Genomic DNA, 57,671 nt, shown 5'->3' on the forward strand with positions numbered 1-57,671 from the left:
AACCGGAGCCGTCGCCCTTGAGCACCAGGTTGAGCGAGGTCTTCTCGCCCTCCTTGAGCTGCTCCATGATCGTCTCGAGGCTGGGCCGCCGGTGGGAGTTGGCGAACGCCGCCGCCCTCCGTCGGGCCTGCCGCTGCTCGGCGATCTGCCGGACCGTGCGGTCGTCCTCGGCGGCCAGGAAGGTGTCACCCGCTCCCGGTACCGCGGTCAGACCGAGCACCATGACCGGACGTGCCGGACCGGCCTCGGGGACCGGCTTGCCGTTCTCGTCCAGCATGGCCCGGACCCGGCCGTGCGCCCCACCGGCGACGATCGAGTCGCCGGCCCGCAGGGTGCCCTTCTGCACCAGCACCGTGGCCACCGCGCCGCGCCCCTTGTCGAGGTGCGCCTCGATCGCCACGCCCTGGGCCGGCCCGTCGATCGGAGCGGTCAGCTCCAGCGACGCGTCGGCGGTGAGCAGGACGGCCTCGAGCAGGTCCTCGATGCCGATGCCGGGCTTGGCCGCCACGTTGACGAACATGGTGTCGCCGCCGTACTCCTCGGCGACCAGACCGTATTCGGTCAACTGCTGGCGGACCTTGTCCGGGTTGGCGTCGGGCTTGTCGACCTTGTTGACCGCCACCACGATCGGTACGTCGGCCGCCTTGGCGTGGTTGAGCGCCTCGATCGTCTGCGGCATGACGCCGTCGTCGGCGGCAACCACCAGGATGACGATGTCGGTCACCTGGGCACCACGGGCACGCATGGCGGTGAACGCCTCGTGACCCGGGGTGTCGATGAAGGTGATCGCCCGTTCCTCGCCCTCGTGCGGCACGTGCACCTGGTAGGCACCGATGTGCTGGGTGATGCCACCGGCCTCGCCCTCGACCACGTTCGCCTTGCGGATCGCGTCGAGCAGCTTGGTCTTACCGTGGTCGACGTGACCCATCACGGTCACCACCGGCGGACGGCTGACCAGCCGGTCCGAGGCGACCTCGGCGTCCAGGTCGATGTTGAACTGGGCCAGCAGCTCACGGTCCTCGTCCTCGGGGCTGACGATCTGGATGTCGAAGCCGAGGTGCTCGCCGAGAATCTGCAGGGTGTCGTCCGAGCACGACTGGGTCGCGGTGACCATCTCGCCCAGGTTGAACATCTCCTGGACCAGCGAACCGGGGTTCGCGTTGATCTTGTCTGCGACATCGGACAACGACGCACCACGCGGCAGCCGGATGACCTGGCCCTGGCCGCGCGGAGCGCCCGAGCTCATGGTCGGCGCCGACAGGTTGTCGAATTCCTGTCTGCGCTGCTTCTTGGACTTCCGACCCCGGGTCGGCCGGCCACCCGGACGCCCGAAGGCACCCGCGGCACCGCCGCCACGACCACGGCCGCCGCCACCGGGACGTCCTCCGCCACCGGCCGGTGCGCCACCGCCACCGGGACCACCCCGGAAACCACCGCCGGCACCGCCGGCGCCCCCACCGGGACCGCCACGGAAGCCGCCACCGGCACCGCCGCCGCCACCGGGACCGCCACGGAAGCCACCGCCACCGCCGCCGCCACCGGGACCGCCACGGAAGCCACCGCCACCGCCACCGGGACGACCGGCACCGCCACCGGGACCACCGGGACGGCCGGGGCCGCCACCGGGGCGACCCGGACGCTGCGTCGGCATCGACGCCGGGCTGGGCCGCGGCGGCATCGACGCCGGGCTGGGCCGCGGCGGCATGTTCGCCGGGTTGGGCCGGGGACCGCCGGAGGCGGCCGGACGCTGCCCACCCGGCGTGATGCCGAACGGGTTGTTGCCGCCGCTACGGGCCGGCGGGCGGGCACCGGGCCGGCCGGGGCCGGGGGTCGGCGCGCCGGGTGCCGTCGGACGCCCCGCGGCCGGGGAACCCGGCCGGGGCGGCATGGCGCCCGGTCCCGGCTTCGGCCGGGCCGTGCCGGTGCCACCGTCGGCCGGACGCTCCGGCCGGGCGGTGTCACCACGCTGCTGCTGTTGCTGCCGAGCCGCCTGGGCGGCCTTGACGGTCGCCTCCTGCTCGGCCTTCAGGGCGGCCGCACGCGCCTCGGCGGCGGCAACCTCGATGTCGTGCGCGCTCGCCGGCTTGGCTACCGGGGCTGCCGGCTGCGGCGGGCCCGGAACCGGACCCTTCGGCTTGGCCGCCGGCGGCACCATCCGACGCGGCGGCGCCGGCTTGGCGGAGATCCTGGGCTCGCCACCACCCGGCATCGAGGGCGCCTTCGGCGTCGGCGGGGCCGGCGTGGCCGTGGGGGCCGCCGACTCCTGGGACGCGACGAAGGCGCCGCGCAGCCGACGGGCCACCGGGGCCTCGACGGTGCTCGACGCGGACTTGACGAACTCGCCCATCTCCTTCAACTTGGCGAGAACGGTCTTGCTTTCGACCCCGAGCTCCTTAGCCAGCTCGTGTACGCGGGCCTTGCCTGCCACTGCACTCCTCACTCCGAGGTCGTGCGGGCAGCACCCGCAGCGACCTCACTCGTGCACTTGAAGCCTGGTCATTTCTGGGACTTCATCGTGTGCTCATGTCGGTCGTCCTACCTTGCTTGCGGTCCGTTGCGTCGGTCCCGCCCGGTCGGGTGACCGGTCGGGGTGTGTCGACGCCATGGAGATGCTCGGCCAACTCACTCGCGTCGGGTACGCCAGCGATACGCAGTGCCCGCCCGAAGGCGCGACGCCGCAGTGCCAGCGTCAGGCAAGCCGGGTCAGGATGCAGATGCGCTCCCCGTCCCGGTAGCCTACGGGCCGGATCGGGTCGGAGGCTGTGATCAGCCTCATCGCCGACCGCGACGATCCGCAGCAGCTGGCCGGCAGGCGCCCGTTGCCGGCAACCCACACAGGTGCGTTCCGGCCACGCGCGTCGTACCACTGAGAAAGTCTACCCCTACCCGGCCGAGATCGCTCCGTCCGCCTCTGCCCGGTGATCAGCACCGCCCTGCCGACCGGCCGGAGCCGGACTCGGCACCGGTTCGGTGTCGGGGCGGATGTCGATGCGCCAACCGGTGAGACGGGCAGCAAGTCGGGCATTCTGCCCTTCCCGCCCGATCGCCAGGGAAAGCTGGAAATCCGGCACGGTGACCCGGGCGGTCCGGGTCGCCGCGTCGACCACCTCGACCCGCAGCGCCCTGGCCGGGGAGAGCGCGTTGCCGACAAACGCCGCCGGGTCGTCCGACCAGTCGATGATATCGATCTTCTCGCCGTGCAGTTCGCTCATCACCGCGCGGACCCGCTGCCCCATCGGACCGATGCAGGCGCCCTTGGCGTTCACCCCGGGCACCGTCGACCGAACCGCGATCTTGGTCCGGTGACCGGCCTCCCGGGCGATCGCGGCGATCTCCACCGTGCCGTCGGCGATCTCCGGCACCTCGAGCGCGAAGAGCCGCTTCACCAGGTTCGGGTGGGAACGGGACAGGGTGATCTGCGGACCCCGGAAGGTCTTCACCACGTGCACCACCACGCACCGCAGCCGCTGGCCGTGCTCGTACAGCTCGCCGGGGACCTGCTCGGCCTGTGGCAGGACCGCCTCGACCTTGCCCAGGTCGACCGAGACGATGCCCTTCTCGGCCCGCGCCTCGTGCGCCTGCACGATGCCGGTGACCAGGTCACCGTCCCGGCCGGCGTACTCGCCGAAGTGCACCTCGTCGGTGGCCTCCCGGAGCCGCTGCAGGATCACCTGCTTGGCGGTCATCGCGGCGATCCGCCCGAAGTCGTGCGGAGTGTCGTCCACCTCCCGCAGCACGGTGCCCTCGTCGTCCAGCTCCTGGGCGTAGACGGAGGCCGCCCCGGTCCGGCGGTCGATCTCGACCCGGGCATGCGCCTGGGCCCCCTCGGTGTGCCGGTACGCGGTCAGCAACGCGGTCTCGATCGCCGCGAGGATCGTGTCGAACGGGATCTCCCGCTCGCGTTCCAGGGCGCGCAACGCCGCGAGGTCGATGTTCACCGCTCCTCGCCCTCCACATCTTCGTCGTCGCCGCCGTCGACGTCTTCGGCATCGACGCCGTCGTCATAGTCATCGTCGTCGCCCTCGTCGAACAGATCGTCGTCCGCGATCTCGTCGAGTCGGTTGAATTCCACCTGGACCCGGCCCGGGCCGAGGGCGGGGTACGCCCACTCGGCCTGGCCGTCGTCGGTCCGCAGCACCACCCGGTGCTCGTCCGCCTCGACCACCCGTCCGGTCAGCTGCCGGGCCCGCCGCTCGGTCCCCTCGGTCTCCGTACCGCCCTCTCCGGCGGCACCGGACGGGTTCACCGTCACCTTGACCAGGCGTCCGACATTGCGTCGCCAGTGCCGGGGCAGGGTCAGCGGCCGGTCGACGCCGGGTGAGCTGACCTCGAGCTGGTATTCGCCGGCGACCAGGTCGCCACCGCTCTCCTCCGCCTGGTCGAGCGCCTTGGACAGTGCCCGGGAGACATCCGCCACCGCGTCCAGGTCGATCCCGCCGTCGTGGTCGACGACCACCCGGACCACGAACCGTCGTCCGGCCCGGGACACCGAGAGGTCCTCCAGGTCGTAGCCGGCGGCGGAGACCACCGGTTCGATCACGGCACGGAGCCGGAGTCGGCGGGCGGACGCGTCGTCACGGGGGCGCCCAGGGGCGCGCTGGCCCGTCCTCGGCCGGCCTGCGACACGGCCACGCTGCGTCATCTCCGCCTCCTCTCCTCACCACCGGCCACGTTCCGGTAGCCATACCAGCGTGCCACCGGACGGAAGCGTCCGGCGGCTGCGCAGAGCGTAACGCGCTGGCCCGCCCGGGGCCCGGGCGGCGCACCGACGACGGGCCTGCGCCACCAGCCCGGGCGGGGCCGAGGGGCGATCCGGGCGCCCGGCACCGACCATGACGGTGCCGACCACACCGGCGGCACCGATGGTGTTGACTGGGCCGCGTGCGGAGCACAGACACGAACCAGGACACCGGCCTGCCCGGGCGGTCCCGACGCGAGCTGCTGCGGTCGGTCGCCCTGGTGGCGCTGGTCGGCGCCACCGGCGCGCTGACCGGCTGCGGGCTCTTCGAGGGTGAGCCCGAACCCCCGCCCGCACCCGACCCGCTCGAGCCGATGATGGCCGGAGCCCTGGACCTCGCCGCCCGCTACGAGGCGGCGATCGCCGCCTTCCCCGAGCTGGCCGACCGGCTGCGCCCGGTCGCCGAGGCGCACCGGGCGCACGCCACCGAACTGGCCCGGGTGATCGGCGCCACACCGCCGCCCGCGACCGCCGCCCCCTCACCGGCCTCGATCGGCGGCGGCACCAGCGACGCCGACGTGCTGCGGGAACTGCGCAAGGCCGAGCAGGAGGGCCGCGACGCGGCGAAGAAGGCCTGCACCGAGGCGCCGGCCGACCGGGCCGCGCTGGTCGGTTCGATCGCCGCCGCCCGGGCCACCCACCTGGAGGTGGTCCGGTGACCGGACGCACCGGCCGACCGGCGGGGAGGGCCTGATGTCGGAGGAGTTGGCGGCGGCGCTCGCCGCCGAACACGCGGCGGTATACGCGTACGGGCCGATCGGGGTACGCCTCAAGGGCAAGGCGGTCGACCAGGCCCGGGACGCCGAGGCGGCGCACCGGAGTCGACGCGACAGCCTGGTCCTGCTGCTCACCGCGAAGGGCGTGGACGTGCCACCGGCCGCCGCCGCGTACGCCCTGCCGTTCCCGGTCACCGACGAGGCGAGCGCGCTCCGGTTGGCGGTCGAGGTCGAGGAGCGGACCGCGGGGGTCTGGCGGGCCGCGCTGCCGGCCACCGAGGGACCGGAGCGGACCCGGGTCCTGGACGGGCTGACCGACGCGGCGGTCCGGGCCACCCGGTGGCGGCGGCGGGCCGGGATCACCCCGGCCACCGTGCCGTTCCCGGGGCGGGCCACCTGACCGTGGCGGGGTGACCCGGGCGGGACGCCGAGGTCACGGCCGGCCCCTCGGCCCGGTACCGGCTACCGAACGTGAGCCGGCACACTATGACGATGCCCGCCCTGGAAAGACCGGTGCCCGGGTTCGGCCGTCTCATCCGCCGGATCGGGCACAGCCGCTGGTTCGCGGCCTGTACCCCGCTGGTGGTCCCGGCCGACCGGCTCGTCGCCCGGCTGACCCGGGGGCGGGTGATCGCCCTCGGCATGGTGCCGTCGCTGCTGCTCACCACCACGGGACGGCGGTCCGGACAGCCACGCAGCACCCCCCTGCTCGCGGTACCCGACGGAGACGCGTACGTGGTCGTCGGCTCGAACTGGGGCCGCACCACGCACCCGGCGTGGACGGTGAACCTGCTCGCCGACCCGGCCGCGACGGTGACCGTGCGGGGCCGGGAGATCCCGGTCCACGGCCGGCTGGCCGAGGGCGCGGAACGGGACCGGCTGTGGCGGCTGCTGGTCGGCGAGTGGCCGGCGTACCAGACGTACGTGCACCGGGCCGGCGGACGTGACCTGCGGGTGTTCCGACTCGAACCGCGGCGGCCGACGGCGTCGGACTGACGGACTCCCGGTCCGGCAGCCGGTCCGGGCGGCTCAGACGGTGCCGACGCCGATCAGCCGTCCGACCAGGTACGTCGCCGCGGTGGCCGCGCCGCCGAGCAGCAACTGCCGTCCGCCGCTGATCCACCACCTCCGGTTGGTGAACCGGGCGACGACCGCACCGGCGACGAACAGGCCGAAGCCGCCCACGCCGAGCGCCAGCCACAGGCTGTCGAAGCCGAGCAGGTAGGTGATCAGCGGGATCACCGCGCCGACCGAGAAGCAGACGAAGGACGAGAACGCGGCGGTCCACGGGCTGGGCCGGTCGTCGGCGTCGACGCCGAGTTCCTCCCGTACGTGCACCCGCAACGCCTCCTCCGGGTTGCGGCGCAGCGCCTCCGCCACCTGCTCGGCGAGGTCACGGGGCAACCCACGGTCCACCCACACGTCGGCCAGTTCGCGGGCCTCCCCCGCGGGGTTCCGCTCCAGTTCCCGACGTTCCTTGTCGACCTCGGCCGCGACCTGCTCGTTCTGCGACCGGACACTGGTGTACTCGCCGAGGCCCATCGAGATCGCGCCGGCGACCAGGCCGGCGAAGCCGGTCAGCACGATGTTGCGGGGCGCCACCCCACCGCCACCCACCCCGGCGATCAGCGCGATGTTGGTGACGAGTCCGTCCATGGCGCCGAAGACGGCGGGGCGCAGCCAGCCGCCGGAGACGTCGGCGTGGTGGTGTTCGCTGACCGGGGTCGTGGCGTCGGTCACGGCAGCGTGAGGATCTCGTGCCCGTCCTCGGTCACCACGATGGTGTGCTCGAACTGGGCGGTCCAGCGCCGGTCCTTCGTCACCACGGTCCAGCCGTCGGCCCAGACGTCGTACTCGTGGGTGCCGAGGGTGATCATCGGCTCGATGGTGAAGGTCATCCCCGGTTCCATCACGTCGGTCGGGCGAGGGCTGTCGTAGTGCGGGATGTAGAGGCCGCTGTGGAAGGTCTCCCCGATGCCGTGCCCGGTGAAGTCGCGGACCACCCCGTAGCCGAACCGCTTGGCGTACGACTCGATGACCCGGCCGATCACGTTGATCTGGCGTCCCGGGGCGACCGCCCGGATGCCGCGCATCATCGCCTCGTGGGTCCGCTCCACCAGCAGTCGGGCCTCGTCGGAGACCTCGCCGACGCAGAACGTGGCGTCGGTGTCCCCGTGCACCCCGTCGAGGTACGCGGTGACGTCGACGTTGATGATGTCGCCGTCCATCAGCACCGTGGAGTCGGGGATGCCGTGGCAGATCACCTCGTTGAGGCTGGTGCAGCAGGACTTGGGGAAGCCCTTGTAGCCGAGCGTGGACGGGTAGGCGCCGTGGTCGACCAGGAACTCGTGCACCACCTTGTCGATCTCGTCGGTGGTGACACCCGGCTTGCAGTACTCCCCGGCGAGCTGGGTGGCCTGGGCGGCGAGCCGGCCGGCGACCCGCATCTTCTCGATCGTCTCGGCGGACTGCACGTGTGAGCCGCGGTGCTCCTTCGGCCGCTTCTTGCCGACGTACTCGGGGCGGACGATGTGCGGCGGCACCTGGCGCCACGGAGACTGGGTGCCGGGGGTCAGCGGCGCGCGGACGGTCATGACCTCCAGCCTATCGCCGCTGACCGGCCCGGTACGCCGGTGGTGACGCCGGGGCCGCTGCGCCGGCCGGTCACTCCGGGGGCGGGTACGCCTCACTGCGGGACGGGGTACGCCCCGCCGGCCCCGCCGTCGACCGCGAACCGGGCGGCGGTGACGAACGAAGCGTCGTCACTGGCCAGGAAGGCGATCGCGGCGGCGATCTCGGCCGGTTCGCCGAGCCGCCCCATCGGCACGCCGGACAGGTCCCGAACCACCTGCGCCGGGTCGGCCGCGAACAGCTCCGACAGCGCCGGGGTGGCGACCGGACCCGGGCAGACCGCGTTGACCCGGATCCCCTGCCGGGCGAGCTCGACGCCGAGTTCCCGGGTCAACGCCAGCACCCCGCCCTTTCGCCCACCGTGGTCGGGGCGGCTGCCGGTCGGCGTCGGGGTCGGGACGGTGTTGACGATCGACCCACGGCCCTGTCGGCGCATGTGCGGGATGACGTACCGGCAGCAGAGCTGGACGCCGGTGGTGTTGACCTCGTCGTCCGGCGCCGAGACGCCGGCGGTGTTGACGGCGATGTCGATCCGCCCGTGCCGGGCCGCGACCCCGTCGAGGAGTTCGCGTACGGCGGTCTCGTCGGTGACGTCGCACTCGACGAAGTCCCCGTCCACCTCCCAGGCGGCGGCCCGCCCCTCCTCGGCCGCGATGTCGACACAGACCACCCGGGCTCCCTCGACGGCGAGTCGACGTACCGTCGCAAGCCCGATGCCGCTGCCGGCGCCGGTCACCACCGCCACCCGGCCGGCCAGTCGCGCACCCATCGCCACCGCAGCCACCCCTCTCGATCTCCCACGTCCTGCCGGCATCCTCCCCGACGTACCGGGGCGTGGTCGAGACGTGTCGTCGCGCCGGGTGCTGGACCGCGTTCGCCGACGGCGACCGGCGCCAGGCAGCCGCCGGTGGACGCACCGGAGTGAGCTGGATCACGAAAACCCGACCGGCAACAATCCGGCAATTGAAGGAGTCTTCAATTGCTCACATGCAGGTTCCGCTCTACCAGGCCAAGGCCGAGTTCTTCCGGATGCTCGGGCATCCGGTCCGGATCCGGGTACTCGAACTGCTCGGCGAGGGCCCGAGACCGGTACGGGACCTGCTCACCGAGACCGGGGTGGAGGCGTCGAACCTCTCCCAGCAGCTCGCGGTACTGCGTCGGGCCGGGATCGTGGTCTCCACCCGGGACGGTGCCAACGTCGTCTACGCGCTGGCCGGACCGGACGTGGCGGACCTGATGCGGGCGGCCCGACGCATCCTCACCGAGATGCTGCAGGGCCAGGCCCAACTGCTCGCCTCGCTGACCGTCGAGCCGATGCCGGGTCCGACCGTCGAGCCGACAGCAGGCCTGACGGTCGACGCGGCGCCAGGACCGTCCGCCGCGTGAGCCGCCTCGACCTGCTGCCCGGCCGGGCCGACCTGGCCGCCGTACGGCGTAATCCCCGCGCCGACCTGCTCGCCGGCCTCACCGTCGCGGTGGTGGCCCTGCCGTTGGCCCTCGGTTTCGGCGTCGCCTCCGGACTCGGCGCCGCCGCCGGGCTGGTCACCGCGGTCGTGGCCGGCGCGCTCGCCGCCGTCTTCGGCGGCTCCAACCTGCAGGTCTCCGGCCCCACCGGGGCGATGACCGTCGTCCTGGTACCGATCGTGGCCCAGTACGGGCCCGGCGGGGTGCTCACCGTCGGCCTGCTCGCCGGACTGATCCTGGTCGGTCTCGCGATCGCCCGGGCCGGCAGGTACGCCGAACTCGTACCGGCGCCGGTGGTCGAGGGCTTCACCGCCGGCATCGCCGTCATCATCTTTCTCCAGCAGGTGCCGGCGGCGCTGGGCGTCACGGGACACGGCGAGAAGGTGCTCCCGGTCGCCTGGCGGGCCGTACGCGGATTTGTCGCCGCCCCCGACTGGCCGGCCCTCGGTCTCTCCCTCGGCGTCGCCGCGGCGGTCCTCGTCCTGCTGGCCTGGCGCCCCCGGCTGCCCGCGTCACTGCTCGCGGTCGGCGCGGCGACCGTCGGCGCGCACCTGGCGGGCCTCGACGTGGCCCGGATCGGCGCACTGCCGGCGACCCTGCCGGAACCGTCGTTGGCCTTCCTCCAATGGGACGCGCTCGGCACGCTGCTCCCCCCGGCGATCGCCGTCGCCGCGCTGGCCGCGCTGGAGTCCCTGCTCTCCGCCACCGTCGCCGACGCGATGCGCCGAGGTGAGCGCCACCACCCGGACCGGGAACTCTTCGGGCAGGGCATCGCCAACATCGTGACCCCGCTCTTCGGCGGGGTGCCGGCCACCGCCGCGATCGCCCGGACCGCGGTGAACGTCCGGTCCGGAGCGGTCTCCCGGCTCGCCGCGCTGATCCACGCGGTGATCCTCGCGGTGCTCATGCTCGCCGCCGCTCCCCTGGTCGCCGGCATCCCGCTCGCCGCGCTCGCCGGAGTGCTGCTGGCGACCGCGCTGCGGATGGTGCAACTCGGTGTGCTGCGGGCGATCACCCGGGCCAGCCGGTCCGACGCGCTGGTCCTGGTCGTCACCGCCGGGGCGACCGTCCTGCTGGACCTGGTGGCGGCGGTACTGATCGGCCTGGTCGTCGCCGGCGCGCTGGCGCTGCGCAAGGTCGCCAACTCGCTGCGGGTCGACGAGATCCCGCACGACGAGCCGACGCCGAGGCTGACCGTGTACCGGCCGAGCGGTCCGCTCCTCTTCGCCGCCGCACACCAGCTCCGCCGGGCGCTGTCCATCGTGGACCGCGTCGACGTCGTCCTGCTCCGCCTCTCCGGGGTCACCGCGATCGACGCCTCCGGCGCGCTCGCGCTCCGGGAGGCGATCGAGGAACTGCACGACCGGAACATCACCGTGCACCTCGCCGGCGTCCGCCCCGAACACCGGCGGGCGCTGACCGCGGTGGGCGTACTGGACCTGGTGGCCGACCGGGTGCACGTCGACGCCCCGGCCGCCATCGCCGCCCTCCGTACCGGCTAGGACGCGGCTGGCCAGGACTAATTGTCTTGCCTCACCGGCGCGCACGGCGCATGCTCGTAGGCGTGACAGGGCGGACGTTCCACACCGCGCGCCGTGGCCGACGACGGCGCGCAGGGTCCGACGCCTGACCGGATCTCTCCGCGCCGACGGGCGCGGTACGGGGCCGGCGAGCGCCGGACCCGGGGCCCGGAAGCGGGCCCGAGCCGGGTCCTCGGACGACCCGGCGGTCGCGGCGGCGCGGGGCGCGGTCACCTCTCTCACCCCCGGTACGGGTTCCCCGTGCCAGCGCCCGCCCCGCGCCGCCGCACACCCGCACCCTGGCCCGCCTCCGGTCAGAGTTCGACGACCAGGCCCGCCTCGGCGACCGCGACCGGTCCGGCGAACCCCGCCCGCGCCGCCGTGACGAAGGCGGCCGGTTCGACCCGTGGCCAGAGGTGGGTCAGCAGGACCCGGTGCGCCGACGTCTCGGCGAGCAGCCGGGGCAGCACGGCGTAACCGGGGTCGACCAGCAGCTGGAAGCCGTCCCGTTCCACCAGGTACCCGCTGCACCCGACGTCGGCGGTCGGATACGCGGCGTGGCCACCGAAGACCGTGATCCGCACCTCGTCACCCAAGGCCATCAGGTCCACGCGACCGGGGTATACCGACCAATGTCGACCTACCGGACATCGCACCTGTGCCGATACCGTGGCTATCGGCGGGACGGAGGAGGAGCGGTGGGAACCTCGAAAATCATGGTCGATCCGGCGATCGTCGCGGCACTCGGCCCTGACGAACTCGCGACACTGAAGGCCAACCTCTGGCCGCTCGACTGTCAGACCTGTGGAAGACGGTTCCGACGATGGGACACGCCCGCACTGGTCGTACAGGCCGAGGGTGACCTGGCGGACGCGTCGCTGCACCACCGGCGCTGCCACGCCTCCGGCTGGTTCGACCGTCCGATCGTGCCGCTGACCGAGCGCCCGCATCTCACCTGGCGGGCGGGCACCTGCGTCCTGCCCAGCAGCGGGTTGCCGATGTTCCTGGTCAATCCGTCGTACGAGGCGGCGCGGCTGCGCCAGATGGCTGACGGCTGGCGGCTGTGGACCCTGGAGCACTTCGTCGACCTGGGGTTCTCCCTGGAGACGGCGCCCGAGCCCGCCGATCCGATCCCGACCCTCGTCGCAGAACTCGACCGGGACCGGATCTCCGTCGAGGTCCGGACCGACGGGGTCGTCGGGCATGCCTGGCGTGAGCTGCCCATCTCCCCCGCGACGTTCCACCGGATCTCGGCCTCCTACCAGGTCATGGTCGGGGTGACCACCTTCGAGGACGTCCACCGCCCACTCACCGAGGAGCAGATCACGGGGCTGCTGCGGCACCGCCGGATGGCTCTCGCCTCGGCCCGGATCAGCTCCTTCGCCGGCCCAGCGCAGCCACTGCGGGCCAGCGACTTCGACCGGGACATCCGCGCCGAGACCATCGCACTGACCTTCGAACTGGTCCGGCGCCTCCTGGGGATCACGGCCACCGACGCCCACCTCGACGTCTCGATCAGGCTCCTGAACGGCGAGGACAGACCGGTCCTGGCGCTGGACGGCCCTGACCGGGTCCTGGCGGTGCTCCCGGTCGTCCTGCTCTACGCGGCCCGGACGCACGACAGCTCGGGGCGGCCGGCCCCGCAGCGCGGGGTGCACGTGATGACGCCGGACACCCGGAGCGCCGACGAGTACCAAGACATGATCACGCCGATCGCCGAGGGGTTCGACCGTACGGTCGGACGCCTGGGCGCCGCGCCGTCGTCGCCGGAGGGCGCCGAGGCGTACCTGGCCGACATCGTCGTCGGTACGAGTGAACAGTTCAGCGCCGCCCACCGCTACTACCGGGACGCCGGCGCCGGGTGGAGCGGGCACGCCAGCCGGGGTGAGGTGGCCGTCATCACCGGCGACGACCCCCTGCGGGTGATGAGCGCCGACTTCGTCCGGCACTACCCGAGGGTGACCGCCGGCTGATCCGGCTGCGCTGTACGGGGCCGACCGACCGGCGGGCGGCTCAGGTGACGACCAGGCCGACCAGCCAGATGCCGGTGACGATCAGCGCCGCCGCCAACTCGACGAGCAGGGCGAGCCCGACCGCCTGCAGGGCCTGCTTGGTGGAGGGCCAGGCCAGTCGCGGCTCCCGGAGCCGGGCCAGCTCGGCGAGCCAGAGCCCGAGCACAAAACCGAGGATCAACCCGATCACCGGTACGACAAAAAAGCCGACGATGCCGAGCACGCCACCGGCGAGCAGGGAGAGGTTCGACACCCCGCCCCGCCTCAGGTTGCGCCCCGGCCAGAGGTACTTCACCAGGCTGCCGAGCAGGGTGACCAGGGTCGCCAACCCCAGTACGATCCACGGTCCGACACCCGCGCCGTCGCCGAAGATCGACCACACCAGTACGCCGAGCCAGCACAGGATCAACCCGGGCACGATCGGCACGATCACCCCGACGACACCGACCACGATGGTCACGCCGCAGAGGATTGTCACGAGTCCTTCGGTGTCCGTCATGTCCACAGCGTCAAGCCTGCCCTACCGGGGCACGTCCGCACGCCGCCGGGCGGCCTGTTCGGCGAGCCGGGCGGTGACGGTCTGCTCCGGGCCCGGTGCGCCGAAGTAACGGCCCTGGGCGGCGTCGCAGCCCAGCGCGGTCAGCTGGTCGGCCTGCCCGGCTGTCTCCACCGCCTCGGCGGTCACCGACAGACCCAACGCGTGCGCGAGCCGGACCAGCGCGTCGACGATCCGGCCGTCGACCAGACCCTGCCGGTCGCTGGTCCGGATCCCGTCGACGAACGGGCCGGCGAGTTTCAGCCCGTGGATCGGCAGCCGGCGCAGGTACGCCAGATTGGAGTAACCGGTGCCGAAGTCGTCGATCGCCAGTCGTACGCCGAGCGCGGCCAGCCGGCGCAGCGCGGGCAGCGGCTCCCCGGCGGTGGCCATCAGCGCGCTCTCGGTCAGTTCGAGTTGCAGCAGTTCGGCCGGCAGACCGGTCTGCCGCAGCACCTCGGACACGGTCCCGACGATGTCGGGGTCGCGGGCCTGTCGGGCGGCCAGGTTGACGCTGATCACCAACCGGGCGTCGGGGAAGTCGCGGAGCCAGCGGGCGGCGGCCTCGCAGGCCCGCAGCAGCACGAAACGGCCGAGCGGAACGATCAGCCCGGTCTGCTCGGCGAGGCCGATGAACTCGTCCGGGCCGACCAGACCCCGTTCCGGGTGCCGCCACCGGACCAGCGCCTCGGCCGCCCGGATCGAACCGTCGGCGAGGTGCACGATCGGTTGGTAGTCCACGATGAACTCACCACGCTCGAGCCCGGCCGACATGCCGGCGACCAACTCCTCGTCGGCCTGTTCCCGGGCCCGCCGCTGCGGGTCGTAGCTGGCCACCCGACCGCGCCCGTCCGCCTTGGCCCAGTAGAGGGTGACGTCGGCGGCCTTCATCAGGTCCGCGACGCTGGTCTCACCGACCGGCCGCGAGACGACGCCGATGCTCGCCGAGACCGAGAACCGCCGTTCGCCGATCCGGACCGGCTCGGCGATCGCGGCCAGCGCCGCCTCGGCCACCTGCCGGACCTCCCGACATCCGGCGTCCCGGTCGAGCAGGATCACGAACTCGTCGCCGCCCATCCGGGCGACCAGGTGCCCCTGCCCGGCGACGTGGTCGGCGAGCCGGCCGGCGACCGTCACCAGCAACTGGTCGCCGAGGTCGTGCCCGAGGCTGTCGTTGATCGCCTTGAAGCCGTCGAGGTCGAGGAAGCAGACGCCGACCCGGTCGGTCGGCCGGGCGGTGGCGAAGACCCCGCCGAGCCGGTCGAGGAACAGGGTCCGGTTCGCCAGCCCGGTCAGCGGGTCGTGCGACGCCTGGTGCGCGAGCCGCTGCTGCAGTTCGTGACGTTCGGTGATGTCGTGCACCATGGCGACGGTGAACCGGGGACGGCCGTCGTCGTGCCGGATCAGCGAGACCGCGAGATCGGTCCAGACCGCGCTGCCGTCCCTGCGCCGGTAGCGCTTCTCCAGTCGTACGCTGTCCCGCCGGCCCTCGATCAGCTCCTGGTACAGGTCCCGCGTCCCGGCCGCGTCGTCCGGGTGGAACAACGCGGCGACGTTCAGCTCACGCAACTCGGTGACCGGATAGCCGAGCAGGTCGGCGAAGGCCGGGTTGACGTCGAGGATCTGCCCGTCGAGGTCGGCGATGCCGATCCCGGTCGCCGCACCGGTGAAGATCGCCCGGAACCGCGCCTCGCTGTCCCGCAGCGCCTGTTCGACCTGGTTCCGGGCGGCCCCACCGAACCGGCAGGACGCCTCGGTGCAGGCCTCCGGCGGGTGCTCCGCGTCCACGCCGGTGCGCGGCGGGGTGGAGGCGGACACGCTCAGTCCGCGCGGCCGTCGTTCCGGCCCACCGCGCCGAGTTGCCGGTCGCGCTCGACGTGGTGTCCCCCGCCGAGGACGTGGTCGTGGACCCGGGCGGCGCCGGGCCGGCTCAGGTCGGTCTCCGCGGGTGGCCCGTCCGGCAGTCGCATGTCCCCGCCCCAGCTCGTCACTGCGGCCTGTGGGCCGCCGGTCGGCACGACCGTTCGCGCACGGGTGGGCGCCGCCGACTCCACGCGCGGGTCGTGGTGATCGCACACACTCTAGGGCCTGCCCACCGGATCTTCTACCGGCCGTTCCGGCCCGGGATAGGTTTGGCCGCATGGGGTCGGCACAGGTCCGCCGGAACGCCGGCGGCGCGGCGGTGCCGGCCGTACCGCACCGGGAACGGGTCGTCCGGGCGACCGCCGCCTTCGCCGCCGCGGCCTGCACGATCGCCGGTACGGTCGCGGTCCTGCTCGCCGTCCGGGCCGGTCCCGACCCGGGGTTCGGCGGGTACGTCAGCGAGGCCGGTACCGGCACCGCCGACGCGGCGTCGACCTACCGGCTCGGGGTCTTCGGGGTCGCCGCCGGTCTGGTCCTGCTCGCCGTCGCGCTGCCGTCGACGGCGCGGATCGCGGCCGCGCTGCTCGGCACCGGTGCCGCCGGGACCGTCGTCTCCGGGGCGGTGCCCTGCACCGACGGGTGTCCGCTGCCGCCGTACGAGTCGGTCGGGCTGGCCGACCTGGTGCACGGCGGCGCGAGCATCGGCGCGGTCGCCGCCGGGGTGTTCGCCATGCTGGCGCTGTGCCGGTCGGTCGGCGTCTCCCGGGCGGTACGGCGGGTCGCCGCGGTCGCCGCCGTGGTGTCGCTGCCGCTGTCCGCGATCATCGGGCTGGGCATGCTCGTGGTCGGCCGGGGCCTGCTGGTCGGGATGGTGGAGCGGCTGCTGCTCGGCGTCGGTGTGCTCTGGCTCGGTACGACGGCGCTGCGGTTCGGCGTGGACCTGCTGCTGCGGCGGCCGTCCCGCGACGCACCCGCCGGACGGCGGCTACCCTGCCGCACCGTTTCCGGCCGGCCCTGGCACGGCCGTGCCGGCGGGACCGGTTTCCCGGTCGGCGTGCCGGCCGCGGAGCGCGGCGACCGCCCCGAACCCGACCAGGACCGCCAGTACGGCGACGAGGACACCGGGCCCGAGCCGGGGGACCACCATCGGCACCGGCCCACTGAATAGCGCGGACGAGTTGTCGTAGCCGAGGGCGACCAGGACCGCCGACCCGGTAGCGACGCCACCCGCGACCAGCGCTGCCGCGACCGGGACCCGGCGCCGCCCGGGTGCGGTGCGCAGGGTCCAGAGCACCGCCGCGTGGAACGCCAGCACAGCGCCCAGGTGCAGGCCCCAGTTCGGCAGCCGGTACAGCCGGATGGTGGTGTCGCCGTACCAGGCCCAGGGAAGGACGAGCAGGGAGAGCAGGCTGAGCCCGATGGCGACCTGGGCCGCAACGGTGCCCACCTTGGTGGTTTTCATCTTCCGGCCTCCTCACCACCGGTGTTGTCCGCTCCCGGGATTCCGGTGGACCGGACGACCCTCGTTGTCTCCACACCCTGGCGTACGCCCTTGCCGTCCCCGAAGTCCCACTGCATGTAGGCGTTGGTCACCTGGGTCCGGCAACGGTTCGGGAAACTCCGCGCCACGGTCCGCCATACCCACCCATTGGCGGGTCACGATGGGAATGACCCTAAAGAGAATCGCCGTGACAAATCTGTGAGCTGATTCACTCCCGACCATCGGCAGATTCTCACTATGCGCCGGGACGGCGGCGCGCCGAACCGGGACCCGCCCGGAAGCCGGCCATCGCCACCCGGTACGCCGGACTGTAAGGAGTCTCACGGAGCCCCACCTTTCGCGCCGGCCGCAGATCTCGTACCGTCGACCCGCGATGAACAACGTCTGGTTCCTGACCGTCCGCCTGTATGTCGATCTGCGACTGCAGGCCAGCGCCGGCTGTCGCGGCTGACCGCGTCCCCTCGACCGTCAGACCGCCATCCGGCCGCGTCCACGGACGCCCGACCCCGGCCCCACCGGGCCCGGCCGGACCAGACCATTGGACTCCCCTGTGCCTGCTGTCCTGCGTAAGATCCCCTTCTCCGTCCAGATCCTGCTCGGGCTGCTACTCGGCGTCGCCCTGGGCTACCTGGCCCGCGCCGGCGACGTCTCCTGGCTCGGCACCACCCTCAACACCATCGGCAGCCTCTTCGTGCAGCTGCTCCGGGTCGCCGTACCGCCGCTGGTCTTCACCGCCATCGTGGTCAGCGTGGTCAGCCTGCGCGGGGTGGCCAACGCCGCCCGGCTGGCGCTGAAGACCCTGCTCTGGTTCGGCATCACCGCGCTGATCTCGGTCGGCGTCGGCATCGGCCTCGGCCTGCTGACCAACCCGGGCCGGGGCGTCACCCTCGACCTCGGCGCCGCCACGGAACCGCAGCGGACCGGCTCGTGGACCGACTTCCTCACCGGGATCGTGCCGAAGAACGTCTTCGGCGCGTTCACCGAGAACAACGTGCTGCAGATCGTCTTCCTCGCCGTGGTCGTCGGCATCGCCGCGCTGCTGGTCGGTGCCGCCGCCGAGCCGTTCGTCGAGCTGAACCGCTCGATCCTGGCGATCGTGCAGAAGGCGCTCTGGTGGCTGATCCGGCTCGCCCCGCTCGGCACCCTCGGCCTGATCGGCCACGCCGTCGAGGCGTACGGCTGGGACCTGCTGGCGCCGCTGGCCAAGTTCACCACCGCGGTCTACGTCGGCTGCGCGATCGTGCTGCTGGTGGTCTACCCGCTGGTGCTGGTCCTCGGCGGCAGGCTGAACCCGCTGCGCTTCTACGCCGGCACCTGGCCGGCGATCGAACTCGCCTTCGTCTCCCGCTCGTCGGTCGGCACCATGCCGGTGACCCAGCGGGCCGTCGAGCGGATCGGCGTGCCGCGCGAGTACGCCTCGTTCGCCGTGCCGTTCGGCGCGACCACGAAGATGGACGGCTGCGCCGCGATCTACCCGGCGCTGGCCGCGATCTTCGTGGCCCAGGTCTTCGGGGTCAGCCTCAGCCCGCTCGACTACCTGCTGATCGCGTTCGTCTCGGTGGTCGGCTCCGCCGCGACCGCTGGACTGACCGGGGCGCTGGTGATGCTGACCCTGACCCTGAGCACCCTCGGACTGCCGCTGGCCGGCGCCGGTCTGTTGCTCGCCATCGACCCGATCCTGGACATGATCCGCACCGCGACCAACGTCGCCGGCCAGGCGCTGGTGCCGACCGTGGTCGCCGCCCGGGAGGGTGTCCTGGACCGGGCCGCGTACGACGCCGCCGGTCGGCACGACCTGACCGAGGAGGCGCCGGCCGAGACCCCGGCCCGCCGCGAGGACCCCGCCCCGGTCCCCGCCTGAGACGGTGCGGAGGGGCCCTTACCATCGCAGGGCGGTGGTAAGGGCCCCTTCCCGCACCTCTGAGCGCGCGTCCACCGCCCCACACCTCCCCCAGTCGAAGGAGTCCGAGATGACCGGGCTGTTCAGTCCGTTGACGCTGCGTGGCGCGACGCTCCGGAACCGGATCGCGATGGCGCCGATGTGCCAGTACTCGGCCGGCCCGGACGGGCTGCCGACCGAGTGGCACCGGGTGCACCTCGGCTCGCGGGCGCTCGGCGGGGTCGGTCTGGTGATCAGCGAGGCGACCGCGGTCGTACCGGAGGGGCGGATCAGCCCCCGGGACACCGGCCTCTGGTCGGACGCCCACGTCGAGGCGTGGCGGCCGGTCACCGCGTTCGTCGCCGAGGCCGGGGCGCTGCCGGCGGTGCAGCTTGCGCACGCCGGCTTCAAGGCGTCGACGTACTGGCCGTGGTCGCCGGTGGCCGGTGGGGTGCCGGACGACGAGGGCGGTTGGACGCCGGTCGGGCCGGGCGACGAGCCGTTCCTGCCGACGTTCCGGACGCCGAAGGCGCTGGACCTCGCGGAGATCGACCGGGTGGTCGAGGCGTTCGCCGTCGCCGCATCGCGGGCGCTGGCGGCGGGTTTCCGCGCCGTCGAGGTGCACGCCGCGCACGGTTACCTGCTGCACGAGTTCCTTTCCCCGCTGACCAACCACCGTACCGACGGCTACGGCGGGGACCGGGTCGGCCGCAGCCGGCTCGCCCTGGAGGTCACCCGGGCGGTCCGGGCGGCGGTCGGCGACGACGTACCGGTGCTGGTCCGGATCTCGGCCACCGACTGGGTGCCCGACGGTTGGACGCCGGCGGACAGTGTGGCGCTGGCCCGGGAGTTGGCCGCCGCCGGCGCCGACCTGGTCGACTGCTCGTCCGGCGGTGCCGCGCCGAACGTCGAGGTTCCGGCCAAGCCCGGCTACCAGGTGCCGCTGGCCGCCGAGGTCCGCCGGAAGACCGGGGTGCCGACCGGCGCGGTCGGGCTGATCACCGAACCGGAGCACGCGGCGGCGATCGTCGCCGACGGCGAGGCCGACCTGGTGCTGCTCGGCCGGGAACTGCTCCGCGACCCGTACTGGCCGCGCCGGGCGGCGGCGGAACTCGGGGTCGCCCTCGACGCCCCGGCCCAGTACCGACGCGCCTGGTAGCAACAACCGGACGAAACCACCTCAGAAGAGGACGGTGGCGAAGGTGCCGACGGTGCGGAACCCACACCGTTCGTAGACCCGGCGGGCCGGGATGTTGTAGTCGTTGACGTAGAGGCTGACCGACGGGGCGACCCGGGCCAGCGCGTCGCGGACCACGGCAGCCATCGCGGCGGCGGCGATGCCCTGACCGCGCCAGGTCGGGTCCACCCAGACCCCCTGGATCTGGGCGGTACGCCGGGTGACGACCGCGAGTTCGGCCTTGAAGACCACCTGGCCGTCGACGAACTTGCCGTACGCCCGCCGGGTCCGGACCAGTTCGGCGACCCGCTGCCGGTACGCCCGACCGCCGTCCTCGGCCAGTGGCGAGACGCCGACCTCCTCGGTGTACATCGCCACCGCCGCCGGGAAGAGCAGGTCGACCTCGTCGGTGCGGACCGGGCGTACGTCGGGGTCCGGGTCCACCGGCGGCACCGTCTCGGTCGCCAGCAACGGCTGGTTGGGGCGTACGTCCCGGGCCGGTCCCCACTGTCCGGAGAGTCGTTCCCAGAGTCCGAGTACGCCGTCGGCGCGTCCGACGATCGACGAGCAGAGCCGTTCCTCGGCGCCGAGGGTCTCGGCGAAGGCGGTGATCGCGGCCTGGTGGGCGCAGACCGGGGTGAGCTGGCCACCGAGCCAGCAGAGTGCCTCGATCCGGTCGCGGGCCCCGTAGCCGAGCACCCGGCCGTCGGCCCGCCACCACGAGAGGCCGTTGGTGGCGACGCGTTCGGCCACCTGGGCGGCGGCGTACGGATCGAGGTCGAGGATCCGTTCCACCGTGCCACGCTCGGCCTCACCGAGCTGGCGTACCGGGACCATCAGCACGTCTACCAGCGTGCCAGATCGTCGGCCGGGTGGCGGGCCGGATCACCGCGCTGGTCGCCCCAGGTTGACAGATGCCACTTGAGCTGCTGATTCACTGTCGATCCCCAAGATCGACACGACACGTAACGCACGGTCACTGTTCATCGTGCGGTGGTTTGGTTGTCCGCTTGACCCGCTTAGCGTCTGGATCGATCACCTATCCGGAGGCAAGCATGTCCAGTACAGATCTGACCCGGCGCAACCTGCTCCGGGTGGGCGGGGTCGTGGCCGCCGGTGCCGCGGTCAACCTCCTGCCCGCCGTGGCGTTCGCCGAACCGGCGTCGTCCGGTGACGGTCCGCAGACCAAAACCGTCACCGGCACCTTCACCCCGAGCATCGCCGACTGGTACTACCTGCCCGTCCAGGTGCCGAAGGGCGTCAACAGGATCGAGGTCAGCTACACGTACGACAAGCCGGCCGTACCGGGTGGCACCCGGGGCAACGCCTGCGACATCGGGATGTTCGGCCCGGAAGGGCACGACCTCGGCAACGCCAGGGGCTTCCGGGGCTGGTCGGGCGGCTTCCGGAACTCGTTCTCGATCAGCGCCACCGAGGCGACCCCCGGCTACCTGGCCGGTCCGATCAAGCCGGGCACCTGGCACGTGGTCCTCGGCCCGTACACGGTGGCGCCGCAGGGTCTCAACTACTCCGTCACCATCACCCTGCACTTCGGCCCGCAGGGTACGCCGTTCCGGGCCAATCCCGCGCCGACCACCGCCCCGGCCCGGCAGCGCGGGCGGGCCTGGTACCGCGGCGACTGCCACCTGCACACCGTGCACTCCGACGGCCGTCGTACGCCGGACCAACTCGTCGCCGACGCGCGGGCCGCCGGGCTCGACTTCATCGTCTCCACCGAGCACAACACGCCCAGCGCGCACCTGCAGTGGGGCGACCACGCCACCAACGACCTGCTGATCCTCAACGGCGAGGAGGTCACCACCCGGTCCGGGCACTGGCCGGCGATCGGCCTGCCGGCCGGCGAGTGGATCGACTGGCGCTACCGGGCCGGCGACCCCGCCGACTTCCGGCACTTCGTCGACCGGGTACACAAGCTCGGCGGTCTGGTGACGGCCGCACACCCGTTCGCCAACTGCTTCGGCTGCACCTACGAGTTCGCGTACGAGCTCGCCGACCTGGTCGAGGTGTGGGGCGGACCGTGGACCGACGACGACCAGGCGTCGGTCACCCACTGGGACGGGCTGCTGCGCGGCGGGAAGTTCATCCCGGCGATCGGCAACTCGGACGCGCACAACCCGGACCAGGTCGTGGCCAAGCCGCACACCGTGGTCCTCGCCGACAGTCTGCGTAAGGAGCACCTGCTCGCCGGGCTGAAGGCCGGCCGGTCCTGGCTGGCCGAGTCGTCCGCCGTGCAGCTCTCCTTCACCGCGAGCGTGCCCGGCCGGACCGCCGAGATCGGTGGCCGGTTGCCGGCGGAGATCGGCACCCCGGTCACCGTCACCGCCGTGGTCGGCGGGGTGCCCGGCACCACCGTGACGATCCTCGACCAGCTCGGCCCGGAGTACAGCCAGACGGTGCCGGAGTCGGGTGTGGCGACGGTGAGCTGGACGACCTACCCGCGCTACAGCCGCTGGGTCCGCGCCGAGGTGCGCCGCCCCACCGCCGGGTCGACCCCGCTCACCGCGCCGATGGTGGCGATGACCAACCCGATCTTCCTCGGTCGGGACTGAACACCACCCCGGGCGGTGTCCCTACCCCGGCAGGGACACCGCCCGGGGAGCTTCAGACCGCCGCAGCCGGAGACGGGACGGTCTCCTGTTCCACCGGACGGGTCCGGGCCGCCCAGCGAACCACCGGTGGCACCAGGGCCCCGAGTACGACGAACAGCACCCCCAGCACCAGCCAGCCCGGTACGCCCCAGCCGATCGCCAGGCTTGTCACCACCGCCGGGGCGAGCATGCCGCCGACCTGCATCCCCATCCCGTACGCGCCCTGGTACTGCCCCTGGGCGTGGGCCGGGGCGAGCCCGAACGAGATCCCCCAACCGGCCGCCGAGTGCCACAGTTCGCCGATCACGTGCACCAGCGCCCCGAGCAGCAGCAGGACGACCGCGCCGGCGGTGGGCAGGTCGCCGCTGACCGCGAAGAGCAGGCAGGCCAGGGCGATCGCCAGTCCGGCCCGGCGGGCGGCCCGGGCGGCGCCGCCGAGGTCCTCGGTGCCCCGGGAGGCGCGGACCTGGAAGAGCACCACCATCGTGGTGTTGACCAGGAACAGTGCCGAGACGAGCCAGCGCGGTGCCGTGGTGTGTCCGACGACCCAGAGCGGCAGTGCGATGTTGAGCAGCCCGAAGTGCATCGACATCAGCCCGTCGAGGGCGGTGAAGGCGAGGAACGGCCGGTCCCGCAGGGCGACGAGCCGGGGCCCGGTGGCCGGTGCCGGGACCGGTGGCAGCGGGGCGAGCCGGGTGGTGATCGCGGCCGCCGCGAGGTAGCTGACCGCGTCGACCAGGATCAGGGCGACGTAGCCGGTCCGGGTGTCGACGGCGATGCCGACGCCGGCGGCGACGGTGCCGACCGAGATGCCGACGTTTGTGGTGGCCCGCAGGTAGGCGCGGGTGCGTACCCGCTGGTCGGGCGGGACGGATCCGGCGATGAGCGCACCCCGGGCGCCCCGGCTGGCCGCGTCGGTGAGCGCGGCGGCGGCGCCGACCAGCAGGAACTGCGGGAAGGACCGGACGACGACGAGCGCGACACTGCACCCGGCGGAGGCGAGCAGGGCGGTGATCTGGAGGCCGCGCGGGCCGTACCGGTCGGCGAGGTAGCCCATCGGGGTGCTGGCGAGCAGGCCGATCGCGGCGGTGATGGTGAGCCCGAGGCCGACCTGGGCCACCGAGAGTCCGACCGAGCGGGTCAGGAAGAGCGCGCTGGCGGTGAGCCAGATGCCGCGCCCGGTGGTGTTGACCAGGGTGGCGAGGGTGAGGATCCGGGCCGCGCCCGGGGCGGGAAGGAGCTGCACAGCCCTGATCTAACAGTACGTACGTACGGTTTGTTAACCGGATGTACCCGGGGTCACACCCCTACGCGGAGTCCCGGACCACCAGCTCGGTGGGGAGGATGACCGCCGCGTGCGCGTCCCCGGCCAGGTGGTTCAGCAGCAGCCGGACCATCTCGGCGCTGAGCCGGGGCCAGGGCTGCCGGATCGTGGTCAGCCGGGGCACCGAGGTGCTCGCCACCTTCGAGTCGTCGAAGCCGCCGACCGCGACGTCGTCCGGCACCCGGCGCCCGGCCCGGTGCAACGCCGCGATCGCGCCGACCGCCATCAGGTCCGAGGCGACAAAAACCGCGTCCAGGTCCGGCACCTGACGCAGCAGCCGGGCCATCGCCTCCGCCCCGCCGTCGTGGCTGTAGTCCGCGGTCACCACCAGGCGCGGGTCGACCTCGCCCAGCACGTCCCGGTAGCCGGCCAGCCGGTCCACCCCGCCGGAGGTGTCCAGCGGCCCGGTGATGGTGGCGATCCGCTGCCGCCCCTGCGACCGCAGGTAGCTCACCATCTGCCGGGCGCCACCCCGGTCGTCCGCCGCGACGTAGCTGACGTTGCGGTCCCGGCCCAGTGGCCGGCCGCAGGCCACGAAGGGCAGCCCGCGGGCCTCCAGGTCGTCCAGCAGTGGACTACCGGCGTGACTGGAGATCACCAGGGCGCCGTCGACATGGCCGGCGGTGACGTACCGGCCGACCCGCTTGCGGTCCTCCGAGGTGCCGGCGATGGTCAGCAGCAGCGTGATGTCGTGCTCGGCCAACTCCTGGGTGCAGCCCCGGAGCAGGATGTTGAAGTTCGGATCCTCGAAGAGCCGGTCCTGCGGTTCGGAGAGGATGAACGCCACCGAGTCCGAGCGCTGGGTCACCAGGCTGCGGGCGTGCTGGTTGACCACGTACCCGGTCTTGCGGATCGCCCGGCGCACCGCGTCCAGGGCCGGACCGCTGACGTTGTGCCCGCCGTTGAGGACCCGGGAGACGGTGCCCCGGGAGACCCCGGCCACCGCCGCCACGTCGTCCATGGTGGGGCGGGGCCGGACACGGCGGGCACGGTTGCGTTCGGGCGCGGTCACGCTGTCATTGTCCCCGGGCCGGCCGGCGACGGTGTTCTCCACCCGTGTGACACACCTCGCCCGTCCCGCCGTCCCGCCGCAGACCGTCGACCGTTACGCCTTCACCGAACCGGAGAGCAGGTCGATCCGCCAGTACCGCTGCATCGACAGGAAGAGCGCCACCAGCGGGATGATCGACAGCAGCGAGCCGGTGATCACCAGCCGGTACAGCGCCGGCGTGGTCGAGCCCTGGTTGAGCAGCGTGTAGAGGCCGAGGGTGACCGGGAACTTGTCATCGTCGGCAAGCATGATGAACGGCAGCAGGAAGTTGTTCCAGATGGCCACGAACTGGAACAGGAAGACCGTGATCAGCCCCGGCACCATCATCGGCAGCGCCACCCGGCGGAAGATGCCGAGTTCGCCGGCGCCGTCGACCCGGGCCGCCTCGATCACCGAGTCCGGCACCGCCGCCGCCGCGTAGATCCGGGCCAGGTAGATCCCGTACGGGCTGACGATGCTCGGCAGCAGCACCGACCAGTACGTGTCGGTCAGCCCGACCTTGGCCAGCAGCAGGTACTGCGGTACGGCGAGCGTGATGCCCGGCACCAGCACCCCGGCGAGCAGCACGTTGAACACCACCGACCGTCCGGCGAACCGGAACTTCGCCAGCGTGTACCCGCTCAGCCCGGAGACCATCGCGCTCAGCGCCGCCCCGACCCCGGCGTAGAGCGCGGTGTTCAGCATCCACCGCCAGAACAGCCCGTCGCCGTACGTCGACAGGTCGGTCAGGTTCGTGACCAGCGAGTCCCCCGGGGCGAAGGTGAAGCTGGTGAAGAGCGTCGACCCGCTCTTGGTCGAGGCGACCACCACCCAGAGCACCGGGAGCAGGCAGTACACCGCCCCGATCAGCAGGACCACGGTCGGCACCAGCCGCGACCAGAGCGGCCCGGTCGGTCGGCCGCCGCCGCTGTCGCCGTGCGCCGCCTCTCCCGTCGGGGCGGCGGTGACCAGACTGCCGGTGACCATCTCAACGCTCCTGTCCGAAGGCCCGGTTCTGCACCAACCGCAGGAAGCCGAAGGAGAGGACCAGGGTGATCGCGGCGATCAGCACCGAGGTGGCCGCCGCCGCGTACGGGTCGTTGGTGTCGAACGCGTCCCGGTAGACCTTCATCAGCGGGGTCCAGGTCGACGAGATCGAGTTGCTCAGTGGGGAGAGGGCGAGCGGTTCGACGAACACCTGCAGGGTGGCGATCATGCTGAACACCGTCGTCATCACCAGCGCCGGCAGCAGCAGCGGGATCTTGATCCGCAGCGCGATCTGCACCTCGGAGCAACCGTCGAGCCGGGCCGACTCGTAGAGTTCCGGCGGGATCGCCCGCAGCGCGGTGTAGAGCACGATCATGTTGAACCCGACGCCACCCCAGAGCGCGATGTTGACCACCGCGAAGAAGACGCTGCCCTCGCCGAGCAGGTCCGGTTCGGGCAGCCCCAGCCAGGCCGCCACGTCGTTGACCGGGCTGGTCGCCGGCAGGTAGAGGAAACCCCAGAGCAGGCTGGCGATGATCGCCGGCACCGCGTACGGCAGGAAGATCGAGGTACGGGCGAACCGGCCGAACCGGGCCCGGGGCCGGTCCAGCAGCAGGGCGAACAGCAGGGCCGACCCGAGCATGGTCGGCACCAGCAGCGCGCCGTAGCCGAGCACCCGCAGCCCGCCGGACCAGAGCTCCGGGTCGCCGATCGCGGCCCGGTAGTTCTCCAGCCCGGCGAAGATCTCGGTCCGGGCGCCCCGGCCCAGCCCGAGCCCGGAGACGCGGACCTTGCGCAGGCTGAGATATCCGGCGTATCCGATCGGCACGATGATGAAGAGCGCGAAGAGGATCACCGCCGGGGCAAGGAAGGCGTACGGTGCGCCCGTACGCCTACCCCGGCGGCCGACCCGGGTGGTGGCCGTGGACATCAACTCTCCGTTCCGAGGGGTCCCGCCGCTCAGCCGGCGATGGCGAAGCCGTTCTTGCGCATGTCGTCCACGGTGGCCGTCTGCATCGCGTCGACCGCCGCGCTGAACGGGGTCTGCTGGCTGATCGCCCTGGCGAACTCGTCCTGGTAGACCTGGTAGGTCACGTTGACGTTCGGCCCCCAGGTGACCCCGGCCGCGGTCTCGGCGATCTGCTTGGTCAGCGGATAGAAGTCGGCCTGGTTGGCGAAGAACGCCGGCGGCTCGGCGAGCGCCGGTCCGGTCTGGGCGTCCCGGGCGGCCGGATAGACCGCAGCCTCCCGGACCAGCAGGCTGGTCGCGGTCGGGTCGGTGTTGAGCCAGGTGGCGAACTTGACCGCCGCCGTCCTGTGCTTCGACGCGGCGGTGACCCCGGTCGACGAGCCGCCCCAGTTGCCGGTCCGGTTCTCCCCGGCGGTCCACTGTGGCAGCGGCGCCATCGCCCACCTGCCTTTCGTGTCGGGTGCGTTGCCGGCCAGCACGCCCGGCGCCCAGACCGCGCTGGGCCAGGCGAGCAGGGTGCCGTCGTTGAGCGCCTTGTTCCACTCCGGGGTGTACATCGGCTTGCCGTCGACGACCCCCTCGGCGACCAGGCCGCCCCAGTAGTCGGCGACCTTCTTCGTCGCCGCGTCGTTGACGGTGACCCGCCAGGACTCGCCCTCGATCCCCCACCAGGCGGCCCCGGCCTGCTGGGTCAGACCGGCGAACCACCCCGGGTCGGTGGCGGAGAACGTGGCCAGCCAGTGCTTGGTGGTCCTGCCGCGCAGCGTACGGGCGGTCTGGGCAAACTCGTCCCAGGTCTTCGGCACGGTCAGGCCGAACCGTTCGAACAGGTCGGTGCGGTAGTAGAGCATCATCGGCGCGGCGTCCTGCGGGATGGCGTACACCGCGTCGGTGCCGAGCGTGACCTGCTGCCAGGTCCCCTCGGCGAACCGGTCCTTGACCGGGTTGGCCTGGCCGGCGATGTCGGCGAGTACGTCGTTGCTGACCAGCGTCGGCAGTGCCTGGTACTCGACCTGGGCCAGGTCCGGCGGGTTACCGGCCTTGGCGGCGGTGAGCAGCTTGGTGACCATGTCCGCGCCGCCGGCCTGCTTGCTCAGCGTCACCTTCATCTCGGGGTTGTCGGCGTTCCACCGGTCGACGACCTTCTCGATGTTCGGTGCCCAGGACCAGAAGCTCAGCTCGACCGGGCCGGTCGGCTCCTCGGGCTCGTCTGACGTGGAGGTGCAGGCGGCGACCAGGCTGACGGTGAGCGCCAACGTCAGGATCTTCCCGCCGAGCGAACGGGTCATCTCAACCTCTCGGTTTCCGGGGGGTGTCATCGGGTGGTGATCGACCAGAAACATCTGTGAGCGCTCACAGTGTTCGGCTCACGATCTCTCGTGTCAAGAGAGTCATCAGGGCTTGGTTGGCTTGTAGATCCGTGTGACATCATGCGCTCTACCGTTGGGAGCGCGCACAGTTCGGAGATCCCGTATGAGTCAGACCCCGCATCTGGTGGCCGCCACCGGAGCTGTTCCGGCCCCCGTCGGGCCGCTGCCCCGGCTGGACCGCCTGGCGTACGGCGGCGACTACAACCCGGAGCAGTGGCCGGAGCACGTCTGGGCCGAGGACGTCGAACTGATGCGGGCCGCCGGGGTCAACCTGGTCAGCGTCGGGATCTTCTCCTGGGCGCTGCTGGAACCGGCCGAAGGACACTTCGAGTTCGGCTGGCTCGACCGGCTGCTCGACCTGCTGCACGCCGGCGGGATCGCGGTCGACCTGGCCACCCCGACCGCCGTACCACCGGCCTGGTTCCGTCGGCGGTATCCCCAGGCCCGGCTGGTCGGCGCGGACGGCACGGTGCTCGGCGGCGGCGCACGGCAGTCGTTCTGCCCCAGCTCACCGGCGTACGCCGAGGCGAGCGCCCGGATCACCGAACAACTCGCCCGCCGCTACGCCGACCACCCGGCGCTGGTGCTGTGGCACTCGCACAACGAGTACGGCGGCGTCAACGCGGCCTGCTACTGCACCACCTCGGCGGCGGCGTTCCGCGACTGGCTACGCCAGCGGTACGCCGACGACCTGGACCGGCTCAACGATGCCTGGGGCACCACCTTCTGGGGCCAGCGGTACGGCGACTGGGCCGAGATCGAACCGCCGATGACCGCCCCGACCGCGGTCAACCCGACGCAGCAGCTCGACTTCCTGCGCTTCTCCTCCGACGCGCACCTGGCCAACTTCCGCCGCGAGCGGGACATCCTGCACGAGTTGGCGCCCGGCATCCCGGTGACCACCAACTTCATGCTCGCCAACTGCAAGTGGATGGACTACTGGCGCTGGGCGGCCGAGGTCGACGTGGTCTCCAACGACCACTACCTGCGGGCCGAGGAGCCGGACAACCACATCGAGCTGGCGATGTGCGCCGACCTGACCCGGGCGGTCGCCGGCCGCCGGCCCTGGCTGCTGATGGAACACTCCACCTCGGCGGTCAACTGGCAGCCGCGCAACCTCGCCAAACGCCCCGGCGAGCTGCGCCGCAACAGCCTGGCGCACCTGGCCCGGGGCGCCGAGTCGGTGCTCTTCTTCCAGTGGCGGGCGGCCCGGTTCGGCGCGGAGAAGTTCCACTCGGCGATGCTGCCGCACGGCGGCACCCACACCCGGGTCTGGCGGGAGGTGGTGGCGCTCGGCGCCGAGCTGCCCCGGCTGGCGGCGCTGCGCGGCACCCAGGTCCTGGCCGACGTCGCGGTGCTCTGGGACTGGGAGTCCTGGTGGGCGCTGGAACTCGACTGGCGTCCGTCGGTCGACCTCGACCACCGGGAACGGATGGCGGCGTACTACGAGCGGCTGTGGCGGGACAACGTCACCGTCGACTTCGCCCACCCGGAGGGGGCGCTCGACGACTACCGGCTGGTCGTCGTACCGAACCTGTACCTGACCACGCCGGCCGCCGCGGAGAACCTCCGCCGGTACGTCGCCGCCGGCGGGACGGTGCTGGTCTCGTACTTCTCCGGAATCGTGGACGGCAACGACGCGGTGCACCCGGGCGGGTTCCCGGGCGCGCTGCGGGAGCTGCTGGGGCTGACGGTCGAGGAGTTCCTGCCGCTGCGGGCCGGTGAGACGGTACGCCTCGGCTCCCCTGAGGTGGGCGGTGAGCTGGTCGGGGACGTCTGGACCGAGGCGGTCGTACCGCAGGGGGCCGAGCCGGTGCTCTCCTACCTGGACGGTCCGGCTGCCGGCCGACCGGCGGTCACCCGGCACGTGCTCGGCGCCGGCTCCGCCTGGTACGTCTCCACCCGGCTCGACGCGGCCAACCTGGCACCGGTGCTGCGGGCGGCGTACCGGGACGCCGGCATCGTCGGCCCGGACGGGGTGCCGGACGGGGTGGAGGTCGTCCGCCGCGAGGGCGCCGACGGCAGCCGGTTCCTGGTTGCCGTCAACCACACCGACGAGGACGTCGAGCTGCCGGTGACCGGCACCGACCTGGTCGACAACACCGGGTACGACGGTCTGCTGCGCCTGCCGGCCGGGGAGGTACGGGTGCTGCGCACCTGACGGGGGCGGCCACCAGAGCGGCGGCCCCCGGGAAGGCGGCCCCCCCCCCCCCCCCCGCCAGCGCCGCCCCGACCAGGCCGGCGGCGACCGCGTCCGCACCCGAGAACCCGGCCGTCGCCCCGGGGTCGTCCGTCCACCGCGTCACGGTGCACGGACGGAGCCGCACCTTCCGGCTGTACCGGCCGGCCAGGCTGTCGCTGTCGACGCCGGTACCGCTGGTGGTGATGTTGCACGGCGCCCTGGGCAGCGGCCGCCAGGCGGAAACGACGTACGGGTGGAACGCCATGGCGGACCGCCACGGCTTCGTGGTCGCGTACCCGGACGGGCTCAACCGGTCCTGGGCGGTCAGCCCGGACTGCTGCGGATCGCCGGCCCGGGACGGGGTCGACGACGTCGCGTTCATCGCCGAGACGGTGGCCACCGTCTCCGCCAGGCTGCCGGTCGACCCGGACCGGATCTACGCGACCGGGATATCCAACGGCGGGATGCTCGCCTACCGGTTGGCCTGCGACACCACCACCTTCGCCGCGATCGGGGTGGTGGCCGGTACGCTCCTCGGGCCCTGCCCGACACCGGCGCCGATCTCCCTGCTCCACATCCACGGCACGGCCGACGGGGTGATCCCGTACGACGGTCGCCCGGGGGTGCTGGACAACCGCGGAGCCGGGCCGTTACCCGTCAGGATCAACGGCGGCCCGGTGTCCGACCAGATCGACAGGTGGCGGGAACTCGCCCGGTGTCCCACCCCGGAGGTCCGTACCACGGGAGTCGTCACCAGCTCGCTGGCCCGCTGCCCCGACGGGCGCGACGTCGACCTGATCACCGTCGCCGGCGCCGGACACCAGTGGCCGGGCGCGACCCAGCCGATCGCGGAACGCCTGCTCGGCCTGGATCCGCCCTCGACGGCGCTGACCGCCACGGAATCGATCTGGACCTTCTTCGACGCCCATCCACGCGTGGTCTGAGGTCCCGGCGGCATCACGGAGGTGGGCGTCGCTGGCCGGCGCACGCTCTCCGGCGGGACGGGTCCGTCGAGGAGCAGGGCCAGGACAGCTCGGATCACCAGCGGTCGGTGGCCCCGTCCGGAGGTCCGGTCCACTACCGCGGCCACGCGCAGTGGATGTGCGTGGCATGGTCGGCGTCGTCCCCCGGCCCCAGCACCTCCGTCGCCCCGTACGCCCGGCAGGCGTCCTTGAACGCCTGGTTGAACGGGTTGCTCGTGTTCACCGGGGCGCCGTTGACGGTGTCGACATCGAACGCCTTTCCGACGTAGTGCCGGGATGTGGCACCGTGCCTGCTTCCGGCGATCGCGGTCACCCGGAAGTTGAAACCGTTCTGCAGGTGCAGGCTGAGAATGCCTCGCAACATGTCGAGGTCGAGGTTCACACTGGTCCGGCCCACGTGGCTGAAGTCGCTGGTCTGGGCGGGCAGCCCGGCCGCGGTGTCCACGATGTTCTGGCGGGCTGTCGACGCCGGATCGGACTGCCCGCCGACGTGGAAGGTGAGCAGGTCGATGGCGGGAATGTCCCGGATCGCCGCCGCCGGGTTGTACGCCGGCAGGCCGGTGTTGAACACCCCCGACCCGATCGAGACCGACAGGTACGAGGTGCCCAGGCCGTAGCACGGGGACAGGTACCGCTGCGGGGCGGGAAGCGCGAAGCAGCCGCCCCACGGTGTCCCGTCCAGGGTTTGCAACGCCAGGTCGAACCCGATCTCCAACTGCCGCCCGCCGTCGTAGATGCGGCCGTCGATGAGGACCGCCCCGATGCTGTAGCCGTAGTGGTAGGAGGAGAAGTAGAAGGGGGCGGCCGCGGCGACGACGGCACCGTTGTAGCGGGAGCCGCCCGTCCGCTCGATCAGGTACGCCTGGCCGGCGCCCGCGAGGTAGAAGTTGCACACGATCTCGGCCAGGTAGTCGACCCTGGCCAGAGCGGTACCGTTCCGGGTCACCTGACCGGTGATGTACGGCACGCAGGTCGGTGGATTGTTCGGATCGTCCGAACCCTCGACCATCCGGGGCGCCGGGCCGGCTTTCGCTTTGCCCAACGTCATCCCCATGCCCGGCGGCAAGGACGCCTTCCGGCGGCCATCGGCGGTCCGCACAGCGGCATCCGGCGTGCGCCCGGACACGCCCGGCACTGCCTCGATCGGCCGGCCGGGCAGGCTCGGAACGGGCTCCCCCGACATGTCGGCCTGTGCCGGTACCGCCTGTCCCAACATCCCGACCAGCACGAACGCCGAGGCCAGCACCCCGGCCAACCACCGCCGACGGCGGGACCTCACCGGTCCCAGCCCGGCACGGTCGATCCCGATCCCCGCAGCGGCGGCCGCGGCCGGCCCGGCCGTCGAGATGACCGCCGGTACGCCCCCCGGCAGCGGCAACTCGTCGCGTGTTCTGCCTGTTCCTGTCATGTTCCCCTCCATCGGCAGGGCAGCTGTCCGCCCACGGTGCCAATCCGGACTGAACGGCGACTGGCGAGTGGCTGGACGCGCCCGGGCGGTGAATAGGGCTGGTAGCCGGGAGCCGATCTCCCATATGATCCTGCCCCGGTCGGTCCGCTGCCCGAGCCTCGGACGACGTGGTGTTGTGCGGAGACCGAGCAGGCCCTGCTCGGCACCAACCTGTTCTCGTCACGAACCCTCGAAGGTGCCCGGATGCAGTTCTTCAAGGCCGCGAATCACTCGCGGTTCGGCCCCGTACCCTCGTTCGACCCGGCGCTGGACGACGGTGAGCTGGCCGCGGCCCGGGATGCCGCGAGGTGGGGCGACTGGCAGCCGGCGCGTGACGTCCTCGCCGCCGCGTACGGCGACTGGGAGCGCCGCGCACACCGGGTGAACGTGCTCGGCGAGTTCGCCGCCGGCCACCCGAAATGGCTCGACGCGTGGTCGACAGCGGAACCGACCAACGCCGCCCTGGCGGTGGTCCGGGCCCGCACGGAGATCGCCCGGGCATGGAACGCCCGAGGTGGTGGCTGGGCGAGCCAGACGTCCGACCGGGCCTTCCGCACCTTCGCCCAGATCCTCAACCGGGCGGAGGGACTGCTGGACCGGGCGACGGAGCTCGCCTTCGACGACCCGTCGCCCTGGATCTGGTACCTCTGGCTGTCGATCGGCCGCGAGGAGCCCTGGCCGGTGTTCGACCACCGGTGGAGCGAGTTGGTGGCCAGGGACCCGCACAACTATCTGGGACACGAGGCGAGGTTCCAGCGTACGTGTCGGAAGTGGGCCGGCAGTCACGAGCGGATGTACGAGTTCTGCCGCGCCGCCGCCGAATCGGCGCCACCCGGTTCGCCAGTCGCGGTACTCCCGCTCCAGGCGCACTTCGAGGTCGACCTCTGGGAGCGGGGACGGGGAGAGTCGCGGGCGAAGGGCATGGCGGCCGCCGTCCGGCTCTGGAGGAGCGACCAGGTCCGCGAGGACATCAACATCGCCACCGAGCGCTGGCTCGGCGGCGGTGCGCCGACGCACGCACTCGCGATGAAAACCCGTTCGGTGCTGGCCCGGGCGCTGACGATGGCCGACCGTCACCGGGAGGCGGCGACGCACTTCGCGGCGATCGGCCCCTACGTGAGCGACTACCCCTGGTACTACGAGGATTCCGGCGCCCGCGAGGGTTTCCTGCGGGCCCGCAAGCGGGCCGTGGTCGCGGCGTCCTGACCGCAGACCGGCTGACCCAGTTCGGTTCCGCTGTTCGCCACGGAGGCAAACAATGATCCAGTTTGAGGTCGACGGGGTCCCCGGACTCTTCGTCGAGGCCACCGGGCCGCTACGCGCCGGGCTGATGTTCCGGGTGGGCCGGGCGGACGAGTCACTTCCGCTGGCCGGGGTCACCCACCTGGTGGAACATCTGGCGCTGCACCGGCACGGGCTGCTGGAACACCACGCCAACGCGGACGTGACGGACGCGATCACCCACTTCTACACCACCGGTACGGACGCGGAGGTGGCAACCTTTTTTCACACCCTCTGCTCCTCCCTCGCCGACCTGCCGCTGGAACGGCTGGAGGTGGAGAAGGAGATCCTGCGGACCGAGGCGGCCGGGCGCGCCCGAGGGGTGAACGCAGACCTGCCACTGTGGCGTTACGGCGCCCAGGGATACGGCCAGGTCAGTTACCCCGAGTTCGGACTGCACCGGCTCACCGCCGACGACCTCCGAGACTGGGTCGCCGCGCACTTCACCCGGGACAACGCGGTGCTCTGGGTCACCGGTGCGGCGGTGCCGCCGGCACTGCGGTTGTCCCTCCCGGCCGGGACCCGGCGCCCCGGCCCGGCGCCCAGCTCGGCGCTCGAGACCACGCCTGCCTACTTCCAGGTCCCCGCCGACGGAGTGGTGATGGACTCGGTGGTGAACCAGAACGTGGCCAGCCGCCTCTTCGCCGCCGTCCTGGAGCGCGCCCTCTACCGGAACCTGCGGCTCGAGGCCGGGGTCAGCTACGCGGCCGTGACCGACTACTCACCCCGGGCGGACGGAATGGCGGTGCTCACCGCCTACGTCGACGCGCTGCCGGAAAAGAAGCGTGCCGCCCTCACCGGCTTCGTCGACACGGTCAAGCAGCTCGCCACCGCCGCGATCGACGAGGCGGAGCTCGAATCGGTCCGGGCCAAGGCCCTGGAGGCGCTCGCCCATCCCGACTTCGAGACGGGTCGGCTGCCGGGTGTCGCCGTGGACCTGCTCACCGGGCAGCCACTGTTCACCACGGGGCAGTTGGCCGAGCAGCTGAGGGCGGTGACCGTCGCGGACGTCCTCGCTGTCGCCGAGGCGGCCCACGCCAGCGCGTTGCTACTGGTTCCGTACGGTGTGTCGGCGTACGGCACCGGGTTCACCGCCGCGCCGAGCGCTTCCCTCTCGGCGGTCGCCGGAAAGCGGTACCGCTCCCGCGACGACACCGAATCGACCCTTGTTGTCGGTCCGGACGGGGTTTCGACCATCAGCGAGACCGGAAAGATCGCCACTGTCCGCTTCACGGACTGCGCAGCCCGGCTGTGCTGGCCCGACGGCGGAAGCGTCTTCATCGGCCGGGACGGCATCACGGTCGCGGTCGAGCCCACCCTGCACCGGATCGACGACGCCGCACTGGCCGACCTGACCAGCAATGTGCCGGACACCCTGGTCGTCCCGCTGCCGAAACGGGACCCGGACCAGATTCCCCGGCCCCGGCGGTCCCCGGACGAGACTCCCCGACCCGAGGCGTCGTCGACTCCCGCCCGGAAGCGTGAGTTCATGATCCTGGCCCCGCTCACGGCGGTGCTGGGTTGGGGTTTCATCAGCATGGCCAACGCGTGGACGCCGGAGGACGGTGAACTGGCCGAAAACCTGCTGCTGCTGATGTTGGTGCTCGTGACCATCGGGCTGGTCCGTGTCATCCTGGTCGGTATCCGGCGACTCGGCTCCGGTCACTGGTAGCCGGGCGCGGACGTCCGGCTACCACCAGGCGGTAATCCGGGCCGGAGCGGGCGTGGTCAGGCCCGACCAGATCGGCGCCGACGATGCTCGTCTCCTGCTCGGCCCGGGTCAGCAGCCGACCCGGATCGGCCAATCCGTCACGCGCGTACGGGCGGCCCGTGTGCACGGCGATCGCCGGCACGGAACAACCTCCCAGCAACTCGGTCAGCACCTCCCCGGTCGTCGTCACCAGCGCGGCGACGCAGAAGGTGACGGGCATCGTTGCCTTCAGGCCCACGGACACGGGTCCCCCAACGCTCGGAACCCGGGACACTGTGCCCCCGTCCGGGCACGACTGGGAAAGGAACGACCGAACCCGACCGCTCCCACGGGGCATACGTCGGCCGGTGCGCAGGTCAGGGCCGTACGTCTGGTCACCGTTGCGGGTCTGAACGGGCGGCCGTCTTCGGTGTACGGTATAGCCCGTACGGTCCAGGTACAGCCGGACCTCGAAGGCCTTTCGTGAATCTTCGCTACGACCTCCTGGGCCCGCTGGTGGTGACACGCGACGACGGTCACGCCGTCGCGTTGGGTTCGGTCAAGCAACGCCTGCTCCTCGCCGCCCTGCTGCTTCGCCCGAACGAGGTCGTCGGCGTCGACGAACTCCGCGCCACCCTCTGGGCCGACGCACCACCGGCGTCGGCTGCCGCGAATCTGCGCACCTATGTACTGGGCCTGCGTCGGCGTCTGAACGACGACGGCGATCCGTCGCGGCTGCCCGCCGCCCCGGGCGGATACCTCCTGCGGGTCGAGCCCGGCGAGCGGGACCTGGACCGCTTCGACGCGGCGGCGTCGCGCGGTCGACGTGCGCTCGCCGCCAACGACCCCACGAACGCGGTCGCCGAACTCGGGACTGCCGTCGGCATCTGGCGTGGGGCACTGCTGGCCGACCTGCCACTGCCGACGCCGCTGGTGCACCTGGCCGGCCAGCTCGAGGAACGGCGGGCGCTCGCCGAGGAGGACTACGCCGACGCGCTGCTGGCCACCGGTGCCCTCCACGCGGCACTGCCCCGTCTGCGGGCGCTACTGGACCGGCATCCACTCCGGCAGCGGGCCTGGGGCCAGTTGATGCTGGCCCTGTACCACACCGGCGACGTGGCGGGCTCGATCGAAGCGTTCCAGCAGGCCCGGCGGGTGCTGGCCGCGGAGACCGGCATGGATCCGGCGCCGCGACTCAGCCGGATCCACGCCGAGATCCTGCGACGTGGTGACGTTCCGCTTCCGCGGCGGGCCCCTGCCGCCGACGGACTGCCGACGCCGGGGCCGTCCGCTCCGGCCGGTGGGGAGGGTGTACCGGGGTTGGCGGTTCGGTACGCCGGAGCCTCCCTGACGACGACGTCGGAAGCCGGTCGGGGCAACCGGCCCGGCCCTGTCGTCCCCCGGCAGCTTCCGCCGGAGACCGCGACGTTTGCCGGACGCGCCGCGCAGCTGCGCCGGCTGTCCGAACTGGCGGACGGCCCGGGGCAGGCAGGGGTGGTCATTTCCGTGATCACGGGCCCGGGCGGGGTCGGCAAGACCGCGTTGGCGTTGCACTGGGCACAAACGGTCGCACACCGCTTCGTCGACGGGCAGCTGTACATCAATCTTCGCGCGTACGATCCGAGCCGGACGGCGATGAGCGCGAACGAGGTGATCCACGGCTTCCTCGACGCGTTCGGCGTCCCACCCGCACGTATCCCGGTCAGCCTCGAAGCAAAGGTGGGCCTCTACCGCAGCCTGCTCGCCAACCGGCGGGTGCTGATCGTGCTCGACAACGCGGGCAGTGCGGAGCAGGTCCGGCCACTGTTGCCGGGCACCTCAGGTGGCGTCGTCGTGGTCACGAGCCGCAACCAACTCTCGGGGCTGGTCGCGGTCGAGGGCGCACACCCGCTACCGATGACCGTGCCCTCCCGCCCCGAGGCACGGGAACTCCTGGAACGCCGGCTGGGAACCGAACGTACGGACCCCGAGCCGGACGCGGTTGACGAGGTGATCGACAGGTGCGGCAGGCTGCCGCTGGCCCTCGCGATCGTCGCGGCCCGGGCCGCCGCCACGCCACGGACCTCCCTTGCCCGACTGGCGGCGGAACTGCACGACTCCCGGGCAGTCCTGAACATGGTCCCCGGCGGCGACGGGATCAGAGATCTCAGAGCGGTCCTCTCCTGGTCGTACCATGCGCAACAGGGGTCGGTCGCACGACTGTTCCGGCTGCTGGGCCTGCACGTCGGCGTCGAGGTCGGCGTTGCGGCGGCGGCCAGTCTGATCGGCCTGCCGGCGGTCGAGGCACGACGTGCCCTGGCCGAACTGACCAGCGCGAATCTGATTGACGAGCACCGTCCCGGCCGCTACACCCTGCACGATCTCATGCGCGCGTACGCGGCGGAACTCGTCATGGAGACGGAGACCGAAGCGGAGCGCAGGGCCGCGCTGCGTCGGTTGTTCGACCACTACCTCCACTCGTCCCGCCTCGCGGACCGCCAGATCGCACCACAGCTCGACCATCGTCTGGAACCGCCGGCCCCCGGAGTCACCACCGTTGCGAGTCCCGACCACGAACGGGCCGTCGCGTGGTTCACGACCGAACATCAGGCCCTGCTCGCGGCGAGCCTGCGCGCCGCCGAGCTGGGCATGCCGGAGTTCGTCGCGCCGTTGACCGCAGCCCTCGACTCCTACCTGCACATGTCCGGGCGGATCCAGGACTGGGTCAGCATCCGGGAGTCCGCCCTGAGCACCGCGCGAACCTTGGGTGATCTCAGCGGTCAGGCCGCGGCGCACCTGGGTCTGGGCCGCGCCCACAGCAAGCTCGGCAGATTCGACACCGCGGAAGTCCATCTCCGGGAGGCGCTCCACATCTACCGCACGGTCGGGAACAGCACCGCCCTGGCGTACGCACACCTCGCGCTCAGCCACACTCTCGAGCGCAGCGGCCAGATATCCGCTGCGCTGGAGCACGCCCACAGTGCGCTCGACCGGTTCGTGGCCGAGACGCACCGGGCGGGTACGGCCCGTGCCCTCAACGCCGCAGGCTGGTGCCATGCCCTACTCGGCGACCACACCCGTGCCCTTCCCCTGTGCGAGCAGGCACTTGAGCTCTACCAGGAACTACGCATCATCCTCGGCGAGGCGAACACCTGGGACAGCCTCGGATTCATCCACCACCACCTGGGCGACGCGGCACGAGCAACCCACTGCTACGAGCAGGCGTTGCGACTGTCCCGCCGGGCCGACAGCCGCTTCTACGAAGCCGAGACACTGTTCCGGCTGGGCGACGCCTACCAGAGTGACGGAAGGTCCGCGGACGCCCACGACGTCTGGCGACAGGCGTTGGAGATCTTCGAGCTCACCGGCCACCCGGACACCGACAAGCTCCGCGCGAGGCTGTCCGGGGCGACGGAGCTGACGGTGCGCCCCACCTGACCGGTCGCCCCGGGTCTGCCAACCTGTTGCCGGTGCCGGACGCAGTGCCTTTCCGGTACAAATGGACGGGTGCTCATCCGCTTCGACCTTCTCGGTCCGCTGGTGGTCTGCCGCGAGGGCCGACCGGTTCCGCTGGGCTCGGTGAAGCAGCGTCTGCTGCTGGCGGCCCTGCTGATGCGGCCGAATGAAGTCGTCGGCACGGACGAGCTGGCCGCGGTGCTGTGGGCCGACGAGTCACCCCCGTCGGCGGCGGCCAACCTACGCACGTACGTGCGAGGGTTACGGCGGTCGCTCGGTGGCGGCGGGTCGTGGGAGGGGATCTCCGCCGCAGCCGGTGGCTACCGGCTCCGGGTGGGGCCCGACGAGCGGGATGTGGACCGGTTCGACGCGGCTGCGGCCCGCGGCAGAGACGCTCTCGCCGCCGGAGACGCGGTCCGGGCCGAGAGCGAGCTCGCCACCGCCGTCGCCATGTGGCGTGGAGCGGCGCTGTCCGATCTACCGTCGCACCCACTGCTGTCCCGGCGGGTCCGGCAGTTGGAGGAACGGCGGATGGTCGCCGAGGAGGACCTGGCCGAGGCGATGTTGGCGCTCGGCTCGTCGGCCGAGGTGGTCCAGCGGCTACGGGCCCTGCTCGACCGGCATCCGCTGCGGCAACGGGCGTGGGCCCAGCTGATGCTCGGTCTGTACCGCATCGGCGATGTGGCCGCCGCGCTCGACGCGTTCCGGCAGGCGCGGCAGGTGCTCGCCGAGCAGACCGGTCTGGACCCGGCACCGCAGCTGACCCGGTTGCACGACGACATCCTGCACCACCGCCCGAGCCTGGCGGTGCAGGCGGCCACCGGCTCGGGCGGTCCGGCGCCCGACGTCGCACCGCCGGAGCCGCTCGGTGGACGCCCCGAGCAGCTCCCTCTCGCGGTGTCCGGATTCGTGGGCCGCGGCGCCGAGCTGGCCAGCCTTGACACGCTCCTCGGCAGAGAGGGGCAGAGACCGACGACGGTGGCCGTCTCCGCGGTGTCCGGCATGGCCGGGGTCGGTAAGACCGCACTGACCCTGCACTGGGCGCATCGGGTGGCCGGACACTTCCCCGACGGCCAGCTCTACGCGAACCTTCGCGGGTACGACGAGGCCGACGTGGTGTCCCCGGCCGATGCGCTGCTCGGCTTCCTCGAGGCGCTGGGTGTGCCCCACGGCCGGATCCCGGCCAGCACGGAGGCGCGGACCGGGCTCTACCGCAGCCTGCTGGCCTCCCGCCGGATGCTCGTGGTGCTCGACAACGCACGCGACTCCGCCCAGGTACGTCCGCTGCTGCCCGGCGCCGGCAGGTGTGTGGTCGTGGTCACCAGCCGCGATCAGCTCAGCGGTCTGGTCGCCGCGGAATGTGCCGTCCCCCTGACGCTGGACGTCCTCACTCCCGAGGAGTCGATGAGCCTGCTGGCCAGCCGACTCGGCGCCAACCGACTCGGCGCCGAGCCAGCCGCGGCTGCCGGCATCATCGCCGCAACCGGCCGACTTCCACTCGCCCTGTCGATGGCGGCGGCCCGCATCGCGACGCACCCCTCGTTCCCACTCGACGCCTTCGCCGCCGAGCTGCAGGCGGCCGAGGCGAGACTGGACGTCCTGGCGAACGGAGACGCCCGGCGCGTCTTCTCCTGGTCATACCTGGCCCTGAGTCCGGACTCGGCACGACTGTTCAGACTGCTGGGGCTGCACCCCGGACCCGATCTGACGGCCGACACCGCCGCGGCACTCGCCGGAGTCCCCGTACCGGCCGTCGTACCGGCGCTGCGTGAGCTGACCCGGCTCCACCTGCTGACCGAACACGTACCGGGCCGGTACGCCTTCCACGATCTCCTGCGAGGCTACGCCGCCGAACTCGCCGGGTCGTCGGAGCACGCCGAGGAACAGGTGGCGACGAGGCACCGGTTGTACGACCACTACCTGCACAACGCCTATCCGGCCGCCCTGCTGCTCCAGCCGCAGTGGGCGCCCATCGACCCGGTGCCGCCGCTGCCGACGTACGCGGGCCGGCCCGCGACCGACCACGACACCGCACTCGGCTGGTTCACGGCGGAGCAGCACGTGCTGCTCCGCCTGGTCGTCCAGGCCGCCGAGACAGGATTCGAGGCGTACGCCTGGCAGCTCGCCTGGACGCTGAACACGTTCCTCGCGCCGCGCGGGCTCTGGCAGGAACAACTCGCCGCCCAGCAGGCCGCGCTCGCGGCCGCCGAAAAGATCGACGACATCGCCGGGCAGGCCGCGACCAACCGGCTGCTGGCCCGCGCGTTCACCCGGCTCGGTCAGCACGACACCGCCGAGGATCGGCTGAAGCGCGCGCTCGAACTACACGAGCGCCTCGGCGATCCGACCGGTCAGGCGCAGACCCTGCACAACTACTGCGAGCTCTGTTACCTGGGCGGCCGGCTGGACGAGGCACTCGCACACGGCCGCGAGGCGCTGCGGCTCTACCGGCTGGTTGGCAACGGCGCCGGGGAGGCACGGACGCTGAACGCGATCGGCTGGTTGCACGCCAGCACGGGCGACTACGCCCAGGCCATCGCGAGCTGCACGGAGGCACTCGCCCGCCAGCAACGCAGCGGTGACCGTAACGGTCAGGCCGCGACCTTGGACAGTCTCGGCTTCGCGTACCACCGCCTCGGCGAACACGGTCGGGCACTGGGCTGCTACGAAGAGGCGATCCAGCTCTTCCGCGACTCCGCGGACCGATACCACGAGGCGGAAACCCTCCTCCGGCTCGGCGACACGCGGGAGGCGTTGGCCGACCTCCCCGGGGCGGCGGCCGCCTGGCGACGAGCGGCGCAGATCTTCGACGAGCTGGGCGATCCGGCGGCCGAGGAGGCCCGGCATCGTCTTGACCACACGGGTTGATCCCCTGGTCAGCGGGTCGGGCCAGCCGTCGGCGGGCGGGCGGCGGAGCACGGCTGGTCGTGGTCGTCGGACAGACCGGATGACCGCGGGTGGGTGGTTGGCCTGTACGCCGGTTGTGCCTGGGATGTACGCACCCCGCCGTACGGTTTGATCATTCGCTGCAAGACCAGCTCTACCTGGAGGATCCGTACTCATGCGTAAATCCATCGTGGCCGCCGCGACGGCGCTGACCGGCCTCGCCGTGGCCGGAGTCATCGTGCCCGCCGGGCCGGCGGCCGCGGCGCTCAGCGACGTTCCCGCGGACTGCGGTGTCTCCACGGCGGCGTACCGATCGGACGGGCAGCGGCTCAGCTACGTCTACTCTGGCCAGACAACTAGCACCAAGGCCTACGTCAACGACAACCTCGGCTGGGTACCGACGGCGCACCAGCAGATCGGCGGTGCCGGTGACGACACCTTCTTCCGCAGCACCGAGTACGCCGCCCACCCGACCGACGGCTGGCTCTACAAGGTGAGCCGTCAGGGCGAGTTGGTCGACGGCACCTGGCGGATCACCGCGCAGAGCGCCAGCCACCTCAAGGACGGCTTCGCCGGTACCCGCATCCTCGCGACGGCGTCGCCGTACCTCTACCGGGTGGCAGGCACGTCGCTCTACCGCTACACGGAAACCTACGTGGACGACGTGTTCACCCTCACGTCGCCGGTCAGGCTGACCACCTCCGGCTGGGACACGGTCAACACACTGACCTACGAGCGCACCGAGGGAACAGGCACCGCCGCCGTGGACGTGCTGATCGGCACCAAGAGCAACGGCGAACTCAAGGAGTGGCGGATCAACCGGGCCACCCCGACGACCATCACCTCGACGGTGTTGAAGGCCAGCGGCTGGGCGGGCTTCACCAGCCTCAGCACGGGCTACTGCTCCGCGCACCCCGACGGTCGGGCGCTGCTCGGGATCAAGGCCACCGGCGCGGCCTCCGTGCACTTCGACGCCGACGCGACGGACGGGGTCGGCACGGACCTCAAGGGCGGCTCCCTCGGCACGCTCGGCTGGACCGCGAAGGCCTACGGCCAGTAGCCGTAGGTCGTCCGTCCGGGGTCGTCGATCCCCGGACTCGGGTAAAGCGCGGTGCCGACGGTCCCTGCCCGGGATCGTCGGCACCGCACCGTTGTCCCAGACTGCGCCGACAGGCTCCGTCGGTCCAGACGACCCGGACCGGCGCGGTGCCTGTCGCCTGCGTCGAAACTCGCGGCCGCGACGGGCCGACGTTGGTGACCCGACCTCGACCGGTGGCTGTCCGGTGCTCGGGTTGTGATGCCGTCCTTGCGGCTAGTCGAACACCTCGAACCGGTCCAGGAGTAGGCTGGTCTCGTCGGACGGTACGGCGGCCTCCAGTTCGAGCAGCGGTATCGCGCCGTTCCCGCCGTCGGCCTGTTCGACGTATGGTCTGCCCACGTACGGGTTCCTGCTGGTGCCGGTGAGGTCGGGATGGTGACGCCAGTGTGCGTCGCGGTGGCGCCGGGCGATCTCGCCGACGTACCAGACCGCTCCCTGGACGAAGCTGTCGTTCACCGGTTCGCGCAGGGCTTCCCTGACCGGGATCCGGCGTCGTACGACCTGTTCGAGTGCCAGCAACGGCTTCGGGCTGATGTCCAGATCGCCGACCCGCCCGGTGGCGGCGGCCCACTCGGGGAATCCCTGTTCCCGGCTGGTCAGCCAGTGGGTCAGCCAGGAATCGGCCGAGGCGGCGTCCGAAGTCCCACTGCGCACCGGCCGATCGGTACGGTGCGCTCCACCGATCGTGAGCAGTACCTCCCCGAGGTAGCCGCCGGCCGCCTCGGCGAGTCCCCCGCGTGGCGGCTGCCCAGCCGGGGTCTCGGCGAGCAGGGCGTGTTCGAGGTCGCGCAGGGACTCGACGGAGTGATCGAGGGCCTCGTCGGGCCCGACCACAGAATCCTGCAGTCCCGCCAGCATCGGCTCCAGCCGCTCGCGCCAGTCGTCGAGCTTTGCTTCGCTCACGTCCCGCAATGAGCCAGCACCTCTCATCGTGGCTGTCGCTCGATCTGGAGGTGATGCTGGGCGAGGCTGTCCTGGACGATCGGGGAAGCGCGCTGGTCCGTCAGCGCTCGACGTCGTCGATGCGACAGATTGCCGACCCGACCGCGACCCGTCAGGTACGCAGAACGCCCGCAGGGCCGCTGTCGGCGCTCGTCGTGGCCGGTGTGTTGTCGGCGCCGCCAGCGCACTCGTGGTGGCCCGGGTCTGGCGCCGGCTCTCGCCCGCGACAACAAGCGGCGTGGTCGGTACACGAAGCCAGCTTCCAGCAGCACCAGGCCCAGAGCCGCCGCAACGTCACGGACCTGGGTGACCACGACCGGACCGAGGTCAACCACACCCTGGTCCGGTTCGTCGACGACTACTTCGGCCCCGGCCGGGGAATCGTCGCCGCCCGGTGCGAGGAGATCATGGCCCTGGTCGGCCCGCTCGCTCCGGCAGGACGAATCAGTCGTACTTTGGGACGATCTGGAGTCGCACCACTATTCGTACGATGGTTCCGTGCCCCCTCGCCTACGCGCCGTGTTGTCCGAGCCGCGCGTACCGCACGCCCCGGGGCCCGCCGGGCGCGACTGGGCGTTGATCGCCGTCCTCGCACCGGCGATCGTGCTGGAGGGGATCGCCCGACCCGACCTGCCGTGGCGCGTGGGCTGCCTCGTCATCGCGCTCGCGCTGCTGCCCACACTGCTGTGGCGGCGGACGAAGCCCCTCGCGGTGGTGGCGATCGCGTTCGGCTTCACGGCGGTCGCCCCGTTCGTGCTGCCCGGCGACGCCTGCCAGATGTACACGACGAGCTTCCTGGTCCTGCTGACCTACGCGCTGTTCCGCTGGGGCTCCGGCCGGGATGCCGTGCTCGGCTCGGTCTTCGTGACGGCCAAGGTGGCCGCCGCCGGCCTGGCCGGCCCGATCAACGGCAGCGAGTTGACCGCCGGTTTCGCGGTGATGTTCGCCGCTGCCACACTCGGCGTCGCGGTCCGCTTCCGCGCCGCCGCCCGGCTGCGCGAACTCGACCGGGTCAAGTCGCTGGAACGCGAGCGGCTCGCCCGCGACCTGCACGACACCGTGGCCCACCACGTCTCGGCGATGGCGATTCGCGCCCAGGCCGGCATCGCCGCCTCGACCAGCCAGCCGGACGCGGCCGTCGAGGCGCTCCGCGTGATCGAGGCCGAGGCGTCCCGCGCGCTCGCCGAGATGCGCGCGATCGTCCGCGTCCTGCGCCGGGACCAGCCCGCCGACCTGGCGCCCCGCCCGCAGGTCGCCGACATCACGCGGCTCGCCGACGGCCACACCGGACCGGCCGTCGACGTGGAGATCCGCGGCGATCTCGAGGACCTCCCGCCCACGGTCAGCGCCACGCTCTACCGCCTGGCCCAGGAGTCGGTCACCAACGCCCGCCGGCACGCCCGGCACGCCACCCGCATCGAGGTCAGCGTCGCGGTCGACGACACCTCCGTACGCCTGCGGGTGAGCGACGACGGCGAGGCCGGCGACGGCCGCCCGGCAGGCTCGCCCGGCTTCGGCCTGATCGGCATGATGGAGCGGGCCGACCTGCTCGGCGGCATCTGCCAGGCCGGCCCCGATGCCGGCCAGGGATGGACCGTGACCGCCGTACTCCCCCGGGCCGGGGTCGACGGGTGACGGTGCGCGTGCTCGTCGCGGACGATCAGGAGATCGTCCGCACCGGGCTCACCATGATCCTGAACGCGCAGCCCGGCATCGAGGTCGTCGGCGAGGCTGGCGACGGCCGTCGGGCGGTCGAGCTCGCCCGGCGGCTCCACCCCGACGTCTGCCTCTTCGACATCCGGATGCCCGGCATGGACGGTATCGAAGCCACCCGGACGCTCGCCGGGCCGTCGGTCGCGGATCCGCTCGCGGTGGTCGTCATCACCACCTTCGACCTCGACGACCACGTGTACGCGGCACTGCGTGCGGGGGCCCGGGGTTTCCTGCTCAAGGACGCCGGCCCGGTGCTGCTCGCCCAGGCCGTGCACGCGGCCGCCAACGGGGACGCGCTGATCGCGCCGAGCGTCACCACCCGGCTGCTGAAGGCGTTCGCCGACGCGGGGCCGGTCGCGCGGCCGAAGCAGCCGATCGAGGCGCTCACCGACCGGGAGGAACAGGTACTGGTCGCGGTCGCCCGGGGCCGTACCAACAAGGAGATCGCCGACGAGCTCTACATCACGCTGAGCACCGTCAAGTCGCACATCACCAGCCTGATGACCAAGCTCGGCGTGCGTAACCGGGTCGAGATCGCGATGTGGGCGTACGAGACGAACCGCACCCGGCCGCGCGGCTGACGGCGCCGGGCGGGCGTCGTCCGCCGGAAGTACGACGACGGCGTACGACCATGGGCCGGCCGGATCGCGGCCCTTCTGTCGATGAACCGGGGCGGGTACGGCGGCCACCATCGACGGCATGACGATCCGCGAGTGGCGGCTGCCGGCCGCGTTGATCCTGCTGGGCCTGGTACCGATGATCGCCGGTGCGGCCCGGCTGACCGAGCTGGGTGCCGGACCGGAGGTCACCCCGGCCAACGCCCGCTTCGTCGCCGAGCCGCTGCCGGTGGTGCTGCACGTCGTCGGCGCGACGGTCTACACGATCCTGGGCGCCTTCCAGTTCGTACCCGGCCTGCGCCGCCGACGCTGGCACCGCCTCGCCGGCCGGGTACTCGTCCCGTGTGGACTGACGGTCGCCCTCTCCGGCCTGTGGATGGCGTTCGCGTACGACCTGCCGGCCCACGACAACAACGTGCTCGCCGGCCTGCGGCTCGTCTTCGGCTCGGCGATGGCCGCCGCGATCCTGCTCGGCCTCGCCGCCGTGCTGCGCCGCGACTTCACCCGGCACCGGGCGTGGATGGTGCGCGGCTACGCGATCGGCCTCGGCGCCGGCACGCAGGCGTTCACGCACGCGCCGTACCTCCTGGCCACCGGCGAACAGCCCGACGGCAACACCCGGGCCGGGCTGGTGCTCGCCGGATGGCTGATCAACCTCGCTGTGGCCGAGTGGTATCTGCGGCGATCACCCAACCGGAAATGATCAACCGGGTCGTTCGGTGTCCCTTGTCACGGTGCTTTCTGACGGTGGCGCCGCGCCTCTCCACCCGGCAGCCGTCCCCGGGGGTCGAAGCGGACCCCCTGGCCACGGGCCTTTGGGGTCGCAGGTGAGTTGGAACAGCTGTGCGCCCGCGACCCGGAGGCGGCGCGGGCCCCCTATGTGCTTCCCAACACCCACGTCCAGCAGCGCCAACAGCGTGTTGCCAAGTGCGCTGTCACGGCCGACGAGCGAGCGCCCTTCCCCAAGTCACTTCTGCCGCCCGGGTCGGCGGACGCGTCCGCCGATCGCAGGCTTCCGCGCTCTCACCGCCGTCGGGAATGCGCCGTCGTCGGGGCCGCCACCGCCGCGTCTGCCGGGGAGCAGGACGCAGAAAAGCCCGCGCGGGGGGCATGGTCAACGGAGCCGCCGGTTGCGAAACTGCTTCAATACTGCGTTGGCGGGGGGCGGTTCGGGCTCCCGACGCATTACGCGACCATGCGTGCCGGCCGGGTGACACCACGTACCTGCTCGGCGGACCCGATCGCTACCCGAGGTTGGCTCGATGGCGACACGACCCGGACGGGGGAGGGAATGTCCAGCACGACGCTGTCCTTGCCGCAGCCGTCCGCCCGGGCGCCGGAGTTCGGCCAGGACGCGCTCATCGTCTGCGAGAACCTGGTGCGGATCTACCAGACCGGTTCGATCGAGGTACAGGCACTGCAGGGACTCGACCTGACCGTGGACAGCGGTGAGATGGTCGCCGTCGTCGGCGCCTCCGGGTCGGGCAAGTCGACGCTGCTGTCCATCCTGGCCGGAGTCGACGCGCCCACCGCCGGGCGGGTCCGGGTCGACCGGTGGAACCTGCTGGCGATGTCCCGCGCGGACCGCGTGGACTACCGGCGGCACACCGTCGGGTTCGTACGGCAGCAGACGGCGAGCAACCTGATCCCGTACCTGACCGCACGGGAGATGGTCGACCTGCCGATGACGGCGGCCCGTACCGCGAAGAAGCAGCGCCGGAAGCGCACAACCGAACTGCTGGGCAGTCTCGGTGTCGCCGACTGCGCCGACCGGCGCCCCGCGCAGCTCTCCGGCGGGCAACAGATGCGGGTCGCGATCGCGGTGGCGCTGGCCAACCAGCCGCAGGTCCTGCTCGCCGACGAGCCGACCGGCGAACTGGACGCCGCCACGTCCGCGGAGGTCTTCGGCGTGCTGCGGGACGTCAACCGACGGTACGGCGTCACCGTTGTCGTGGTGACCCACGATCCGGAGGTCAGCGGCCAGGTCGAACGGACCGTCGCGATCCGGGACGGGCGCACCAGCAGTGAGGTGCTGCGCCGTACCACCACCGACGCGGAGGGCGACACGCACACGATCGCCGAGGAGTACGCCGTGATGGACCGGGCCGGGCGGGTCCAGGTGCCCCGCGACTTCCGCCAGGCGTTGGCGCTGACCCGACGGGTCCGGCTGGCCCTGGAACCCGACCACATCACGATCCGTCCCGACGCGGGCAGCGGCGAATGAGCATCGAGCCGCTGCTGCGCGTGCGCGGCGTGCACCGACGCTTCCACACCGGCCCGACCGTCGTGCACGCCCTGCGCGGCGTGTCGTTCGACGTGGCCGCCGGCTCCATGGTGGCGCTCGTCGGTCGGTCCGGCTCGGGCAAGACCACCCTACTCAACATCATCGGCGGCCTGGACCGCCCGGACACCGGTACCGTGCACGTCGACGGCACCGACGTCACCGCGCTCGACGAGGACGGTCTGTCCCGGCTGCGGCGCGAGAAGGTGTCGTACGTCTTCCAGAGCTTCGGGCTGATCCCGGTGCTGTCGGCGGCGGAGAACGTCGCCGCCCCGCTGCGGCTGGCCCGCCTCGCGCCGGCCGAGCGCGAGCGGCGGGTCGAACTGCTGCTGGAGCTGGTCGGCCTGGCCGACCACGCCCGGCAGCGGCCGGCCGAGCTGTCCGGCGGCCAGCAGCAGCGGGTGGCGATCGCCCGCGCGTTGGCCGCCTCGCCCCGGCTGCTGGTCGCCGACGAGCCCACCGGGCAACTGGACGCCGAGACGGGTCTGTCGGTGATGGCCCTGCTGCGCGGGGTGGTGGAGTCCGAAGGCGTCACCGCGCTGGTGTCGACCCACGACGCGGTGATGATGGCGTTGGCCGACCGGGTGATCCGCATCCAGGACGGGCAGCTCGACGAACCGGCGGCCGGGCAGCCCGACGAGCACGTGCCGGTCGCCAGGTGACGATGCTGAGACTGGTCAGCCGCCGCGCCCGCGCGCAGTGGCCGTTGCTGGCCGCCCTCCTCGGGGTCGTCACGGTCGGCGCAACCCTGCTGGGCACCTGCACCCTGCTGGGCACCCGCACGGCCGAGCGGGCGCTGGAGGTCGCCATGGCCCGCGCCGCCCCCGGTGCCGTCGAGGTGACCGCGTACACCAGCACCGTCGAAGGCCGGGACGCGTCATCCGTCGTCGCCGACACCCGCACCGTGCTGACCTCCGCGCTCGCGCCGTTCCCGGTGACGACGACCGCGCGGGCGTCGACCGTGCTGCGTGCACTGCCGCCAGCGCTCGCCCCGGGCACCAGCGTCCCGGCCCAGGCGTACCTGTCGGGGCTGGACGACCTGCCGGCCCGAGCCCAGCTCGTCACGGGGCACTGGCCAGCCGACCCCGGCGACGCGGTGGTGCTGGAGTCCACCGCCCAACTGCTCGACCTCACCCCCGGTCGCCGGTTGCGCCTCGGCGCCGAGCTGGCGCACGCGCCCGTCCCGGCCCTCGACGTGACCATCGTCGGTGTCGCACGCCCACTGCCGGGGCGTGGCTGGGACCGCGACCCGCTGGCCGCGGCCGGCTCTGCCACCGGCTACCGGGACGGCCGCTTCGGGCAGCCCGTCAACGCCTACGGCCCGTTCATCCTCGACCTCGCCGACCTGGTCAGCACCGGTGCCACCCTCGACCGGCTGGAGGTCACCGCTCATCCGGACGTGTCCCGCCCCAACCACCGCGACCTCGAGACCGCAGCCGGGGCCGTCCGCGCTGCCGACCGCCGGCTGGCGGGCACCCTCGGCGACCGCGTCCGGCTCGCCCGCGTCTCCTCCGAACTGCCGCTGACCCTGCGGACCGCCGACGACCAGCGGCAGGTCACTGCCGCCGTCGTGCTCGCGATCGCCGTCCTCGGCGGCGTCCTGGCCGCGACCGCGCTCGCCCTCGCCGGCCGGCTGACCGCCGGCATGCGCGCCGACGAGGCCGCCCTGCGGTCCGCCCTGGGCACCAGCCGCGGCCAGCTCGCCGCCACCGCGATACTCGAGGCCGGGGTCGTCGCCGCCCTCGCCGCCGCCCTCGCGATACCGGCCTCGTCGGCCGTGCACGCCGGCCTGACCCGCCTGCCGCCGCTGGACGGCGCCGGCCTGACCGTCCGGCCGGCCGTCACCGGCGCCCAGGTGGTCGCGGTCGCCGGCGGCGCGCTGGTGCTCGCCGTCGTACTCATCGTCCTGGCGGTCCGGCCCGTCCCGGCCGCCGGCGACCGGCGCAACCGGCGCGAACTCCTGGCCCGATCAGGCGCCGACCTGCTGCTCACGGTTTTCGCCGCCGCCGGGTGGTGGCAGCTGTACGCGCAGCCCACCGCCGCCAGCCCACGCGTCGACACGGTCCGGGTGCTCGCGCCGGCGCTGCTGCTCACCGCAGGCGTCACCCTGGTGCTCCGGGTGGTGCTGCCCGCCCTGCGCGGCGCCGACCGGCTGGCGTACCGCGCCCGCGGGCTGGTGCTTCCGCTGGCGGCCGCCGAGGCCGCCCGCCGGCCCCAGGCGGTCGCCGCCGGGCTGCTCGTCGGGCTGGCCTGCGCGGCCGGGACCTTCGGCGTCGCCTTCGACGCCACGTGGCAACGGTCGCAGCACGACCAGGCCGAACTTTCCGTCGGCACCGACCTGACGCTCACCCTCGGCACGGCGCCGGTCGCCGGGCAGGGCGCGTTGGTCAGCGTGGCCACCTCGGGGGCGGTGAGCCCGGCCGTCGACCGCGGTATCGCCGTCGGGCAGTGGCTCGGCACCGCCGGCGAGGCGCCACGCCTGGTCGCCGTCGACACCACCCGCGCCGACGCGCTGCTGCGCGGGCGGCTGGACGGCGACCGGAGCTGGACGGAGGTGGGAGCCGCGCTCGCCCCACCTGCCCGCGTCACCGGCCTCGCCATTCCGGCCGGTGCCCCGCTCGTCCTGAGCGGAACCGCGCCGGGCGGGCCCTCGCTCGCCGTGACGCCCCGGCTGCTGCTGCAGGACGCCACCGGCCTGCGCACACCCTGCACCGGTCCCCCCGTGCCGCTCGACGGGCGGGAACACCGGCTGCCCGGGTGCGCGACCGCCGACGGACTGCGGCTCGTCGCGGTGTCCCTGCCGGTCGTGGCCGACCCCGGCCGGCCGAATGGCGGGTCCGACGCGGTCGGCGGCCCCATCGCCGTAGCCGTCACCCTCACCGTGCCGCCCGTCGGCTCGGCTGACGGATCGGAGTGGACCGCCACGTCCGCGCCACCGGTCGCGACGAAGTTGCGCGACCCGGCCGTCGTGCTGTCCGCCACGCCGACGGGGACCGAACTGCGGATGGCGGCGACCGTCGACCTCGACGGCGCCCCGGACGCCGCCCGGAACCTCGTCGCCACCGCCTTCCCGGACCCCGGCCCGGTGCCCGTCGCCGTCTCCGCCCGCTTCGCCAGCGAGGTCGGTGCCGACATCGGCAGACAGCTCAGCATCACGGTCGGCACCACCCCCGTCCCGATCGTCGTCACCGAGGTCGTGCCGACCGTCCCGTCCGCCCCCGGCGCCGTGGCCATCCTGGCCGATCTGGACACGTTGTCCCGCGCACGTGCCGTCACCGGCGATCTGACGTTCCCGGTCGACGCCTGGTGGGTCGGCCACCCGGCCGGGCCCGGTGCCGCCGAGCGGGCCACCGCCCTGCACCTGGGCACCGTCACGACGCGCGAGGCGGAGACCGCCCGCCTCACCGGCAGCCCGCTGCGCGCCGGGCTGCCGGCCGCGCTCCGGCTGATCGTCCCGGCCGCGGTCCTGCTGCTGCTCGCCGGCGTCGTCCTGCACGTGACCTGCGACCTGCAGGTCCGCGCCGTCGAGGTGGCACGGCTACGCGGCCTGGGGATGTCGCGGCGCGGCATCCGGACCGTGCTGCTCGGCCAGCACGCCGGCGTTCTGCTGCCGCTGCTGGTGGCGGGCGCGGCCGTCGGCGCGCTCGCCACCCGCGTCGTCGTACCCCTGCTCATCCGTTCCGACACCGGCGGCGCGCCCATCCCGGCCGCCCAGCCACACTGGCCCTGGCCAGCCGAGGCCGCACTGCTCGCCGCGCTGCTGGTCGGGTGCACGCTCGCGGTCGCCGTCGTGGTCACCGTCCAGGTCCGCCGGGCCGACGCCGCGCACCTGCGGGTGGCGCCGTGATCCGATGGCTGACCCGCCGGTGGCCGGCGCCGCACTGGCCCAGCGTCCGCGGCCGTGCCCGCGCCGATGCCGGACCGCTGCTGCTCACCGCCGCCGTCATCGCGGCCGTCGCGCTGCTCGCCGGGGCCGTGCCGGCGCTGCTGCGCGCCGCCGCCGACGACGCCGTCCAGGACACGGTCCGCCGCGCCGGCGACGATCCGGACGTCCTGGTATACGCCGGCTGGGAGCGCGACGACGGCCTTAACGGCGGACGGGTCCGGACACCCCGCCTCGCCGAGGACGTCGACGACTTCCGTGGCCGGGCGGCAGACACGCTCGGGCCCGACCTGGATGCCGCTCTGCTCCCGCCCGTCGCCGTCGTCGACGGCCCGGTCCTCGGCATCACCGACGGCAGCGTGCTGCGTACCTTCCGGTTCACCTACCTGGCCGCCGACACCGGCGGCCCGGACGTGACCTGGATCGCCGGCAGCGCGCCCGGCCCCGCCGGCCCCGACGAGGCCGTCGAGATCCCCTACCACGGACCGCCGTGGCCGGTCCAGGTCGGGCTCTCCGAGGCGGACGCCGCCGCACTCAACCTCGGCCCCGGCGACCGGATCCCCGTCAAGGACGGCCAGGGGCGTGACAAGGACGTACGGATCAGCGGGATCTACCGGCCCACGGACAGCGCCGACCCCGCCTGGAGCCTCGCCCCGGCGCTGCTGCGCCCCGTGCCCGGCGCCGACGGCGTGGGCACCACCCGGTTCGCCGGCCTGCTGTCGCGCGAGTCGCTGCCGGACGCCCGGCTCGCCGTCGACGAGGACCAACTGCGGCGCAGCGTCCGCTTCGCCCCCGACCCCGGCGCGCTCAGCTGGGACACCGCCGCGGCGCTCGCCGGCACGGTGGTCGAGCTCAAGGCCACCTCCGGCTCGTCGAGCGACCGAGACCAGTCCCTGAAGTGGGAATCGCGGCTCGACACCGTCCTGCGCGACGCCCGCACGCAGGTCATCGCCGCTTCCGCACAGGCCGCCGTGCTGCTCGCCGGGGTCCTGACCGCCACGGTACTGGTCCTGCTGCTCGCCGCCGACCTGCTGGTCCGCCGCCGCACCCCGGCGCTGGGCGCCGCCCGGCACCGCGGGGCGGCGCTGCCCGACCTCGGTGCGGAACTGCTGATCGAGTCCGTCGTGCTGACCCTGTCGGCCGCCGCCGCCGGGCTCGCGCTCGCCCGCGCGGCCGCTGCGGGCGTCTCCTGGTCCTGGACCGTTCCCGTGGTCCTGGCCGGTGCCGTCGCCGGACCGGCGTTCGGCACCCTCGCCGCCGCCCGAGCCAGCCGCGATCGACGCCAGCCCGCCAACCGGGCCGCACGACGCTGGATCCGCGGCACCGCCCAGCTGCGCCGTACCGCCCTGGAGGCCGCTGTCCTGATCGCCGCGGTCGCCGCCTTCGTCGCGCTGCACCAGCGTGGGCTCCTGCCCACCGCCCACGACGGCGACACCGACGAGCTGACCGGCGACCTGGTCCTGCCCATGAGCGCCCTCGCTCTGGGCATACTCGTCGGCGCGCTCGTCCTGCTGCGGCTGCTGCCCCTCGGGGTGCGGTTGTGGCTCCGGCAGGCCCTGCGCTCGCGCCGCCCGCTGGCCGTGTTCGGCGCCGCCCGGGCGGCGGCGACAGCCGGGCGGGCGCTGCCCCTGCTGGTGCTGGTCAGCGCGACGGCGCTGGCGTCGTTCGCGCTCATCCTCGGCGCCACCGTCGCCCGGGGTCTGGACGACGGCGCGTGGCGCACCGTCGGTGCCGACGCCCGCCTCGACCTCGGCGCCGAGGCTACGGCCTCCACGCCGGCACTCGCCGAACGCATCGCTGCCGCACCCGGGGTAGGGCAGGTTGTCGTCGCGCAGGTGACCGACTCGGCGCGTGTCTTCGCCGACTCGACGGCGCTCGCCCCACGCCTGGTCATCGTGGACGCCGCCGCGTTCCAGCGCCTGCTCGCCGCCACCCCGCTGCCCGACGCGCCGGCGCTGGCCCGGCTCACCGCACCCGGTCCCGGCCCCGGGGACGTCCCGGCGCTGGTCCGGTCGAGCGACGGCAGCCTGCGAACCGGCACCCGGCTGCAGTTGCCCCGCGACGGCGCCCCGGCGATCCGGCTCGCCGCCGTCGGTACCGCTCCCTCCGTCGGCGGCGCCAGCGACATCGTCATCGTGGACGCCGCGGCGCTCGCCGACGCCGGACTGTCCGCCGTGCCGAACACCGTCTGGGTGACCGGCCCCGGCGCGGCGCGGGCCGTGTCGAACAGCGGCGTCGCCGCCGACGTCGTCCTGCGCGCGGACGTCCTACGGGCGCAGCGGGCGGCCCCGCTGAGCGCGGGGCTGCTACGGCTGGCGTGGGCATCCGCCGCGGTGCTGCTGGCGCTGGGGCTGCTCGGCCTCACGCTCGCCGCCGCCGCGGGTGCGTCGGAGCGGTGGCAGACCCTGACCCGGCTGCGGACCCTCGGTCTGCGGCCACGCGACGCCCGCTGGGTCGCCGCCGGAGAGCTGCTGCCGCCGGTCGTGGTCGCCGCGGTGTGCGGCCCGCTGCTCGGGGCCCTGCTCGCACACCTGACGCTCGGCCCGCTCGACCTGCGGCTGCTCACCGGTCAAGCCGCCGACCCGGCGGCGGTCCTGCCGTGGTGGATGCTCGGCCTGGTGGGCGTGGCACTGCTGGCGGCAGCCGCCACGGTCGTCCCTGTCGAGTCGGCGCTGCGGCGGCGCGACCGGCTGGGCGAGGTGCTCCGGGCGGGCGAGTAACGGCCTGGTGGTACTCACGTACCAGCGGGGTGTCCGGGTATCCCTGGTCAGGCCCCTGACCGCTGCCGCCGTTCGAGGGCGGCGCGTAGCCGGTCGTCGGTCGGGGCGAGTTCGCGGAGCGCGGCCACCGCCGTGGGGAAGTCGCGGATCACCATCGAATACTGGATCGAGCCCACCAGCCGCGCCTGGTTGGGGAAGCCGCCCGCCGCGCTGGCGTTCACCACGGTCGCCCGCGCCGTTCCCGTTCCGGTGGCGACGGCCACGGCGGTGCTGGCCAGCAGCAGGCCCGCAGCGCCCGACAGCTGGGCGAGCCTGGATCGAGTTCGCATCGTCCACTCCACTTCGTACCTGCCGTCGGATGTTCGCGCCCCGACGGGGCGACGCGGCAGGTAACCCACGATCCGTGGTGGCCTCACGGCCGCCTCAGTGCCGCGTCAGCGTCGGATCGGGCCGGGTGCGGTACCGGCGCCGCGCCACGGAACCGGATCACTTCGACGTTCAGGATCAGGTGGTTCCAGACCGCTCGGGAGGCTCGACACGAGGTTTCCTGGTGACGCGTGGACCACGCCGTCGGTGTGATCCGGGCGGGTCCGGCGTGACGCCGGGCCCGCCCGTTTCCGTTCGGCCTGATTCAGAGGTGTGGGGTCCCGCCCTGCGCTGTGCAGATCCGCACGCCCTCGAACAGGATGTCCGTCGAGTCGGCCAGGATCATCGCGCGAGTGGCACGAGACTGAACCGCTGGTTGGTCTGTCCGTGGCAGTCGTACAGCTGGATCTGCGCCCCGTTGGCCGTACTCCAGACGTCCAGGCACCGCCCGGACTGCACACCAGTGATCGTCCCGTTGGAATTGACGTTCCACTGCTGGTTTGTCTGACCGTGACAGCTGTAGATCTGCACCGCCGCACCGTTGCCCGAACCCGCCGCGTCCAGACACATGTCCCCGTACACCCGCAGTTGCCGGTCCGAGGTGTACGTCCAGGACTGCTGCGTCTGCCGGTTGCAGTCGTAGAGCTGCACCCGGGTGCCATTCGTACGAGAAGCGTTCGGCACGTCGACACACCGACCCGACTGCACCCCGACGATCTCACTGGCAGAACCGGGCGGACCCGTCGGTGGCACGGTAGGCGAAGCGGTGGGAGTCGCCGGCGGTGTCGTCGGGTCCACCGGAGGATTGGTGGGCAGCAACGGGCACGTGCTGCGGTAGGTGACCACGCCGCTGGAGTCCAGCAGCGGGCAGAGGAACTGGCTGTACCGGGTGTCGTTGTCGATGAACATCTTGACGAACGGCAGCATCGTCCGGATCATCACCGGGTTCGACCGCCCGACCATGAACCCGTGATCCGCACCGGCTACCTCCAGGTAGACGCTCTCCGTCGTGCTCGGGAGGCTGTTGTACAGGCCGGTGGCGTAAGACGGGGTGACCACCGTGTCCGCCTGCCCAGAGAAGATCATCGTGGGCACCCGGTCGTTGGCCAGGTTCGACGACGGCGAGTACGGCGCGATGCCGACCGCCGCCTTCAACGACGAGCGCCGGATGGCCGCGCTCAGCGCACCACCGCCGCCCATGGAGTGTCCAGCTACGGCCAACCGGTTCGGGTCCACCCGGTCGCGTACCGAGCTCTGCTGGGTCAGGTAGTCCAGCGCGGCGAGCAGCTGGGTGCCCCGGGCCGTGTCGAAGTCGTTACGACTGTTGGTCTCGATGCCGATCACGACGAAGCCGTGCGATGCCAGCCACGGTCCCATCCAGGCCAGTTCGGCGGAGAACAGGGCGGTGTAACCCGGCGAGATCGCGATGGCCCCGAAGGTGCCCTGGCTGGTGTCGGTCGGGTAGTAGATCCTGCCGCCGTTGAAGCCGTACCCGGTCGGGACGCTGACCGAGGTGTTGGCGAAGGGGCCGGTCTCGGCCGCGACGCTGGCCCGGGTGGGGTCCGGACCCCGCTGGTACGGGTTGTCGGCGGCGGACGCAGACCCGGTCGCCACGGTCACGGTGAACAGCCCGACCGCGGCTGCGATCCCGGCCGTGGCGAGCTTGAACAGCCGGCCCCGCAAGCCGGGGGACATTCGGTCAGCATGGGTGTCCCCCGGGGGCGGGGGGTGAGGTGTGTGTCCTCGCACTGTCGGTACCTCCTGGTGGTGGGGTGGACGTGCAGATCACCGAGCTGGACATCGAGGGTTCCGGCACCACC

At 72.6% G+C, this 57,671-nt stretch carries 44 protein-coding genes and 3 pseudogenes (2 of these 47 running past the window's edge); 25 read left to right on the forward strand and 22 right to left on the reverse strand.

Annotation, left to right across the window (positions count from 1 at the left end; genetic code table 11):
- From infB to rimP, 4 genes and pseudogenes are all read right to left on the reverse strand, one after another.
- On the reverse strand, window positions 1–2,428 hold the 5' portion of the coding sequence (infB, locus tag ABGB05_RS06220; protein ID WP_347652193.1) for a translation initiation factor IF-2. 581 nt of this gene lie to the left of the window's left edge; the window shows 2,428 of its 3,009 coding nt (coding positions 1–2,428); its start codon is at window positions 2,426–2,428; its stop codon lies off the left edge, out of view.
- Window positions 2,429–2,521: 93 nt separating this feature from the next.
- Window positions 2,522–2,867 (reverse strand): annotated as a pseudogene (locus ABGB05_RS06225) (YlxR family protein).
- A gap of 15 nt (window positions 2,868–2,882) precedes the next feature.
- Entirely contained in the window at window positions 2,883–3,938 is a 1,056-nt protein-coding gene (nusA, locus tag ABGB05_RS06230; protein WP_347652194.1) for a transcription termination factor NusA, read from the reverse strand.
- Window positions 3,935–4,642 carry a ribosome maturation factor RimP gene (rimP, locus tag ABGB05_RS06235; protein ID WP_347652195.1) on the reverse strand — a complete coding sequence of 236 codons (708 nt, stop codon included), beginning with the start codon at window positions 4,640–4,642 and terminating at the stop codon, window positions 3,935–3,937. The genes nusA and rimP overlap by 4 nt, the downstream gene beginning before the upstream one ends.
- 239 nt (window positions 4,643–4,881) lie before the next feature.
- Between rimP and ABGB05_RS06240 the strand changes: the two genes are divergently transcribed.
- The 3 genes from ABGB05_RS06240 (at window position 4,882) to ABGB05_RS06250 (ending at window position 6,450) form a co-directional block, all read left to right on the forward strand.
- Window positions 4,882–5,397 carry a hypothetical protein gene (locus ABGB05_RS06240; RefSeq protein ID WP_347652196.1) on the forward strand — a complete coding sequence of 172 codons (516 nt, stop codon included), beginning with the start codon at window positions 4,882–4,884 and terminating at the stop codon, window positions 5,395–5,397.
- A gap of 34 nt (window positions 5,398–5,431) precedes the next feature.
- The gene (locus ABGB05_RS06245) at window positions 5,432–5,854 is read left to right on the forward strand and encodes a ferritin-like domain-containing protein (protein WP_347652197.1); all 423 of its coding nucleotides are present in this window, start codon (window positions 5,432–5,434) and stop codon (window positions 5,852–5,854) included.
- A 113-nt stretch (window positions 5,855–5,967) separates the two neighbouring features.
- The gene (locus ABGB05_RS06250; RefSeq protein WP_347652251.1) at window positions 5,968–6,450 is read left to right on the forward strand and encodes a nitroreductase/quinone reductase family protein; all 483 of its coding nucleotides are present in this window, start codon (window positions 5,968–5,970) and stop codon (window positions 6,448–6,450) included.
- Between the two features lie 33 nt (window positions 6,451–6,483).
- Here the strand turns inward: ABGB05_RS06250 and ABGB05_RS06255 are convergent, their stop codons facing one another.
- The 3 genes from ABGB05_RS06255 to ABGB05_RS06265 all read right to left on the reverse strand — a co-directional run bounded on the left by ABGB05_RS06255 (window position 6,484) and on the right by ABGB05_RS06265 (window position 8,854).
- Entirely contained in the window at window positions 6,484–7,194 is a 711-nt protein-coding gene (locus tag ABGB05_RS06255; protein ID WP_347652198.1) for a VIT1/CCC1 transporter family protein, read from the reverse strand.
- Window positions 7,191–8,048 carry a type I methionyl aminopeptidase gene (gene map / locus ABGB05_RS06260; protein ID WP_347652199.1) on the reverse strand — a complete coding sequence of 286 codons (858 nt, stop codon included), beginning with the start codon at window positions 8,046–8,048 and terminating at the stop codon, window positions 7,191–7,193. The genes ABGB05_RS06255 and map overlap by 4 nt, the downstream gene beginning before the upstream one ends.
- Window positions 8,049–8,140: 92 nt before the next feature.
- The gene (locus ABGB05_RS06265; protein ID WP_347652252.1) at window positions 8,141–8,854 is read right to left on the reverse strand and encodes an SDR family oxidoreductase; all 714 of its coding nucleotides are present in this window, start codon (window positions 8,852–8,854) and stop codon (window positions 8,141–8,143) included.
- A gap of 218 nt (window positions 8,855–9,072) precedes the next feature.
- On the opposite strand from ABGB05_RS06265, the gene ABGB05_RS06270 reads away from it, so the two are divergent.
- Together ABGB05_RS06270 and ABGB05_RS06275 are read left to right on the forward strand one after the other, a co-directional pair.
- Entirely contained in the window at window positions 9,073–9,471 is a 399-nt protein-coding gene (locus tag ABGB05_RS06270; protein WP_347652200.1) for a metalloregulator ArsR/SmtB family transcription factor, read from the forward strand.
- Complete coding sequence (locus ABGB05_RS06275; RefSeq protein ID WP_347652201.1) at window positions 9,468–11,051, forward strand: SulP family inorganic anion transporter; 1,584 nt, start codon at window positions 9,468–9,470, stop codon at window positions 11,049–11,051. Before ABGB05_RS06270 ends, ABGB05_RS06275 begins: the two co-directional genes overlap by 4 nt.
- Window positions 11,052–11,383: 332 nt before the next feature.
- Here the strand turns inward: ABGB05_RS06275 and ABGB05_RS06280 are convergent, their stop codons facing one another.
- A complete protein-coding gene (locus tag ABGB05_RS06280) occupies window positions 11,384–11,680 on the reverse strand; it encodes a hypothetical protein (protein ID WP_347652202.1) in 297 nt (98 codons plus the stop codon).
- Between the two features lie 87 nt (window positions 11,681–11,767).
- Here ABGB05_RS06280 and ABGB05_RS06285 point away from each other — a divergent pair, with 87 nt between their 5' ends.
- A complete protein-coding gene (locus tag ABGB05_RS06285; RefSeq protein WP_347652203.1) occupies window positions 11,768–13,042 on the forward strand; it encodes a hypothetical protein in 1,275 nt (424 codons plus the stop codon).
- A 40-nt stretch (window positions 13,043–13,082) separates the two neighbouring features.
- On the opposite strand, the gene ABGB05_RS06290 is transcribed toward ABGB05_RS06285, so the two are convergent.
- The 3 genes and pseudogenes from ABGB05_RS06290 to ABGB05_RS06300 all read right to left on the reverse strand — a co-directional run bounded on the left by ABGB05_RS06290 (window position 13,083) and on the right by ABGB05_RS06300 (window position 15,586).
- A complete protein-coding gene (locus ABGB05_RS06290; protein ID WP_347652204.1) occupies window positions 13,083–13,580 on the reverse strand; it encodes a DUF456 domain-containing protein in 498 nt (165 codons plus the stop codon).
- Window positions 13,581–13,601: 21 nt separating this feature from the next.
- Window positions 13,602–15,344, reverse strand: a pseudogene (locus ABGB05_RS06295) (EAL domain-containing protein); the annotation flags it as partial.
- Window positions 15,345–15,436: 92 nt separating this feature from the next.
- Entirely contained in the window at window positions 15,437–15,586 is a 150-nt protein-coding gene (locus ABGB05_RS06300; RefSeq protein WP_347652255.1) for a hypothetical protein, read from the reverse strand.
- 170 nt (window positions 15,587–15,756) lie between these two features.
- Between ABGB05_RS06300 and ABGB05_RS06305 the strand changes: the two genes are divergently transcribed.
- On the forward strand, window positions 15,757–16,647 hold the full coding sequence (locus ABGB05_RS06305; RefSeq protein ID WP_347652205.1) for a DUF998 domain-containing protein: 891 nt from the start codon (window positions 15,757–15,759) through the stop codon (window positions 16,645–16,647).
- A 290-nt stretch (window positions 16,648–16,937) separates the two neighbouring features.
- On the opposite strand, the gene ABGB05_RS06310 is transcribed toward ABGB05_RS06305, so the two are convergent.
- Window positions 16,938–17,072 (reverse strand): hypothetical protein, encoded by a 135-nt coding sequence (locus tag ABGB05_RS06310; protein WP_347652206.1) that lies wholly within the window; start codon window positions 17,070–17,072, stop codon window positions 16,938–16,940.
- A 470-nt stretch (window positions 17,073–17,542) separates the two neighbouring features.
- Between ABGB05_RS06310 and ABGB05_RS06315 the strand changes: the two genes are divergently transcribed.
- Both ABGB05_RS06315 and ABGB05_RS06320 read left to right on the forward strand, forming a co-directional pair.
- Window positions 17,543–18,841: a dicarboxylate/amino acid:cation symporter gene (locus tag ABGB05_RS06315; RefSeq protein WP_347652253.1), complete on the forward strand. Its 1,299-nt coding sequence runs from the start codon at window positions 17,543–17,545 to the stop codon at window positions 18,839–18,841.
- A gap of 109 nt (window positions 18,842–18,950) precedes the next feature.
- On the forward strand, window positions 18,951–20,018 hold the full coding sequence (locus ABGB05_RS06320) for an NADH:flavin oxidoreductase/NADH oxidase (RefSeq protein ID WP_347652207.1): 1,068 nt from the start codon (window positions 18,951–18,953) through the stop codon (window positions 20,016–20,018).
- A gap of 21 nt (window positions 20,019–20,039) precedes the next feature.
- Here the strand turns inward: ABGB05_RS06320 and ABGB05_RS06325 are convergent, their stop codons facing one another.
- Window positions 20,040–20,879: a GNAT family N-acetyltransferase gene (locus ABGB05_RS06325; protein ID WP_347652208.1), complete on the reverse strand. Its 840-nt coding sequence runs from the start codon at window positions 20,877–20,879 to the stop codon at window positions 20,040–20,042.
- A gap of 212 nt (window positions 20,880–21,091) precedes the next feature.
- Between ABGB05_RS06325 and ABGB05_RS06330 the strand changes: the two genes are divergently transcribed.
- Complete coding sequence (locus ABGB05_RS06330) at window positions 21,092–22,606, forward strand: CehA/McbA family metallohydrolase (RefSeq protein WP_347652209.1); 1,515 nt, start codon at window positions 21,092–21,094, stop codon at window positions 22,604–22,606.
- 52 nt (window positions 22,607–22,658) lie between these two features.
- On the opposite strand, the gene ABGB05_RS06335 is transcribed toward ABGB05_RS06330, so the two are convergent.
- From ABGB05_RS06335 to ABGB05_RS06355, 5 genes are all read right to left on the reverse strand, one after another.
- Entirely contained in the window at window positions 22,659–23,891 is a 1,233-nt protein-coding gene (locus tag ABGB05_RS06335; RefSeq protein WP_347652210.1) for an MFS transporter, read from the reverse strand.
- Between the two features lie 61 nt (window positions 23,892–23,952).
- Window positions 23,953–25,023, reverse strand: coding sequence for a LacI family DNA-binding transcriptional regulator (locus ABGB05_RS06340; protein ID WP_347652211.1), 1,071 nt, complete (start codon window positions 25,021–25,023; stop codon window positions 23,953–23,955).
- A 51-nt stretch (window positions 25,024–25,074) separates the two neighbouring features.
- Window positions 25,075–25,986, reverse strand: coding sequence for a carbohydrate ABC transporter permease (locus ABGB05_RS06345; RefSeq protein ID WP_347652212.1), 912 nt, complete (start codon window positions 25,984–25,986; stop codon window positions 25,075–25,077).
- Window position 25,987: 1 nt separating this feature from the next.
- Window positions 25,988–26,917: a sugar ABC transporter permease gene (locus ABGB05_RS06350; protein WP_347652213.1), complete on the reverse strand. Its 930-nt coding sequence runs from the start codon at window positions 26,915–26,917 to the stop codon at window positions 25,988–25,990.
- Between the two features lie 29 nt (window positions 26,918–26,946).
- Window positions 26,947–28,245, reverse strand: a complete 1,299-nt coding sequence (locus tag ABGB05_RS06355) for an extracellular solute-binding protein (RefSeq protein WP_347652214.1) — start codon at window positions 28,243–28,245, stop codon at window positions 26,947–26,949.
- Window positions 28,246–28,429: 184 nt separating this feature from the next.
- Here ABGB05_RS06355 and ABGB05_RS06360 point away from each other — a divergent pair, with 184 nt between their 5' ends.
- Entirely contained in the window at window positions 28,430–30,487 is a 2,058-nt protein-coding gene (locus tag ABGB05_RS06360; protein WP_347652215.1) for a beta-galactosidase, read from the forward strand.
- A gap of 146 nt (window positions 30,488–30,633) precedes the next feature.
- Window positions 30,634–31,452, forward strand: a complete 819-nt coding sequence (locus ABGB05_RS06365; protein WP_347652216.1) for a PHB depolymerase family esterase — start codon at window positions 30,634–30,636, stop codon at window positions 31,450–31,452.
- A gap of 133 nt (window positions 31,453–31,585) precedes the next feature.
- Here the strand turns inward: ABGB05_RS06365 and ABGB05_RS06370 are convergent, their stop codons facing one another.
- On the reverse strand, window positions 31,586–32,899 hold the full coding sequence (locus ABGB05_RS06370) for a hypothetical protein (protein ID WP_347652217.1): 1,314 nt from the start codon (window positions 32,897–32,899) through the stop codon (window positions 31,586–31,588).
- A 243-nt stretch (window positions 32,900–33,142) separates the two neighbouring features.
- Between ABGB05_RS06370 and ABGB05_RS06375 the strand changes: the two genes are divergently transcribed.
- From ABGB05_RS06375 to ABGB05_RS06395, 5 genes are all read left to right on the forward strand, one after another.
- Window positions 33,143–34,144: a hypothetical protein gene (locus ABGB05_RS06375; protein ID WP_347652218.1), complete on the forward strand. Its 1,002-nt coding sequence runs from the start codon at window positions 33,143–33,145 to the stop codon at window positions 34,142–34,144.
- 52 nt (window positions 34,145–34,196) lie between these two features.
- On the forward strand, window positions 34,197–35,891 hold the full coding sequence (locus tag ABGB05_RS06380; RefSeq protein WP_347652219.1) for an insulinase family protein: 1,695 nt from the start codon (window positions 34,197–34,199) through the stop codon (window positions 35,889–35,891).
- A 501-nt stretch (window positions 35,892–36,392) separates the two neighbouring features.
- Window positions 36,393–39,326 carry a BTAD domain-containing putative transcriptional regulator gene (locus ABGB05_RS06385; protein ID WP_347652220.1) on the forward strand — a complete coding sequence of 978 codons (2,934 nt, stop codon included), beginning with the start codon at window positions 36,393–36,395 and terminating at the stop codon, window positions 39,324–39,326.
- A gap of 69 nt (window positions 39,327–39,395) precedes the next feature.
- Window positions 39,396–42,212 (forward strand): BTAD domain-containing putative transcriptional regulator, encoded by a 2,817-nt coding sequence (locus tag ABGB05_RS06390; protein WP_347652221.1) that lies wholly within the window; start codon window positions 39,396–39,398, stop codon window positions 42,210–42,212.
- 193 nt (window positions 42,213–42,405) lie between these two features.
- Complete coding sequence (locus ABGB05_RS06395; protein ID WP_347652222.1) at window positions 42,406–43,290, forward strand: hypothetical protein; 885 nt, start codon at window positions 42,406–42,408, stop codon at window positions 43,288–43,290.
- A gap of 252 nt (window positions 43,291–43,542) precedes the next feature.
- Here ABGB05_RS06395 and ABGB05_RS06400 read toward each other — a convergent pair whose 3' ends face one another.
- Window positions 43,543–44,232, reverse strand: coding sequence for a hypothetical protein (locus ABGB05_RS06400; protein WP_347652223.1), 690 nt, complete (start codon window positions 44,230–44,232; stop codon window positions 43,543–43,545).
- Between the two features lie 558 nt (window positions 44,233–44,790).
- Here ABGB05_RS06400 and ABGB05_RS06405 point away from each other — a divergent pair.
- From ABGB05_RS06405 to ABGB05_RS06435, 7 genes are all read left to right on the forward strand, one after another.
- Window positions 44,791–45,906: a sensor histidine kinase gene (locus ABGB05_RS06405; RefSeq protein ID WP_347652224.1), complete on the forward strand. Its 1,116-nt coding sequence runs from the start codon at window positions 44,791–44,793 to the stop codon at window positions 45,904–45,906.
- Window positions 45,903–46,565 (forward strand): response regulator transcription factor, encoded by a 663-nt coding sequence (locus ABGB05_RS06410; RefSeq protein WP_347652225.1) that lies wholly within the window; start codon window positions 45,903–45,905, stop codon window positions 46,563–46,565. The genes ABGB05_RS06405 and ABGB05_RS06410 overlap by 4 nt, the downstream gene beginning before the upstream one ends.
- 118 nt (window positions 46,566–46,683) lie before the next feature.
- Window positions 46,684–47,304 (forward strand): DUF2306 domain-containing protein, encoded by a 621-nt coding sequence (locus tag ABGB05_RS06415; RefSeq protein ID WP_347652226.1) that lies wholly within the window; start codon window positions 46,684–46,686, stop codon window positions 47,302–47,304.
- A gap of 588 nt (window positions 47,305–47,892) precedes the next feature.
- Complete coding sequence (locus ABGB05_RS06420; protein ID WP_347652227.1) at window positions 47,893–48,825, forward strand: ABC transporter ATP-binding protein; 933 nt, start codon at window positions 47,893–47,895, stop codon at window positions 48,823–48,825.
- On the forward strand, window positions 48,822–49,544 hold the full coding sequence (locus ABGB05_RS06425; protein ID WP_347652228.1) for an ABC transporter ATP-binding protein: 723 nt from the start codon (window positions 48,822–48,824) through the stop codon (window positions 49,542–49,544). The genes ABGB05_RS06420 and ABGB05_RS06425 overlap by 4 nt, the downstream gene beginning before the upstream one ends.
- A gap of 2 nt (window positions 49,545–49,546) precedes the next feature.
- On the forward strand, window positions 49,547–52,729 hold the full coding sequence (locus ABGB05_RS06430; protein ID WP_347652254.1) for an FtsX-like permease family protein: 3,183 nt from the start codon (window positions 49,547–49,549) through the stop codon (window positions 52,727–52,729).
- A complete protein-coding gene (locus ABGB05_RS06435) occupies window positions 52,726–55,485 on the forward strand; it encodes an FtsX-like permease family protein (RefSeq protein ID WP_347652229.1) in 2,760 nt (919 codons plus the stop codon). Before ABGB05_RS06430 ends, ABGB05_RS06435 begins: the two co-directional genes overlap by 4 nt.
- A gap of 47 nt (window positions 55,486–55,532) precedes the next feature.
- Here the strand turns inward: ABGB05_RS06435 and ABGB05_RS06440 are convergent, their stop codons facing one another.
- On the reverse strand, window positions 55,533–55,814 hold the full coding sequence (locus ABGB05_RS06440; RefSeq protein ID WP_347652230.1) for a hypothetical protein: 282 nt from the start codon (window positions 55,812–55,814) through the stop codon (window positions 55,533–55,535).
- A gap of 379 nt (window positions 55,815–56,193) precedes the next feature.
- Window positions 56,194–57,546: a ricin-type beta-trefoil lectin domain protein gene (locus ABGB05_RS06445; protein ID WP_347652231.1), complete on the reverse strand. Its 1,353-nt coding sequence runs from the start codon at window positions 57,544–57,546 to the stop codon at window positions 56,194–56,196.
- 74 nt (window positions 57,547–57,620) lie between these two features.
- Here ABGB05_RS06445 and ABGB05_RS06450 point away from each other — a divergent pair.
- A pseudogene (locus ABGB05_RS06450) lies at window positions 57,621–57,671 on the forward strand (endo-1,4-beta-xylanase); its annotated part runs 76 nt beyond the window's last position; the annotation flags it as partial.

Source organism: Plantactinospora sp. B5E13, assembly GCF_039871775.1.
Lineage (GTDB): Bacteria > Actinomycetota > Actinomycetes > Mycobacteriales > Micromonosporaceae > Plantactinospora.

Bases quoted from the DNA above. Each gene is read 5' to 3' on its own strand.
- rimP (WP_347652195.1), bottom strand. From the start codon at position 4,642: ATGACGCAGCGTGGCCGTGTCGCAGGCCGGCCGAGGACGGGCCAGCGC.
- ABGB05_RS06245 (WP_347652197.1), top strand. From the start codon at position 5,432: ATGTCGGAGGAGTTGGCGGCGGCGCTCGCCGCCGAACACGCGGCGGTA.
- map (WP_347652199.1), bottom strand. From the start codon at position 8,048: ATGACCGTCCGCGCGCCGCTGACCCCCGGCACCCAGTCTCCGTGGCGC.
- ABGB05_RS06265 (WP_347652252.1), bottom strand. From the start codon at position 8,854: ATGGGTGCGCGACTGGCCGGCCGGGTGGCGGTGGTGACCGGCGCCGGC.
- ABGB05_RS06270 (WP_347652200.1), top strand. From the start codon at position 9,073: ATGCAGGTTCCGCTCTACCAGGCCAAGGCCGAGTTCTTCCGGATGCTC.
- ABGB05_RS06290 (WP_347652204.1), bottom strand. From the start codon at position 13,580: ATGACGGACACCGAAGGACTCGTGACAATCCTCTGCGGCGTGACCATC.
- ABGB05_RS06300 (WP_347652255.1), bottom strand. From the start codon at position 15,586: ATGCGACTGCCGGACGGGCCACCCGCGGAGACCGACCTGAGCCGGCCC.
- ABGB05_RS06305 (WP_347652205.1), top strand. From the start codon at position 15,757: ATGGGGTCGGCACAGGTCCGCCGGAACGCCGGCGGCGCGGCGGTGCCG.
- ABGB05_RS06320 (WP_347652207.1), top strand. From the start codon at position 18,951: ATGACCGGGCTGTTCAGTCCGTTGACGCTGCGTGGCGCGACGCTCCGG.
- ABGB05_RS06330 (WP_347652209.1), top strand. From the start codon at position 21,092: ATGTCCAGTACAGATCTGACCCGGCGCAACCTGCTCCGGGTGGGCGGG.
- ABGB05_RS06345 (WP_347652212.1), bottom strand. From the start codon at position 25,986: ATGGTCACCGGCAGTCTGGTCACCGCCGCCCCGACGGGAGAGGCGGCG.
- ABGB05_RS06350 (WP_347652213.1), bottom strand. From the start codon at position 26,917: ATGTCCACGGCCACCACCCGGGTCGGCCGCCGGGGTAGGCGTACGGGC.
- ABGB05_RS06355 (WP_347652214.1), bottom strand. From the start codon at position 28,245: ATGACCCGTTCGCTCGGCGGGAAGATCCTGACGTTGGCGCTCACCGTC.
- ABGB05_RS06360 (WP_347652215.1), top strand. From the start codon at position 28,430: ATGAGTCAGACCCCGCATCTGGTGGCCGCCACCGGAGCTGTTCCGGCC.
- ABGB05_RS06370 (WP_347652217.1), bottom strand. From the start codon at position 32,899: ATGACAGGAACAGGCAGAACACGCGACGAGTTGCCGCTGCCGGGGGGC.
- ABGB05_RS06375 (WP_347652218.1), top strand. From the start codon at position 33,143: ATGCAGTTCTTCAAGGCCGCGAATCACTCGCGGTTCGGCCCCGTACCC.
- ABGB05_RS06380 (WP_347652219.1), top strand. From the start codon at position 34,197: ATGATCCAGTTTGAGGTCGACGGGGTCCCCGGACTCTTCGTCGAGGCC.
- ABGB05_RS06395 (WP_347652222.1), top strand. From the start codon at position 42,406: ATGCGTAAATCCATCGTGGCCGCCGCGACGGCGCTGACCGGCCTCGCC.
- ABGB05_RS06415 (WP_347652226.1), top strand. From the start codon at position 46,684: ATGACGATCCGCGAGTGGCGGCTGCCGGCCGCGTTGATCCTGCTGGGC.
- ABGB05_RS06420 (WP_347652227.1), top strand. From the start codon at position 47,893: ATGTCCAGCACGACGCTGTCCTTGCCGCAGCCGTCCGCCCGGGCGCCG.
- ABGB05_RS06425 (WP_347652228.1), top strand. From the start codon at position 48,822: ATGAGCATCGAGCCGCTGCTGCGCGTGCGCGGCGTGCACCGACGCTTC.
- ABGB05_RS06430 (WP_347652254.1), top strand. From the start codon at position 49,547: ATGCTGAGACTGGTCAGCCGCCGCGCCCGCGCGCAGTGGCCGTTGCTG.
- ABGB05_RS06440 (WP_347652230.1), bottom strand. From the start codon at position 55,814: ATGCGAACTCGATCCAGGCTCGCCCAGCTGTCGGGCGCTGCGGGCCTG.
- ABGB05_RS06445 (WP_347652231.1), bottom strand. From the start codon at position 57,546: ATGTCCCCCGGCTTGCGGGGCCGGCTGTTCAAGCTCGCCACGGCCGGG.